Below are 57,671 nucleotides of genomic sequence, written 5' to 3' on the forward strand. Positions count from 1 at the left end.
GAGCCGGTTTCAACGTATCAATACGACACGCTGTATCAACTGACAGAAGCCACGGGTCGAGAGCTGGCGACGGTCAATCACGGCCCCGTCTTTGCAGATTTTCAGAGCCCAGCGGACCCCGCACAACTGGCCAATTACACGCAGACCTACGATTACGATGCGGGTGGCAATCTGAAGCAGTTGACTCATGTCGGGTCGCAAAGTCATTCCAGAACGCTGGTTACAGCCAGGCTCAGCAACCGAAGTCTACCGGTGATCAACAACCAGCCACCCGACGAAGACACCATTGCTGCCGCCTTCGATGCCAATGGCAACTTGCTGCAACTTCAGGCTGGGCAAACCCTGATCTGGGACCTTCGTAACCAGTTGCAGGAGGTAAGGCCGGTTGCGCGCGAGTCCGGCGTCGACGACAGCGAGCGCTATATCTACGACGCCAGTGGCCAACGCCTACGCAAAGTGCGCACGACCCAGGCCAAGGCCGTCGCCCATATCGCAGAAGTGCGCTACCTGCCGGGTCTGGAAATCCGCACCGATACTGCGACCGGCGAAACCTTGCAGGTGATCACGGCTCAGGCCGGCCGCAACAATGTCCGGGTACTGCACTGGCAGGCCGGAAAACCGGCTGAATTAACCAACGATCAATATCGCTACAGCCTGGCCGATCATCTGGGTTCAAGCGCCCTTGAACTGGATGCTCAAGAACAGATCATCAGTCAGGAAAGCTATTACCCATTTGGTGGGACTTCATGGTGGGCTGGCCGCAATGCTATTGAAGCCAACTACAAGACGGTGCGTTATTCAGGCAAGGAGCGAGACGCAACCGGGTTGTATTACTACGGCCTGCGGTATTACGCGCCGTGGTTGCAGCGTTGGATCAATCCGGACCCGGCGGGAACTGTGGATGGTTTGAATCTGTTCTGTTTTGTCAGGAATAACCCATGCAGTGGTTTTGATAGTGACGGCAGGGGGTATAAAGGTATTAACGATGAATTTGAGAAAGGAACAGAACAACGTCGAAAGATTATATACCGGGGTTTGAAGGAGATGAAAAAAGCGGGCGAGAAGGGGTTGGTAGCGGATATTGATCTTGCTATCGAGAAAAGCGTGTTCCTGATGACTCGTGAAATGAATCGCTTGAAGAAAAATGATCCGTCCTCCCTTTTCGAATTCATTGGTATGCGACCTCCTGAGGACTTGAGTGCTTCAAAAGGCTATATAGGGCATGTGATTGCCAGTTACGAAAAACTCATCAAAGCTATGTCTCGCTATCAGAAAGGTGGGGACTTGCGTGAGCAGTTTGTTTTTGTGAAAGACGTCGAGAATGAGCGGCGCTTAGCGCATGTGGGCAAGGATGATCCACACAAACGTATATTTTTTACAGGAAACTTTCGGGTGCAAGATCCCGTGTCAAAAATCGGATCTCTCATACATGAGATATCGCATCTTGAGTTGCAGACCAGTGATGATTTTTATTACGACAAAGACGCGGTGTCTGTATCTATGAAGCCCGATACCGCGACCAACGCTTTGAAAAATACAATTAAGAATGCCATTGCTAAAAATATTCGCTTACGAGAAGAGTACAAACCCAAGGGGCCTGGCGCTCCATCATTCAGAGCATGGTTGACCACTGTCGCGGATTTCTGGGGTGTTTATACCATGGCGCAAATAACGCCTGAAGAAAGTGCGAAGTTTCACGGCTTATCCAAAGACCGCTTCGTTCAGGTCCGGAGTAGAAGCAGTGACCATCCTCCGCATAAAGAGGTGTTGTGGCGGTGAGTCAAAAAAAACCAACAACACCCTGCGGATGGGGATACGCAGGGTGTTGCCAGGGGGGCTGACGCACTTTCTGGCTACAAGCTACTTGAGGCTTATAAATAAAAGCTGCAGCTTAGAGCCCCCAAGGACAAAACATGAATAGTCGATCTGCCGCATTATACCGGCATACGCCAGAACTACAGAGGATGGACCCTCGCGGCCTTCCTCTGGCCGCGGTGGCTTTTTGTCGTAGGGATGCAGCCGAGGAGCCTCAGGTTCGTGTCCATCGAAACTCTTTCAATGCTGCGGGGCGTGCCGCTCTTCAGTGGGACCCGAGGTTATGGGCCGACCAGGCGCCTGCCAATCTCGCGATGACTTACTCTTTGAGCGGTCGGATGCTGGCCTGTGACAGCGTCGATGCAGGCTGGCGCTTGGTGCTGCCGGGGGACGCAGGCCAGGCGGTTGAAAGTTGGGATGGGCGAGGAACCGTGAGTCGTATTGTTCACGATTTGTTGCTTCGGCCGATTGCCGTGTCTGAAGGTTCTCTGTGCGTGCAGCGGTTTTCCTATGGGGGGCCGGATTCGGCTGATCAGAATCTGTGCGGTCAATTGATTCGCCATGACGATCCGGCGGGCACGTGGCTGAATAGCGAGTTCGGTTTGAATGGTGCAGTCATTGAGCGGACGCAGCATTTTCTCAAGGACTTCACCGGTCCCGACTGGCCCGAATCACTGTCAGAGCGCGACGCCTTGCTGGAGCCCGGTAGCGGCGCGACTACGGGCTGGTCATATAACCCGCTTGGCGAGGTCATTCGGCAAACCGATGCGCAGGGGAATGCTCATGCGTTGGCGCATTCTGTTGCTGGTCAGTTGAAAGAGAGCCACTTACAACTCCAGGGCAAGCCGTCGCAGGTTATCGTCAGCGATATTCACTACGACGCTCAGGAGCGGGCCGAATCTGAAGTTGCTGGCAATGGGGTGATCAGCACGGCGCAGTACCAGGATGAAGACGGTCGTCTGGTGCAACTCAGTTCCAGGCGCAGTAATGGGCAGGTCTTGCAGGAGCTGACTTACAACTACGACCCGGTCGGCAACGTGATTCATATCGAAGACCGTGCTCAGCCGATCCGGTACTTCGCCAATCAGCGCATCGAGCCGGTTTCAACGTATCAATACGACACGCTGTATCAACTGACAGAAGCCACGGGTCGAGAGCTGGCGACGGTCAATCACGGCCCCGTCTTTGCAGATTTTCAGAGCCCAGCGGACCCCGCACAACTGGCCAATTACACGCAGACCTATGGCTACGATGCGGGCGGCAACCTGCAGCAATTAACTCATGTCGGGTCGCAAAATCATTCCCGGACTCTGGTGACCGCTTTGCATAGCAATCGCAGCCTGCCAGTGATCAATAACCAACCGCCCAGCGAAGAAGACATCGCCGCAGCTTTTGATGACAACGGCAACCTGCTGGCATTGCAAGCGGGGCAAACCCTGAGCTGGGACCTTCGTAACCAGTTGCAGGAGGTAAAGCCGGTTGTGCGCGAGTCCGGCGTCGACGACAGCGAGCGCTATATCTACGACGCCAGCGGCCAACGCCTACGCAAAGTGCGCACGACCCAGGCCAAGGCCGTCACCCATATCGCAGAAGTGCGCTACCTGCCGGGTCTGGAAATCCGCACCGATACCGCCACCGGCGAAACCTTGCAGGTCATCACGGCACAGGCCGGGCGCAACGGCGTGCGTGTTCTGCACTGGCAGGCCGGAAAACCTGCCGAACTGACCAATGATCAATACCGCTACAGCCTGACCGATCATCTGGGGTCAAGCACCCTGGAGCTGGACAAGGATGCTCAGATCATCAGCCAGGAAAGTTATTACCCATTTGGTGGGACTTCATGGTGGGCTGACCGCGATTCTATTGAAGCCAACTACAAGACGGTGCGTTATTCAGGCAAGGAGCGAGACGCAACCGGGTTGTATTACTACGGCCTGCGGTATTACGCGCCGTGGTTGCAGCGTTGGATCAATCCGGATCCGGCGGGAGTGGTGGATGGGTTGAATCTGTTCCGCTTCGTTCGCAATTCACCTCTGCGGTATACCGATAGTGAAGGCGCTGATCCCCGCGATGTCATTGTTGCGAAGGGGTTTTCCAATTTTACCCCCCTGCAGCAAGCCAAGCTGAAAGATGCTCTTGATGTGTCTGCCAAGCTATTGCGACGCACCATCGCTGAGCTGGGCAAAAGTCGCCCTGAGCATGGTGTTTCAAAAGCCTTTGCTGCAACCTACGGGCGGGATCTGCCTCCGGAATTAAAGAAGCTTACTGTTGCTGGAGTACGAAAAGAGCTAATCGAACAGAAAAAATTCTTGTCATCCATTCTTAAACCGAAAATAGCCAAATCCCTTGAGCTTTTCGACACCGATACTGACATATTGGCCACAACGCTTATGACTAATAAAGTGTTCAGTAAGTTTCTCAGGATGCGAATATCCAGAACACATCTTGAATCACATAACGTGCTGAACGTTGCCCATACATTGATTCATGAAGCGTCTCACGCTGTTAGTGGTGCCTTGGATGCTTTTTACAATGAGGAGTTTATTCTTCCAGACAAAGTCAGCCCGGTAGTGGTTAAACAGTGGTCAAAAGAAATCAGAAAGACCCTGAAGTACATCGTGCTGAATGGACCGGAGGCACATGAGTTTGCTCCGTCCGATTATCGAGATGCCATGCTGGCTCTCGATGATAATGCGGACATAAGGGCGCGTCGAACAGAAGCATTTGGTGATCCCAAAATCCGGGCTTCGTTATTACGAATGAATGCCGACACTTATGCTGGACTTGTCATGTCTTCAAGACTGCCGGCAAGGCTGATGGCCAAGCGAGTGCGAAGTGAGATGCGTCAAGAGGCTAAACGTCAGAGAGTGGCATGACTGGCATCGGATTGAACCAATAAAAAACCCCCAGTAACACCCTGCGGATGGGGATACGCAGGGTGTTGCCGAGGGCCTGTTGCTCTGTCAGCGACAAGTTGCAAGCTACAAGCCTCAAGTTACTTGAAGCTTCCAGCTTGAAGCTTGCCGCTATCTTTTATCGTGCAATCGTCTGCGTTTTCACGCCCGCTTCCAGCGCACCGGAACGGCCATACACATCTTCGTAGCGTTCGATATCGTCTTCACCCAGATAGCTGCCGGATTGGACTTCGATGATTTCCAACGGGATCTTGCCCGGGTTTTTCAGGCGATGGACCGACGCGATCGGGATGTAGGTGGACTGGTTTTCAGTCAGCAGGAACACGTTCTCGTCGCAGGTTACCTGAGCCGTGCCGGATACCACGATCCAGTGTTCGGCGCGGTGGTGGTGCATTTGCAGCGAGAGGCTGGCGCCCGGTTTGACCGAGATGCGCTTGACCTGGAAGCGGCCGCCCATGTCCACCGAGTCGTAGGAGCCCCACGGACGATAGACTTCCAGATGGTTCTGGGTTTCGCTGCGGCCCTGTTCGTTGAGGGTGTTGACCATCTGCTTGACGCCTTGGACCTTGTCCTTGTGGGCGATCATCATGGCGTCCTTGGTTTCGACGACCACGATGTTGTCCAGGCCGATCACCGATACCAGTTTGCCGTTGCCGTGGATCATGCAGTTGCGGCTGTCCTGAATGACGACGTCGCCTTTGGTGACGTTGCCATGGTTGTCTTTTTCCTGCACTTCCCACAGTGACGACCAGCAGCCGACATCGCTCCAGCCTGCCGACAGTGGCACGACGCAGGCGCGCTGGGTTTTTTCCATGACGGCGTAGTCGATGGAGTTGTCCGGGCAGCAGGCGAAGGTCGCGGCATCGATGTCTACGGCGCCGCCGTCGTGCTGGCTGCGCTCAAGGGTCAGCAGGCAGGTGTCGTAGATATCCGGATCGTGTTTTTTCAGCTCTTCCAGGAAGCGGCTGGCGCGGAACAGGAACATGCCGCTGTTCCAGTAGTAACCGCCTGCCTCGACGAACTCGGCAGCGCGTTTTTCGTCAGGCTTCTCAACGAAGTGCGACACGCGGCTCACGCCTTCCGGCAGCAGCGCATCGGCGGTGGATTTGATGTAACCGTAGCCGGTTTCCGGTTTGTTGGCCGGTACGCCGAACAGGACCATTTCGCCACGCTCTGCTGCGACGGTGGCCAGGGCCAGTGCGCGTTGCAGGGCTTTCTGATCTTCGATCACGTGATCGGCCGGCAGGACCAGCATCAGCTCGTCGTTGCCTTCATTGACCAGCATCATCGCAGTCAGGGCAACGGCGGGTGCGGTGTTACGCCCGAACGGCTCCATCAAGATGGCCTGGGTGTTGAGGTCCAGTGCTGCCAACTGCTCGTTTACGATGAAACGATGCTCCTTGTTGCAGACCACGATGGGCTCTTGCATACCCTCGAACACCAGACGCTCCAGGGTTTGCTGGAACAGGGTGTGTTCGCCTGTCAGTGCCAGGAATTGTTTAGGGAATTGTTTACGCGAAAGCGGCCAGAGTCGTGAACCGCTACCGCCTGACAAGATCACTGGAATCATTTTGTTTCTCCAATAGCATTCAATAAGGGCTGTTCGTGGTTTTCTGTCGTTTCTGTCTTTTTCTTGTACTGCGCTAGCGGGTCCGTGGCTGACAGAGGCCATGAACCCGCCAACTTGATTTTTAGCGAGTCGCTACCGGTGGCTTGACCCAGACTGGCGACAGGTTGCTGCCGCTGCCGGTGATGTACAGCACGGCGGCTTCACCACGTTCCAGGGCAACAGGCTTCACGTCAGTGACTTTCTTGTCGCCGTCGTACAGCGCCAGGCTGACTTTCACCGGGTTGATTTCACGCTCGCCGGTGCCTTTGGCTCCTACGGTCTTGACCACTTCGGTCTTGCCGTCGGCGGTTTTCAGGGTCAGCGATTTGTCGCTGAGGTTCTGGACGCGAACCAGGGACTTCTGCTTGTTCTTGAACGGTGCTTCTTCAACCAGTTGCGGCTTGCCGCTGGCGTTGTTGACCAGGGTGTAATAACGGTCGCTGGCCAGTTTCACCGGTACGGTCTGGCTGCCGAGCTTGGCGGTGTAGTCGCCTTGCGGCATGAAGCTGAACGCAGTGCTGCCCAGTGGCGCGACTTCGTTGAGGTTGGTGTTGCCAACGCTGGCGCTGATTTCTGCGTTGCTGGCGTTGTAGACACGCACGAAGGTCGAGCCTTTCGGTGCGGTCGGGCCGTAGAGGGCAGAGTCACCGGCAAGGGCTTGCAGGGACATCAGGCCGAGGGTTGCGGCCAGTGCGCAGGTTTTGAACAGGCTTTTCTTGGCCGAACGATTTGGAGTGTGCTGTAAGGTCATAATTCAGTCCTCTCAGTTTTGCGCCTGGTTGGGCGACTCGGATTGTTTGGTGTTAAGGGCCAGGTTCTCTTGGCTATCACGTGACTTCTTCAACTCGGCGATCCACTGTGGATCGAACTCGCCAAGGTCGTTGTGAGCAGGCAGATAGCGCTCCGGGAATTCCCAGATGACCACTTGTGGTGGTGTGGTCTTGAACGCATCGGTTTGCAGATACTTGAGCATCGGCAGAATCGGCCCGTGACCGTCTTCTGCGTAGTTGACGACGTCGCTGCGCAGTGCATGCTTCAGGGCGCCGACGAAGTTCCAGTTGGGGTTGGCGCTGTAACTGGTGCCAACCAGGCCGACCGGAATTTCGGTGTCTGCAAACAGGGCATCATCATCGGCGGCAGTTCCTTCGACCGGATTTGTGCTGCGTTGTTGCAAATCATCCGGCTTTGGAAGCAAATTGCTGAACAGCGGATCCAGTGGCAGGAAGTTGGTCAGGTCGCCTTTGTAGGGCGTGACTTCCTTGGCCTGGGTGACGAATTGCTCGGGTTCGCCGTTCAACGTTGTCTTCCCGGAAATCGCGACACCCAGTTGCTGCGCCGCCACTTCTGCACCCATCGGGGTCCAGTGCGTGTCGGTGCGCAGGAACACCTGGCCTTGCTGCTTGGCGGCCTGCAACGGCGCCAGCAGGTCAGGGGCGAAGATGCCGGCTTGCGCGACCTGAGCATGGAACTGTTGGTACAGATCGGTGTGCAGCGTGGCTGGCTTGTTATCGCCAATGTGCTCTGGATACAGGCGGGTCTTGGCTGGAACAATTGCCAGCACCAGTTCCGTGCCTTGCTTTTTCAGCTCGTCGCGCACGCCCTGAATCAATGCCAGGTTGTCCGCTTCGTTCTTCTCGCCGTTGGGAATGGCATCGAACTCTTCGTCGGTGTAGAGCCACTGGTCCTTGCCGACCACGACACCCGGACGGCCTTCATTGAACAGCTTGAAGTCCAGGGCGGCCCAAAGGTTTGTACCCAGGCGTTTGATCGGGAACTCATCGTCGTAATGAGTTTCCGCCGCCTTGGTCCATTTGCCGTCGAGCACTGTGGTTTCGGCCGAGGTCGAGAAGTTGCTGAAACTGCGCAGCGACCAGGCCCCCAGAACCACCAGCAGGGTCATGAACAGGGTGACGTAGAGGATTCGTAATGAACGGGTCATGTCAGGCTCCTCAGAACTGGAAATAAAGGAACGGCGAGAAGCTCTGCGCCGAAAGTTTGAGAATCGAAGCGATGAACAGCAGCAGGATCAGCGCACGCATGGCGTAGCGAGACCAGTCGGCAGTCCAGTAGGCCGGTTGCACCTGGGCGTTGGTACCGACGGTGTAGCCAGGCAGGTTGATGCTGCCGGGTGCGTCGCCAGGTACGGCCTTGATGGTGCCGGGCTCTGCGGTTGCCGGGCCGTCGGCCTTGGGCTTGTCGCTTTCCGAGCGGCCCTGGTAGAAGTCGCGCAGACCGAAGTACGCCAGGGTTGCGTAGGCCAGGATCAGCGTCGCCACTTGCAGACCGGTCAGGCTTGCACGGTTGAGTTCCGACAGGTTCCAGTCGCCGAAGCTGAACATGGCGCTGTACATGCGGCCTGCAACGTGCAGGTTTTCAGCGCGGAAGATGACCCAGCCGATAACCACCAGCAGGAAGGTCAGCGCCCAGCGGATCGGGTTGAAGCTGTAAGGCTTGGTGTTGATGCCCACCGCTTTTTCGATCGCCAGCCACATACCGTGCCATGCACCCCAGATGACGTAGGTGATGTTCGCACCGTGCCACAGACCGCCCAGCAGCATGGTCAGGAACAGGTTGCGATAGGTCGCGAACTTGCCGCCACGGTTGCCGCCCAGCGTGATGTACAGGTAGTCACGCAGCCAGGTGGAGAGGCTGATGTGCCAGCGACGCCAGAACTCGGTGATCGACTGGCTGATGTAAGGCTGTTTGAAGTTTTCCATGAAGCGGAAACCCATCATCAGGCCCAGGCCGATGGCCATGTCACTGTAACCGGAGAAGTCGAAGTACAACTGCGCGGTGTAGGCCAGCGCACCCAGCCAGGCATCACCCGTGGTCGGGTTTTCCAGGGCGAAGCAATGGTCTGCGACCACGGCCAGGGTGTCTGCGATGAACACTTTCTTGATGAAGCCCTGCATGAAGCGCGTGCAGCCTTCGGAGAACTTGTCCAGCGTGTGGGTACGGTTGTTGAACTGGTCGGCCAGGTCACGGAAACGCAGCACGGGGCCGGCGATCAAGTGCGGGAAGATCGCGACGAATGCAGCGAAGTCGATCAGGTTGCGCGTGGCCGGTGTGTCGCCGCGATAGACGTCGATGATGTAGCTGATGGACTCGAAGACATAGAACGAGATACCGATCGGCAACAGCACGTGGGTCAGGATGAATGGCTCCAGGCCCATCGAGGTCATGGCCGCGTTGATGCTGTCCACACCGAAGTTGGCGTACTTGAAGTAGCCAAGGATGCACAGGTCCACGCCCACGCCGAGCAACAGCCAGCGTTGTGCCGGTTTGGTCCTGACCCCGCTGGCCCCGATCTGTAGACCGATCCAGTAGTTCCAGACTGTGACGGCGATGAACAACGCCAGGAAGTCCACACGCCACCAGGCGTAGAAGATGTAACTGGCTATCAGCAAGAGCAGGTTGCGATAGCGTTGCCCGCTTATGTAGTACAAGCCGAAGAAGATCGGCAAGAACAGAAACAGGAACACGTTGGATGAGAAAACCATCCTTATCTCTCCGTTTGTCCAACATTCAAGGGCTCAAAGCCCCCCCAAACCCCCCATGAAATTCGGGGGGTAAAACACTCACGCTACCTGTCCTGTGGAAGCGGATTCATCTGCGAAGAGTTCTGTATCTTCGCGAATGAATTCGCTCCTACACGTTCGTCACGAACCGCCTTTGTCACCTTTTTCATGGGACGGGTCGTAGACTTTGGTCAGATCGCCGCCCAGACGGAACGTCTTGAACGGTTGCATCTCGTGCTTGTGTTCGATCACATCCGGGCTGCAGGTGTAGAGCGAGCAGAACGGTTCGAGCCAGGCGAATTTCGGATCTTTCTTCAGCTCGCTCATGTCCTGCTTCTCGCCACCGCGCGAGGCGAAGTCGTTCGGGTTTTTCACTCCGGCGAGTACCCGGTCACCCAGACGTTTGAGTGCGCCATTGTTTTCATTGCGCAGGTCGAGACCGTTGGCCTGGGCGAAGCTGGCGATCATGGCCAGTGGCGGCAGGGCGTAGTTGTGATACGCCAGGGCGCGCTGACGACGTTTCATTTCGTTCGGCAGGAAGCCGTCCCTGTCGACCTGATTGGCGGCGACCTTGTATTCCTTGACCGCCCAGTCGAACAGGTCACGGCGGTTGGTGGCGACAGCAGTTGCCATCACTGACCATGCGGCCCAGTAGGAGTGGTTGTTGATCTTCTCCATAGGCAGGTTGCTCCAGTCACTGATCACCTGGTCTGCCAGCTTGCTGAACCAGGCTTCGATGACCTGAGTCTGCTGCTGACGGTTGGCCAGCGGTTGCGACTCGGAGAACTTCAGGCGCAGGTAGGACGATGCCATGCTGCCCAGTGCCCATTTGCGCATGGACTTGCCGGTGTGGTTGAACTCACGGGACTCCAGCGCATCGGCCTGAGCCCAGGTAGTGAGCATGTTCAACGCACAGTCGAGTTGTTCCGGGCGACCGTCGCGCATGTACTGCATCACGACCTTGCTGATACCGCGCTCAAGAGTCGTGATGTCTTTGGTGGCATCGCGAAAGGCTTCTTCGGACTCTTCATTGAGCGTTGCACGTGCCTTGTCGGAGCCTTCGTACTTGCTGCGGAACACCAGTTTGTCGGTGTACGGTTTTGGCACGGCATCACACGTGAAGTCGTGGCTGCCGGTTTTCATTTTTTCGATAGGGGCTGAATACCCCTGCGGGGGAACCAGCGTCGTTGTGGCAGATGCACCCGATGCCCATGCCATCGATGACAGGATTGCCATCGAGAGCAGGGTAGGGCGTATCAGTTTCGGAGTCTGCATAAGTCACCTCATAGTCCGGCTTGAGCGGTGTGTTGCGCCGTGCTTGGGAACACATTGCGCTTGCATACTTTTGCTTCGACTTTCAGTGGTGCTGTCCCTGCTTCCGGGCCCTGTATTTCAAGAGCGAGCAATTGTTGGTTTGCCCAGTCTTCGTCTTCGCGCAGTTCAAAGGCGAAACGTCCGTCGGTATCGGCGGTGTCCGGCTTCTCGATTTTCAGGTCCTCGTGACGACCGTTCATGTACCAGAGCCTGGCCTGAAGGGTTTTCACCGAGGTGTCATCGAACCGGATATCGATCTGGTTCTGGCTGTTGCGGATGTCCTTGATGCCATTCTTGCCGTTGACCAACACTTCGTTGTTGCCCGGCTTGAGAGTGGTGCTGGCGCTCATGACCGCAGGCTTGCCTTCGCAACCGTTATCCAGCAGCGCCATCATCTGGCGGTAGATGGTTTCCTGGTCCAGGCGATACAGTGGCGAGAATTCCCAGATCAGGATCTTCGGTGGACGCTGCTGGAAGTCTTCGCTGCCCAGGTACTGCAGCATCGCGCCTTCCAGACCGCCACCAGGGAATGCCACGTTCAGCACATCGGCACCGATGTATTCCTGCAGGAAGCCACCGAAGTTGTAGTTCTTGCCGCTGTGACTGGTACCGACCAGAGTGATTTCCGGGTTTCCGGAATCGCCGAACAGATCGCCGTCACCTGCTTCACCCTTGGGCTCGGTGGTGAACTGATCCATGTACTGAATCGCGTAGCTGGTGCCGCACAATTGACCTGCCATGTTGTGCAGGGTTCCGGTCTTGCCCATGCGTCCGGACTTGTGGCTCTCGAATTCACGCTTGGGAATGTCGGCGTAGCCCGGTACTTTTTTCACGGTTTCGGCAACGATTTTCGCGGTGCGTTGTGCGCCGTACGGTGTCCAGTGCTGGTCGCCACGGAAGTAGAAATCATGGGCCTGTTGCTCGTTGGTCAACGGCGACAGATCCGGCACCCAGTAGCCCATCTTGCTGAAGCGACCGAGCATGGCCTGATAGTTTTTCAGGGCCTTGTCGTAGTCGTACTTTTCACGTTCGGCAGGGAACAGTTTGTTGCGATCCACCAGGCCGCGGGTCGGCTGATAGACCATCACCAACTCCACACCCTTGCTCTTGAAGGCATCGTGCAGTTCCTGCAGGCGGCGATAGCCGGCGGGCGTTGTGTCGAACTCGGTGCGCAAGTCTTCCTGGGTACGGAACAGCCAGTCGCCCTCGGCCTGAACCAGGGTGGTGAAGTTCTGCTGATAGCGCGTGGTGTAGTTCTTCGCGTCATGGGCAGCAGGGCACAGGTTGCAGCAAGGTTCGGCGGTGAAGGTCGGCGCTTGCGAGTCATCTGCGCGAGCCGCGCCAGCGGCGGCCATGAGGGCTGCGGTCAGGCTGGAGAGGCTCAGTAGTTTGATCAGTTGTGCGTGCATAAAAATACCTTTCCTCATTCCCGCAGTTCGGTCTGGCTTTCGACGGGGTCGATCAATACGGCTTTCTTCTGGCGTACCAGCAGGTCGAGGATTTCGTCCTGACGCTCACCCAGGATTCCGTTGAGGCTGATGCCTACCGGTTTGGTCGGTGCGAGCATCGATACGCGATAAAGCTCCACGCTCAGTGGCGAGTCGATGGACAGCGGGCCGGAGCCGTTACTGACCAGCTCGCCGCCCACCAGGATCAGCGACACCTCGGCGTCGAAGGGGTCCAGGGCGATATCGCGGTCGGTATTGGTCAGGTCCTTGATGTGCCCGTAGACGCCCATCAGGCCGTTGCCCATGGCGACGTTTTCATAGAGCTTGATGTTCACGCTGTTACGAACGCGGATACCGTGGCGGCGGTTGGCAATGACACGGTTGCCCCACAGCAGGTTGTTGCCGCTTTCGTACAAGGTGATGCCGTCGGTGTGGTTCTGGTAGATCTCGTTATAGGCAACGATGTTGTTGACGCTATTACGGTCCAGTACCACGCCCGACAGTTTGTTGTTGTGGCTCTTGTTGCGGAAGATGAAGCTGTTGTCCACTTCCCGGGAAATGATGATCCCGTGCTTTTTCTTGGTCCCGTATACGTCGTTCTCGGCAATGATCAGATTGTGCGAGCGGTCATGCGGGTCAATGCCGTAGACGATGTTGTCTTTGTAGGTGTTGCCCTTGACGACAAAGTCGCGGGTTTCGTAGCAGTAGAAGCCGTACCACATGTCCGCGAATTCCGAATCGACGATCCAGCCGGTCGGCTCGGGACGCTTGAGGATCTTCGCGGTGTTGGGCGTGTACTGGGAAATACTGATGCCGTAGGACTTGCTCTGGTCGTAACCCATGCTCGACATCCTGGTGTTGGCGATCCAGGTTTCGGAGCCACCCCAGGTCAGTATGAACGGCCGGAATTCGTCAGGCTTGCGATACAGCGCAAGGCCGTTACGCTCTTCACTCCAGGCGTCGACCTTGGTGTGAGTGATCAGCAACTTGCCTTCGCTGACCAGGAACGAACCCTTTTCCTGAGACAGGCGCAGTTCCTTGGTTCTCTTGTCGATCTCGAAGATGCCGGTTTCCTTGACGAGGATCGGCAGGCGAGCGATGTACACGCCTGGCGATACTTCGTTCAGAAACTGTTTGGGCACTTTCTTGGCCAGGTCCTGCAGGGTCACATAGCCGTCGGAAATCATGATGGCTTGCGGGATGCCGCGCTGGCGGGCAACCCATTCGGCCATCTTGTTATCGCCGCCGATGAACTCCTTGAGGCCCGTTTCTTCCATCATGCGCGCCACGGTTACTTTGCCTGGCTTGCTGCGGTCGATCTTTTTCAGGGCCGCTTCAGCGGTGTAGCCACTGATGTCTGGCAACACAGGCTTGTCCATCGCCAGCGGCTCGATGGGCGCGCTGCTGATGGTGTAGTTCTTGGCCTGTTGCAGTTCCTTGACGTTTGCCGGGACAGGTGCGACCGGCGCAGTGTTGGCCAGCGCTGCGGTGCTGGCCATCAGCAGCGCGCTGCTCAGCACTGCACTTTCGAGCAGGGCGTGAGGCCAGGTGCGGTTACGCACATTGCTTGCTTGACTGTTCATCTCATCGCACTCCTTTGGCGGTTCGCATCAGAAGCGCCAGATGACGTCGACAATGGCGCGGTGCATGTATTCATCCACGCCGTTGTGGTAAGCGTCGCCGGGCTTGAAGACACCGGCACGCAAGCGCACCAGTGCCGAAGGTTCGTCGATCGACTGGCTCACTGCGGCTGGCAGCAGGCCCTGTTTGAAATACTTGGTGACGACCAGATCCATTTCCTGACCCAGGTCCTTGCGGCCGTCTTCCAGCGGCAGGGAACTGAAGGTGTTGGTCGGTACGCCGTTGGCATCAGTGATTTCCCGGTTAGGGTTGATGCCCGCGCCGCCGATGCCCGAGTTGCCGTCCACACGACGGAACTTGTGGTAGATCAGCGAGGCGTCGTACTCGTCGTTCATGCGCCACGAAGCGAACAGAGAGCCGGTTTCCACGTTGGCCATTTCGCCCTGGAAGGCTTCACCGAAGCGATGGATGCGTGAGCGAGTGCCGGTCCAGTTGGAGCGGTTACTTTCCAGACCGTTCTGTACGTAGTCCTTGCTGGCGCGCGAGTAGGCTGCACCGACTTGCCATTGCGGATCGAGACGGAACCGCACGCCCAGGTCGGTGGCCCAGCCATTGAGGTCACGGCTGTTCTTCTGACCGGCCAGGTACTGATCGGTGGCAGGGTTGTAGTTCGCGCCGATTTCGTCGCGGTTACCGGTCAGCCAGGTCAGGCTGCCCCAGTAGTTGATCGGGTTGGTGTTGCGGTGGTTGTAAGCGTCGCTGTCGGCAGTCAGGCCCAGCCAGGTCAGGTCGCCATTGGAAGTCTTGTCCAGATCGTCCAGGACTTCGTTCTGGTTCTTGAGCTTGCCGTCGTCATGGCTGTAGTGGGCGCGAACACCGGCCCAGTGGCCAGGTGTCCATTGGTAGCTGGCCGAGCCGAACAGGTGCTGGCGGTCTTCATCGTCCGGAGCCAGTTCGGTCAGGTCGGTACGGTATTCGCTGAAGCGTTGTGCAGCGCCCAATTCGGCACGCAGCAAGGTAGTGTCGAAGGTCCAGTTGATGGCTTCGATGTTGGTGTCGTGCCACTGACCGTCATCGTTGCGCAGACGCTGGCGACCTACCTTGAGGATTTCACCGGGGTAGGGCGTGAAGCCGCTGTAGCCGATCCAGAACTCGCGCAGTGCCGCATAGCTCTTGTCGACTTCGCGCTCGCTGGAGTTGCCGCGTGAACGCTGGGTGCCGGTTTCGCCATTGTTGGAAGTCGTGGTCTGTTCCAGCGGGTCGGTCTGGATGGTATCGGTGGCGGTGACCACCTGGCCCATGGCGTAGGCGCTCCAGTTGCCGCTCTGGCCGTAGACCCAAGGGCGCAGATCAAGACCCAGACCTTTGACGTCACCGCCCGAGCGAGTGCCCAGGTCGCGGTCGTCTTCGGACTGCGCGCTGATTTTTACTTCGATACCGAAATTCTGTTCTTCAGTCAGCGCTGCCAACGTCGGGCAGGCCCACAGCAGAGTAAAACCAAGGCCCATGCCGGCGGCCATCAAAGGATTCAACTTCATAGCGCTTCCTCACCGTCTTTTTCTTCTGTCAGGGTCTGCACCAGCACGTTCTGTCTGGCGGTTACACCCCGGACCTTTTGTTCGCGTTGCAGCAACCCTTGGGCGGCGGCGCGTTTTTCAGGCGGTAGTTGAGAGTCGAGTACTTGCGCAAGCTCGGTGGCTTGCGGTGTGCCTTGAGCCAGTGCCAGCTGGCCGAAGACCCAGGCGTTGACCGGATCGGGCTTGGTGCCCTTGCCTTGGGAGAACAGTTGCGCGATGGCAAAGTCGGCGCTGTTCTGGCCGCCACGGGCGGCGGTCAACAATTCGTCCAGTGCCTTCTGTGGATAGACCTCGCCCAGATAGCCGCGGCGGTAGATCTGACCCAGGTAGTAATGGGCGGAGATTTCAGTGGCAGCGGCTTTCTGCAGGTGTTCTTCGGCTTTCTTCGCGTCGGCCGGCACCCATTTGCCTTCGTAATAGAGCCTGCCCAGCAGCAGTTCGGCGCGGGGTTGATCCGCTGCGCGACCGTTGTCCAGGTACTCCATCATCTTGTTCACGTCACCCAGTTCAGGGAAGTCGTAAAGCAGTTTGGCCAGGGTGACCCACGAGATCGGGTAGCCCGGCGCGATATCTTCCAGCAGTTGCTGGGCAGTCTTCTCGTCCGGAGTGCCGATCTGGCTGTCGCCCAGCACACGGGCTACGCCGTCCACTCGCTGGGCACTGACACGACCCGAAGCATGGGCGCTCTTGAGTTGCTCGATCAGCGCTGCCTGCTGCTCGGTCTGGCCGCGTTTCTGATAAACGGTGGCCAGTTCGACGTAGCAGATGTCAGTGCTGTTCAGAGCCTGTTTGCAGATGCTTTCGACTTCATTCAGATGCTGGTCATAAGTGCCTTGGGTGCGATAGAGCAGCACCTGAGCCAGACCAGCTTCCGGGTAGCCGTTGGCGCGCCACTGGTTGATCTTCTGCTGGGCATCCACGTTCGGGAAGCTTTGCGGGTATTGCAGGTAAAGCATGGCCAGCGGCAGCAGGGTGCCGGACTCACCATTGGCGAATGCCTTGGTGAGCAGCGCTTCTGCTTCATGGTGCTCGGCCAGTGTGGCATCGGGTTTTACGGCCAGCAGGCGCCCCAGACGCGATTGCGCCCGAGGTGAAGTTGCGGCGGCTGCGCGATAGGTGGCTTCTGCCTCTTTGAGCTGGGCAGGATCACCGGTACCGACCTGGATGTCGGCCAGGCCGACTTGTGCATCGCTGTAGCCCAGGTCCGCCAGTTGCCGATAGTTCTGCTGCGCCAATGCAGTGTCGCCGTTTTTAAGGGCTTCATTGGCGAGGCGTTGATCGGGCAGGCCGGCACAGCCGCTCAGGCCGAGCGCGACGGCGAGGCTCAATAGCGTGGGGGTCGACAGGCGTCGTAGTGGGCTGTTCATGATTACAGACCCGCAGCCATGGCTTTATCGATCAGCCAGTTCACGGACGGGCCACGGTCGCTGACAACTTCGACAGGGCGGCCAGCCAGGCTGCTGCTCAGGCTTTCGTCAGGCTGGATCTGAACACGGATGTCGGTGGACAGGTCGGTGTTGCTCAGGTTGCTGCTGCTGACGATCTTGCCGGTACGCAGTTGATCTTCGCCAGCGATCTGGAAGCTCACAGGCGTGCCAGGCTTGACGTCGTTGAACTGGCGATAGGTGAAGCGGGCTTCAACAGTGGCCGGAGCGTTGCGTGGCACCAACTGGAAGATCACCTGACCTTTGGATGCGAACTGACCGTCAGCCACCAGTTGACGAACCACGACACAATCACACGGGCTGGTCATGGTGCCGCTCATTTGCTTGCCATACAGCTCTTCGATCTTGGCGGGTTGCAGGTCTTCGCCAGTCAGGCTGCCCTTGAGCATTTCCAGCATGCTGGTGTTGAAGGTTGCCAGCGGTGCGCCTTTGGCGGCTTCGCCATTGGCCGGGATCAGGCTTTGCACAGTACCTTCGCGCGGCATGGTCACGTCCATGCTCGGCACCGATACCAGACCAGCCGAAGCGTGGCTGACGAAGTACAGGCCGTACACGGTCTTGAAAATGAAACCGAAGGCCGCGAGACCGACGATGAAGATACCCAGGCTGAAGGTCACTGCACGCAGACGACCCAGGGCGCTCATGCCACCGGATTCTTTCTTGTTCTTGCGGGCCTTGGTGAAGTTGTCGCGCTGCAAGGTGGCCAGCACTTCACCCAGGCTGACGATGTCGCCGCTCAGGTGGGATGTGATGATGTGGCGCAGGGTCGCGATGTCTTGTGCTTCAAGGTTCTGGAACTGGCAGCCGACACGACCGCTTGCACTGCTGATGGAGCGCACTTGCATTTCGACGTCCATGGCCAGGCCAAGGTTGTCGATGAGGAACTGCAGGCGGCCCTTGATCACTTCGCCTTCGGTCAGTTTGATCTGGCTTGGGGCAATGAAGCTCAGACCACCGGCCGACAGGTCTTCGATCCGTACCAGAGGAGCATTCTGCTCGCCGGTGAGCAGGCGCAGCTTGGCTGGAATCTTGACCCGTGCGTGTTGGCGCTGGGCTTCCGATTCATGTACGACGTTCGCATTCACGGCTGTATTCATGGCAATTATTCCTACTTGAGCGATTGATTCATTGGCCCGGTCAAACCATCGTCAGCAGTACTGCGACGAAGATGGTGCCAGCTGAAAAAGTCATGGTTCGGGACGACCAGGTGTTGAACCAGCCCTGAAAGCTGGCCATGTCGCGGCTGAGTTTTGTGTCCTGGCGGGTCCAGGACTGTCGGTCCAGGCGGAAGAAAACGTAGATTTTCATCAGGGCGCCGACGATCTGGTTGTAATAGAGAATGATGGGGTAGGCAGGCCCTATCCTGTGTCCCGAGCAGGACAGCAGCAGTGTCAGGATCAGGCGGGTCATGCCGATCCACAGCAGGTACATCAGGATGAATGCGCCGCCGTACTTGAAGCTGGCAATGATGGCGACGGTCAGGCCCAGGATCGATGTCCACATCGACACGCGCTGGTCGAACAACACCACGCTGGTGAACAGACCCAGGCGACGAATGCCCAGACCCAGTGCGCGGGAGTTCTGACGCAGGTTGTTGCCGTACCAGCGGTACATCAACTTGCGACTGGCCTTGAGAAAGCTTTTTTCAGGAGGGTGTTCAACGGTGTTGATGGCGGCATCGGGCACGTAGAACGTGTCGTAACCCAGGCGCATCAGGCTGAACCAGCTCGACTTGTCGTCACCGGTCAGGAACTTGAAGGTCCCTAGACGCCAGTGATTGAGCGAGTCGCTTTCCACGTCGGCAATGAACTCGGGGTCGGTTACCACGGTGGCGCGGAATACCGACATGCGACCGGTCATGGTCAATACGCGCTTGGACAGGGCCATCGAGCACATGTTGATGTGGCGCTGGGCGAAACGCAGCTTGTGCCATTCGCTCATGATGTAGCCGCCGCGAACCTCACAGAACTCGTTGGTGGTCAGGCCGCCGACATTGTCGAACAGGTGGAACCACGGAACGGTCTTGCTGACGACGCCTTCATTGAGCACGGTGTCGCCGTCGATCACGGCCACTACTGCGCGTTCATCCGGAAGGTGACGCGAGATGGCGCGGAAGCCATAAGCCAGGCCGTCGCGCTTGCCGGTACCAGGGATGCGCACGAAGTCCAGCTTCACACGCTCGGGCGGGTTCATCTTGGCCCACAGGCTCTTGACCAGCAGCTCATCGGACATTTCAACCAGCGAGCAGACGATGGTGGTCGGCAGTCCGCAGTTGATCGCCTCACGAATGACCGAGCTGTAAACCTGAGCAGTGGTCAGAGCTTCGATACGGAAGCTGGTGACCATCAGGAACACATGGGAAGGATCTGCTGCCTTGCCCAGCTTTTTCAGCTTGCGGCGCAAGTGTGGGTAGACCACATACAGAAATATCATTCCGCGTACGAAATGCGTGATCCCCATGGAATAGCGCCAGATACCCACGGCGCCAATCAGGAAAATAAAGTTCCTCGACTGTGAGTCGAAGATACTGGTAGGCAATGCAGTTGCGATGCCCATTAACAAACTTAGGTAAAACAGCCAACCGGCGGCCTCTAGTAGGCCGTGTTTTAGCCTGTCCATAGATTTGTATCCCAAAGTCAGTTGCAAGCCTCAAGCCCCAAGCTGCAAGCGGGAGGCTTGAGCTTGTGGCTTGGTGCTTGGCGCTTGCGGCTGATTTACCAGCAGATACCTTCAGCACGGCCGCTTTCGCCGGTGCTCTTGGACATGAAGCCCACCAGGTCTACAACGTGCTTGCCGTGAGGCGTCTGGTCGGCCAGGGCGCGGAAGCGCTCGTCGCGGTTACCCAGGATGATCACGTCGGAATCGTTGATGACCTGATCGAAGTCCGAGTTCAGCAGGGACGACACGTGAGGGATCTTCGACTCGATGTAGTCCTTGTTGGCACCGTGTACGCGAGCGTATTCGACGTTGCTGTCGTAGATGCTCAGGTCGAAACCTTTACCGATCAGCATTTCGGCCAGTTCGACCAGCGGGCTTTCGCGCAGGTCGTCGGTGCCGGCCTTGAAGCTCAGGCCCAGCAGGGCGACTTTGCGGGTATCGTGGCTGGCCACGATGTCGAAAGCGTTCTGTACCTGAGAGACGTTGCTGCGCATCAGGGAGTTGAGCAGCGGTGCTTCCACGTCCAGGCTGCCTGCACGGTAGGTGAGGGCGCGAACGTCTTTTGGCAGGCAGGAACCGCCGAAGGCGAAGCCTGGGCGCATGTAGTACTGGGACAGGTTCAGTTGCTTGTCCTGGCAGACCACTTCCATCACTTCACGGCCATCGACGCCGACTGCCTTGGCAATGTTGCCGATTTCGTTGGCGAAGGTGACCTTGGTGGCGTGCCACACGTTGCAGGTGTACTTGATCATCTCGGCAACGGCGATGTCCTTGCGGATGATCGGTGCGTCGAGTTCTTCGTACAGCGATTGCAGAACGTCACCGGAAGCCTTGTCGAACTCGCCGATAACGGTCATTGGTGGGTGATCGTAGTCTTTGATCGCGGTGCTTTCACGCAGGAACTCAGGGTTCACTGCAACGCCGAAGTCGACGCCGGCTTTCTTGCCCGAGCAGTCTTCCAGAATCGGGATTACCACATTGGCGACAGTGCCCGGCAGCACGGTGCTGCGAACCACGATGGTGTGGCGGGAGGTCTTGTCACGCAGGACATAACCGATTTCGCGGCAGACGGATTCGATGTAGTCGAGTTCCAGGTCGCCGTTCTTCTTGCTGGGCGTACCCACGCAGATCATCGACAGGTCAGTGGCGCGGATGGCTTCGGAGAAGTCCGTGGTGCCACGCAGTTTGCCGTTGCGAATGCCCTGTGCCAGGAGGTCTTCCAGGCCGGGCTCGACGATAGGCGATTTGCCGTTATTGATAAGGTCGATCTTGGTATTGGAAATATCCACACCAACAACATCATGACCCCGTGCAGAAAGGCAACCGGCACATACTGCACCGACATAACCCAAACCAAAGATGCTGATACGCATCGTACTCTCCTCGATTTTTCACGCCATAAGTTGGCTGGATATTAATTTTGGCCAGCAGATGTCACACGCAAGTCAGTAAGGCTGTTAAGCCACTTAACTAACGCAGGCATATTTAATGAATGAGTGCCTAAACAAACGAGGCGAACTCAAATGACACTAAGTACAAGCGGCAAGTGACCTGTCCATACGGATCAGGGCCATGCTCTCTTGGATGCGGCAAACCACTCCCTGTATAGCGATCCTTGGCAGGTCGATCCGAAAGCCTTGGCTTTGCCGATCTGGAGCCCTGCTCTGCACACCTCATGGTGTTCGCTTGTCTACCTACTTCAACTAGTGATGTGAGTTTGATTTCAGTACCCGAAGTATTGATTCCGCAGAATCAAACTTAATCCCTGGCAACTTCCCTTTGCTCTCGTAGCGCTGTAAGTGATCTCTTACAGGCTTGTCGAGAATTGTTACGGGATGTAGGAGCATGTGGGTTCGCGATTAGTTCCGGGCCGCTCGTCCTGTTTTTGAGAATTTTTTCGATTGGCCTTTTTGACGGGGTGGTTTCAAAATGATGGCAACTAGCGTGAAGCCCTTAGTTGTAGAGGGGTTCAAGTAGGTGGATGTTTTTTTGCTATTACGGAAAAATGACAGAATGCCATCACTCAAAAAAGTTGTTATTTTTTCGAGAAAACCCACTCGAAAAATGAACGCCTCGTTTGGTGATGTTTATATGGCGTCATAAAAATGGCAGAGGAGACTTGAATTAACGAGCCTATGTTGCGTAGTGCCCGGAGCACTACGCAACATTGACGCCATCACTGTTCCGGACTGTCGCGCAGGAAGACCAGTTTGTCGGGTGTCGATTGTTCGACGCTGTAGCGGTAACCCTGCGCATCGAATTCCTTCAGTGCTTCAGGGGTATTGATCTGCTCGCTGATCACGAAACGGCTCATCATGCCGCGGGCTTTCTTGGCGTAGAAACTGATGATCTTGTACTGGCCGTTTTTCAGGTCCTTGAACTCGGTATCGATGATGCGGGCTTTCAGGGCCGAGCGTTTGACCGCAGAAAAATATTCGGTAGAGGCCAGGTTCAGCAGCAAGTCATCGCCTTGCTCAGCCAGTGCCTGATTCAGCCATTCACTGATGCGCGTGCCCCAGAAGGCATACAGATCCTTGCCACGGGCATTGGCCAGCTTTGTGCCCATTTCCAGGCGATAAGGTTGCATCAGGTCCAGAGGGCGCAGCAGGCCATAAAGGCCTGACAACATGCGCAGGTGGTCCTGGGCGTAGGAAAGCTGGGCATCAGTCAGTGTTTCGGCCTGCAAGCCGGTATAGACATCGCCCTTGAATGCCAGCAGCGCCTGCTTGGCGTTTTCGGGCGTGAAAGCTGGAGTCCAGCTGCCGAAACGCGCCGCGTTCAGTCCCGAGAGCTTGTCGGACAGATGCATCAGCTCACCGATCTGCGCTGGCGTCAGCTCGCGAAGCTGGGTAATCAGCTCCTGAGAGTGGTCCAGGTATTGCGGCTGGGTGTAGCGCTCGGTGGTCGGCGGGGTCTCGTAATCGAGGGTTTTCGCTGGGGAAATCACCATCAGCATGAAGTCGTCTCCTGTAATCGTCGGGCGATTCTATGGGGTGATGGGGTATGACTCCAGCTATGGTGGCGATAACAGACCGTGTGAAAACTACTGCGCTCGGTCATGCTGCGTTGAAAACAGGCTCGGAATGCTCATTTACAGCCAGTAAAGTCGAGCGCGACTCCGACCGTTCCTCGCCTGTTTTCGCCTTGCCTGACCTTCGCTCGCTACGTTTTCACACGGTCTGTATAGGCCGTGGCTTTGTAACGCGCCGGACATAAGACACCGCCCCGGATCAGCTATAGTGCCGCGCGGGTGATGGCGTTGATATTGGATCGAGAGGGCATTGGTTTTGCGTATTGTTTTAGCAGTTTGCGCGTGTCTGTTCTGGTTTGAAGCTCAGGCGGCGGTGCCTGAAGTCGCCACGATGGATCGCAGTGTGTGGCCCGAGCGTTTCGAGACGCCGGCCTTGTTCGATGTTGCCTCCCGTGCCGAGATTCTGGCTTTCGCCCATGCCCTGGCTGTCAGCGAGACTCTGGACGAAGAAGGGCTCAAGCAGCGCCTGGGCCTGCGTTATGTCAACGTGCCGTCGCTGAATGTGGTTCGTCATCGCCTGTGGTTGCGCTTGCTGGAGAACTATCAGGCGGCGCAGAAGAGCTGTGAGGAAGACGCCAACTTCTGTGTGCTGGTCGAGGACATGGAGCAATTGCGCCAGCGCGCCGAGGAGTATCAGGTTTTGCCGGATTCGTTCTATGCCGCATGGGGCAAGCCGAGTTCGATCTTCCATGAGCGTTACCTGAACGAGTTGCTGTACATGGCGGCTCTGTTCCCTCAGACCAGCAGTGAAATCGAGCGCTACAACTCCGATGAAATGAGTGGCGATGAAATGCCGGATCGCACCTTCATGCTCAATTTCGACAGTGGCCCGAGCCCGGCGGATGGCAATACGGACTGGCTGGCCGATTTCATGCGCCAGCAAAAAATGACCGCGACCTTCTTTGTACTGGGGAAAAGCCTGCAGACGCGCCTGGAGAGCAGCTCGGCAGCCAGCCTGCAGGCGCTCTACAGGCAACAATGCGTGGGTGTGCAGGGCTGGGAATATCGTTCGCACAGTAACTGGGTCGACTGGCAGGATTCCGTGCAGCGCAGTGCCGCTCTGGTCCAGCAGATTCTCCCGGACAACTTCGTTCCGCTGTTCAGGCCGCCTTATGGCCATCGTCGTGCTGACAGCGGCGAATACTTCCGTTCGCAGCACTTGCGGGTGTCACTGTGGAATATCGATTCGCAGGACGCCACAGGCCGCCTCTCGGCCCAGCAGGTCGGGGACCGGGTGCTGACCCTCATGCTGCTCTGGCGTCGGGGTACGGTGGTATTCCATGACATGGGCAACAAGGCGCAGTCGGCGCTGCCTTTGCTGCTGGCCAATACCGCTCAAAGCGAACTGATCTGGGATGACTGTCGAAATCTGTCTGAAACCCAGGAGGAATAAGGGCTTGAGGGCATAAGAGGAAGGGGGGACGGCGGGTTTTTTCGGCCAATCCGGCCTGAGGTGACTTCCGACTGTAAACGTGCAGGCGGCACTCGCCAAGCGCTATTCGTCATACTGTGAAATAAACTTCAAAAAACTGTCAAAGAGCTTTTTTCTGTCATCGGTTTTGCTGTATTACGAGAACAGACCGCCGAAACCTGCAACACAGGTGGCGTCCTCAACGACCCATCTTGAGCAACATTCTTCCCTGCCTCAAGGGAAGGAACCGGCGGCCTTTTCGTGGCGCAGCTTTGTAGTGGTTCTGCGCCGCCTGGCTTCTATAAAGGTGAGCGAGTATGGATGATCACGGACGCAACCCTTCCACTAACCAGCCTATCCTTTACGTGCTCGATACCAACGTATTGATCCATGATCCAAACGCACTGCTGAATTTCGAAGAACACCGCGTTGCCATTCCGATGACGGTTCTGGAGGAACTGGACAAGCTCAAGGACGGCAAGCATTCGGTCGCTGCCGAGTGCCGTCAGGCCATCCGCCTTATCGACAAGACTCTGGGTGAAGCTTCACCGGAAGAAGTCGAAAAGGGCGTGCCTATCGACCGGGGGACCGGCGTATTCAAGGGCTTCCTGTCGATTCTGATGAGCAAGCGCGAGGAACCCAACAGCCTTCTTCCCGAGCATTTGAACGACAACATCATCATCAACCAGTTGGTCGACCTGCACGCGCGTAACAAGGATTTGCGTCTGGTGCTGGTGACCAAGGACATCAACATGCGCCTCAAGGCGCGGGCCTGCGGGATTGCCGCCGAGGACTACAGCACTGACCAGCTGGTCGATGACGTCTCGCTGCTGTCGCGGGGTTATCACGATATTCCCGGCTCGTTCTGGGACCGGGTCAGCAAGGTCGAAACCCGTCAGGACCATGGCCGCACCTGGCATCGCGTGCAGTTGAGCGAAAGCCTGCCCGCGGTTCATATGAACGAGTTCATCATCGACGAGCAAGGCTTCGTCGGCTGGATCAAGGGCGTCAGGAGCGACGAGCTGCTGATTCTGGACATGCATCAGGAACCCTTGCTGCACCAGGAAGCCTGGGGCCTGAAACCACGCGATATCTATCAAGGGCTGGCGCTGTTCGCGTTGCTCGATCCTGATATTCATCTGGTCAACCTGTCCGGCGCTGCCGGTTCCGGCAAGACCATCCTGGCGCTGGCCGCTGCCATTGAGCAGACCATGGTCAGCAAACGCTATCGCCGCATCATCGCAACCCGCAGCGTGCAAGGCCTGGATCAGGAAATAGGCTTCCTGCCCGGCACCGAGGCGGAAAAAATGGAGCCATGGCTGGGTGCAATCACCGACAACCTCGAAGCCTTGCACATGGATGACGAAAACACCCATGGCAGTGTCGATTACATCCTCAGCAAGGTGCCGTTGCAGTTCAAATCCCTCAACTACATCCGGGGCCGCAGCTTCCAGCAAAGCCTGATACTGATCGACGAATGCCAGAACCTGACGCCGCACCAGATGAAAACCATCATCACCCGTGCCGGTGCCGGTTCCAAAGTGGTCTGCCTGGGTAACCTGGCGCAGATCGATACCCCTTACCTGTCAGCCACCAGCTCGGGGTTGACCTACCTGACGGAGCGCTTCAAGGATTTCCCCAACGGCGTACACATCACCCTGCAAGGGGTTCCACGCTCGGTACTGGCTGAATATGCCGAGAGTCATCTGTAAGCGGTAAGCGGTAAGTTGCAAGCTGCAAGCGAGAAGCCAGAGTGTGGTTCGCTTGTAGCTTGCAGTTCTTGCCGCTTGTAGCTGACGCCCTTGGCTAACTACAATCGCCACTCCTGCTCAGGAGTAAGGCTGTGCTGACTCATCTCGATTCCCAAGGTCGCGCCAATATGGTCGACGTCACTGACAAAGCCGTGACGTCCCGTGAGGCTGTGGCTCAAGCGCTTGTGCGCATGTTGCCTGAAACCCTGCAAATGATTGTCAGCGGCGGTCATCCCAAAGGGGATGTGTTTGCTGTTGCGCGCATTGCCGGCATTCAGGCGGCGAAGAAAACCAGTGATCTGATCCCGCTCTGCCATCCGCTGATGCTCACCAGCGTCAAGGTCGAACTCAGTGCCCAAGGGGATGATGTGGTGCTGATCGTCGCGCGCTGCAAGCTGGCCGGGCAGACCGGTGTGGAAATGGAAGCCCTGACTGCCGCCAGTGTTGCTGCGCTGACCATCTATGACATGTGCAAGGCCGTTGATCGCGGCATGACTATCGAGTCGGTGCGCTTGCTGGAAAAACTCGGTGGCAAGAGCGGTCACTTCATTGCCGACGAGCCGGGAGCTGCGCAATGAGTGTGCAGGTTCAGTATTTCGCCCGTTATCGGGAAGCGTTGGGGCTGGATGGCGAGCGTGTCGAGGGTACTTTCGCCACGCTGAACGACCTGCGCCAGCACCTGCTGCTGCGCGGTGAGGCCTGGCAAGTGCTGGCCGAGCAGAACCTGATGTGCGCCCGCAATCAAGAGCTGTGTCAGCTGGACGAACCGCTGACGGATGGCGATGAAGTGGCATTCTTTCCTACCGTGACCGGAGGCTGAGCATGGCGATTCGCGTGCAAGCGGCGGCGTTCGATCCAGGTGCCGAGGTCAATGCACTGCATGCGGCCAATGTCGGCATCGGCGCGGTGGTGAGTTTTGTCGGTTACGTGCGGGACTTCAACGAAGGGCGTGAGGTTTCGGGCATGTTTCTGGAGCACTATCCAGGCATGACTGAAAAGGCTCTGGCAAAGATCGTGGTTGAAGCCGAACAGCGCTGGCCACTGCTCAGGCTGGAAGTGCTGCACCGGGTCGGCGCACTGGAGCCCGGCGAGCCAATCGTGTTTGTCGGCGTTGCCAGCGCTCATCGTCAGGCCGCGTTCGAGGCCTGTGATTTCGTCATGGACTACCTGAAGACTCGCGCACCGTTCTGGAAGCGCGAAAACACCGCCGAAGGCCCGCGCTGGGTCGAAGGGCGGCATAGCGATCAGGCGGCGGCTGATCGTTGGAAATGAATGCTGGTGTTCGCGACTGAAGTCGCTCCTGCACAGAACGCTGTAGGAGCGACTTCAGTCGCGAAAAAGGCTCAGGCCTTGCGCACCACAGCCCGCAGCAACTCGGTCGGTGGCATTTCGCAGCTGATCTTGCGGCCCAGCTTCTCTTCGATGGCCGGGAGCTGATAGGAATCGTCTTCCCCGGCAAAGCTGATCGAAACGCCATCCGCGCCCGCACGGCCTGTGCGCCCGATGCGGTGTACGTAATCGTCCGGCACTTCCGGCAGGGTGAAGTTGATGACATGGCTGATGCCGTCGATATGGATACCGCGGCCTGCGACGTCTGTTGCCACCAACACCCGAATCTTGCCTTCGCGGAAACCTTCCAGAGTCTTGATCCGTTTGTGCTGGGGAACATCGCCTGAAAGTTGTGCGGCGTTTACTCCGTCACGCACCAGACGCTCTTCGATACGGCGCACTTCATCCTTGCGGTTGGCAAAGACCATCACCCGTTCCCAGCCGTTGTCGGTGACCAGGTTGTACAGCAGCTTGTACTTGTCAGCCGAAGCCACCGCGTAGATATGCTGTTCGACGTTGCTGTTGGCGACGTTCTCGGCTTCGATTTCGACGATGGCCGGGTCGGTCGTCCATTGCTTGGCGAGGTTCATCACGTCATCGGTGAAGGTCGCGGAGAACAGCAGCGTCTGACGCTCGCCCTTGTGCGGCGTCTGGCGAATGATCTGGCGTACCTGGGGGATAAAGCCCATGTCCAGCATGCGGTCGGCTTCGTCGAGGACCATCACTTCGACCATGTCCAGATGCACTTCACCGCGCTGGTTGAAGTCCAGCAGACGTCCCGGTGTTGCAACCAGAATGTCGCAATGACGGGCTTCGAGCTGCTTGAGCTGTTTGTCGAATTCCATGCCGCCCACGAACGTCATGACGTTCAGGTTGGTGTATTTGGTCAGCGCTGCCGCGTCCTTGGCAATTTGCACCACCAGTTCGCGGGTCGGGGCGATGATCAGGGCGCGGGGTTCACCCATGTAACGCTCTTTGGGCGGCGGCGTCTGGGTCAACTGGGTGATGATCGAGATCAGGAACGCGGCGGTCTTGCCCGTACCGGTCTGGGCGCGACCGATGGCGTCCTTGCCCTTGAGGGTGTAACCCAGCACGCCCGCCTGGATCGGCGTGCAGTACGGGAAGCCCAGATCATGAATCGCGTGCATCAGTTCGGGGGCCAGATCGAAGTCATGGAAGCGCGTCTTGCCTTCCTGAGGTTCGACAGCGAAATCTTCGAGCTTCCAGGTGACGACAGGCGGCTTGGGCGCTCGCTCTCGACGTGGACGTTCGGCCTTGGGTTTGTCGCTCCTGGCCTGAGCCGGGGCTGCGGGTTCCTTGACCGAAGCCTGAGCCTTGACCGCACGATTCTGCGATTCGTCTTCAGCGACAGCCCTGGAGGCGGGGGTGGATGCTGCGTGGTTGGGCGCGAGCTGCTCAGCCTCGCTTTTACCGAACATCTTTTTAAGTGCTTTGAGCACGGTCATCTCGTCAATTGATTAAGGAATCTACGCCGAGCAGTGTAATGCAAGAATCGGGCGCGGCGTAGTGTCATCCATGGTTCGCTACACAGGCGCCCGATCAGGCCGGTTCAAAGCTCCATTAAAGAAGACGTTACCGAAGTTTCTCGGCAAGCCAGATCTGGATGTCGGAAATTTCCTGGGGTAACACTTGATGCCCCATTGGGTACTCTTTCCATTGAGCGGTTACACCCAGCGTCTTGAGGTACTCGTAAACGGTACGTCCCATGGCATTGTGGACCACTTCGTCGTGAAAACCATGCAGACAATAGGCCGGAATACGCTGCTGGCTGGCTGACAATGTCATCTGGTCATTGAAGGTTGGCGCGTAGGTGGACAATGCCAGCACGCCACCCAGCGGGCCTTGCCAGCGTTTGTAGGCTGTGTGCAGAACCACGGCGCCGCCCTGGGAAAAACCTGCCAGGAAGATTCTGGCGGGGTCGATGCCACTGTCGCGTTGTTGCTCGATCAGGTCCAGAACCTGTTGGGCCGAGGCTTCCATCTCATCGTGATCGATGGAGCGGGCTTCGGAAGTCATGCTCTTGATGTCATACCAGCTCGGCATTTCATAGCCACCGTTGACGGTAACGGCGCGTTTCGGGGCCTGGGGCAATATGAAGCGAGTGGTCGTCAACGACTCCTGAAGGGCTTCGGCGACGGGAAGAAAATCGTAACGGTCGGCACCCAGGCCGTGCAGCCAGATGACGCAGGCATCGGATTCTGCGGTGGGTTGAAGGATCAAAGGCTCGCTCATGAGTGCTCCAATAGGGTGCATTGATTGTTTTTTGGCGCATTAATTAAGTGCGCGTGCAGTTTAAAAGTGAAAGAAGATGTCGCAAGGTTACAAGTTTTCGACTTGACCTGTCGCTAATTCGACATCGCCAGCATGCTGGTACGGGCTTTGCTATGAAACGTGTGGAGTCAAAGCGCTCACATCGATCGGTAACACTATTAGGCTACTACTTGTAACGATCGAAGGCAGCACGGGAGTCCATGCGTCAGGACTCCCGGCATGATTGATCCTGTACCGCTCTGGTCCGGGGAAAGCACGGGGCTTTGGTCTTAGGGCTATAAATGAATGATGAAGGTGAGTGACGAGATGATCTTGCGCTCGATTCATGGTCCAGGCCCAACGTCGTATGACCCAAAAAAAAGCCAGCACGGGTCATTAATGCCTCACAAGGGTGCGGCGTAACCGAAGTCCCACACAATAAAGAGCACACTGGAGGTTTGAATGAAGATGTTGAAATCCACACTGGCGGTCGTGACAGCTGTAGCAGCACTCGGCGTGACCGGTGCAGCTAACGCCGGTGCCACACTTGACGCTATCCAGAAGAAAGGTTTTGTTCAGTGCGGTGTCAGCGATGGCCTGCCAGGGTTCTCCGTTCCAGATGCTACAGGCAAGATTACCGGTATCGACGCTGACGTGTGCCGTGCCGTAGCTGCTGCCGTTTTCGGTGACGCAACCAAGGTCAAATTCAGCCAGTTGAACGCCAAGGAGCGTTTCACCGCGCTGCAATCCGGTGAAATCGACATCCTGTCGCGTAACACCACCTGGACCAGCTCCCGTGATTCGGGCATGGGCCTGGTATTCGCCGGCGTGACTTACTACGACGGTATCGGCTTCCTGGTAAACAACAAGCTGGGCGTCAAGAGCGCCAAGGAACTGGACGGTGCAACCGTTTGTATCCAGGCTGGTACTACCACTGAGCTGAACGTCTCCGACTACTTCCGCTCCAACGGTCTGAAATACACCCCGATCACTTTCGACACCTCCGACGAAAGCGCCAAGTCGCTGGAAGGCGGCCGTTGCGACGTACTGACCTCCGATCAGTCGCAACTCTACGCACAGCGCAGCAAGCTGGCCAAGCCTGACGACTACGTCGTTCTGCCTGAAGTGATCTCCAAGGAGCCACTGGGCCCGGTAGTACGTAAAGGCGACGAAGAGTGGTTCTCCATCGTTCGCTGGACCCTGTTCGCTCAGTTGAACGCAGAAGAGGCTGGCATTACTTCGAAGAACGTCGAAGCTGAAGCCAAGGCCACCAAGAACCCTGACGTTGCCCGTATGCTCGGTGCTGACGGCGAGTACGGCAAAGACCTGAAACTGCCGAAGGACTGGGTCGTTCAGATCGTCAAGCAGGTAGGTAACTACGGCGAGATGTTCGAGCGTAACCTGGGCGAAGCGACCCCGCTGAAAATCAAGCGCGGCCAAAACGCTCTGTGGAACAAAGGTGGCATTCAGTACGCTCCACCAATTCGCTGATTGACCCGGCGCCCGACAGGCTTTTTTAGCCTGTCGGGCGTTGTTCTGTTCGATTTTTCCTGGGGCATTTCATGGAAAAGCAAATCGTCGCACCAAAGCAAAAGCTCTCTTTGAGCGACCCAAAAGTGCGCGCGTGGTTATTTCAGATCATCACCGTAGTGGCGGTGGTCTCGTTGGGCTGGTTCATGTTCGACAACACCCAGACCAACCTGCAGCATCGTGGTATTACATCGGGTTTCGGGTTTCTTGAGCGCAGTGCCGGTTTCGGTATTGCCCAGCACTTGATCGACTACACGGAAGCGGACAGCTATGCCCGCGTCTTTGTCATCGGCTTGCTCAATACCCTGCTGGTGTCGATCATCGGTATCTTTCTGGCGACTATCCTGGGCTTCATCATTGGTGTCGCTCGTCTGTCGCCGAACTGGATGATCAACAAGCTGGCGACCGTATACGTCGAAGTCTTCCGTAACATTCCGCCGTTGCTGCAGATCCTGTTCTGGTACACCGCCGTATTCCTGACCCTGCCCGGACCACGTCAGGCTCATGGCTACCTGGACATGTTCTTTGTCAGCAGCCGCGGGTTGAACATGCCCAAGGCAATTCCTTCCGAAGGCATCTGGGCGTTTCTGATCAGCATCGTCATCGCCATTGTGGCGGTGGTCGCGATGGTGCGTTGGGCCAACAAGCGTTTTGAAGCCACTGGCGAGCCGTTCCACAAGTTCTGGGCCAGCCTGGGTCTGCTGCTGGTCATTCCCGGCCTGAGCATGCTGATCTTCGGCAGCCCGGTGCATTGGGAACTGCCTCAGCTCAAAGGCTTCAACTTCACCGGTGGCTGGGTACTGATCCCTGAACTGATCTCCCTGACTCTGGCGCTGACCATCTACACCGCGGCGTTCATCGCCGAAATCGTGCGTTCGGGCATCAAGTCGGTCAGCCACGGCCAGACCGAAGCCGCTCGTTCCCTGGGCCTGCGCCCTGGGCCAACGCTGCGCAAGGTCATCATTCCGCAAGCCCTGCGGGTGATCATTCCGCCGTTGACCAGCCAGTTCCTGAACCTGGCGAAGAACTCTTCGCTGGCGGCAGCGATCGGTTATCCGGAAATGGTTTCTCTGTTTGCCGGTACGGTGCTCAACCAGACCGGTCAGGCCATTGAAGTCATTGCCATCACCATGAGCGTGTACCTGGCGATCAGTATCAGCATTTCCATGCTGATGAACTGGTACAACAAGCGCATTGCGCTGATCGAGCGGTGAGGAAACGCGCATGACAACTCATACTTTCAAACCTGACATGCCACCACCGAGCAAAGTGTTCGGCCCGGTTGCGTGGATGCGGCAGAACCTGTTCTCCAGCTGGATCAACACGCTGCTGACCCTGCTCTCGTTCTACCTGATCTACCTGATCGTCCCGCCGATGATCAGCTGGTCACTGCTGGACGCCAACTGGATCGGCACCACCAAGGAAGACTGCACCAAGGCAGGTGCCTGCTGGGTATTCGTCCAGCAGCGTTTTGGCCAGTTCATGTATGGCTACTTCCCGACTGAATTGCGCTGGAGGGTCGACCTCACCGCAATCCTGGCGATTGTCGGTGCTGCGCCTCTGTTCATCTCGAAGTTCCCGCGCAAGGCGTTCTACGCCATCGGCTTCCTGGTGCTTTACCCGATCATCGCGTTCTACCTGCTGCATGGCGGCGCGTTTGGTCTGAGCATTGTGGCAACCAGTCAGTGGGGCGGCCTGATGCTGACCCTGGTGATCGCGACCGTCGGTATCGCCGGTGCGCTGCCGCTGGGTATTCTGCTGGCACTGGGGCGTCGTTCCAACATGCCGGCCGTGCGCGTGGTGTGCGTGACCTTCATCGAGTTCTGGCGCGGTGTGCCATTGATCACGGTGCTGTTCATGTCGTCGGTAATGCTGCCGCTGTTCATGCCTGAAGGGATGAACTTCGACAAGCTGCTGCGCGCCCTGATCGGCGTCATCCTGTTCCAGTCGGCGTACATCGCCGAAGTGGTGCGCGGTGGCATGCAGGCAATCCCTAAAGGCCAGTACGAAGCGGCCGCAGCGATGGGCCTGGGCTACTGGCGCGCAATGGGGCTGGTTATCCTGCCGCAGGCGTTGAAGATGGTTATCCCCGGCATCGTCAACACCTTCATTGCCCTGTTCAAGGATACAAGCCTGGTGATCATCATCGGCCTGTTTGACTTGCTCAACAGCGTCAAGCAAGCCACCGCCGACCCGTCATGGCTGGGTATGGCCACCGAAGGCTACGTCTTCGCGGCCCTGGTGTTCTGGATCTTCTGTTTCGGTATGTCCCGCTATTCCATGCATTTGGAACGTAAGCTGGACACAGGCCACAAGCGTTAGGAGTTTTGTGATGAGTGAAGTTATCAGTAAGCCTCTGGGCGCTGAAGGCATGATCCGGATGGAAGGCGTACACAAGTGGTACGGCCAGTTCCATGTACTCAAGGACATCAACCTGAACGTGCGTCAGGGTGAGCGTATCGTATTGTGCGGCCCGTCGGGTTCGGGCAAGTCCACGACCATTCGCTGCCTGAACCGTCTGGAAGAACACCAGCAGGGTCGCATCATCGTTGATGGCACCGAACTGACTTCGGACCTGAAGCAGATCGAAACCATTCGTCGTGAAGTCGGCATGGTGTTCCAGCACTTCAACCTGTTCCCGCACCTGACCATCCTGCAGAACTGCACGCTGGCTCCGATGTGGGTTCGCAACATGCCGAAGAAAAAGGCTGAAGAAATCGCCATGCACTACCTGGAGCGCGTGCGCATTCCAGAGCAGGCGAACAAGTACCCGGGCCAGCTTTCCGGTGGTCAGCAACAGCGTGTGGCGATTGCCCGTGCCCTGTGCATGAAACCGAAAATCATGCTGTTCGACGAGCCGACCTCGGCACTCGACCCGGAAATGGTCAAGGAAGTACTCGACACCATGGTCACCCTGGCCGAAGAGGGCATGACCATGCTCTGCGTAACCCACGAAATGGGCTTTGCCCGCACCGTGGCCAACCGCGTGATCTTCATGGACAAGGGCGAGATCGTCGAACAAGCCGCACCAAACGACTTCTTCGACAACCCGCAAAGCGACCGTACCAAACTGTTCCTCAGCCAGATCATTCACTGAGTCGCAGACGCTGCATGAAAAACCCGGACCTTGTGTCCGGGTTTTTTATGCGCTGCGATTTTTATCGCAGGCAAAAGGAGGAGCGGACTAGAGGTAACCGCGTTTTTTTCTTTCAGCGTGCAGCCCGTATAAAAATATACCGAACAGGATAATCCAAAGCGTTCCGAAGATGATCTTTCGATAGAAAATATCGACGTCAATAAATTCTATGAGTGCCAGACAAATAAGCCCGGAATAAAATGTTGCACAACAAATGCTCGGTATCAAGAGGCTAAATAAGGGTGATAAGAAGTCTGTGATAGGGCTTTTTAGTGTGTAGCTATATTGCGGATTAAAAGAAATGGGTAATGAAGCCTTTCTTGAAAACCAGCGTTTAGGCAGGGATTCTCTGGGGAGTGAAATAATGTGTGCCACTGCCATGAAAATAGAGAACCATTGCAGCAAAGGGCTCGCTGGTGTCCCTGAAAAAGGTACCTCAGTCGTTTGTACCAACTGCCAATGGAGAGCTGAAAAAATAAAATTATAGATAAATGCGATCAAGAATCTATCGCCGGAGTAACCATCACCACTCCATCTGGATTTGGCCCATAGAGAGGGAAGGAAGAAGAGTATGCAGAGTGAAATGATGATGGATTGATAGGAGAGGTCATTCATTTTCTTTATTCCAGTCATTCCACATGTTGCTCATTGTTACTGCATCTGATGCAGCATCAATCACTAATGATGTTGCGGAAGCTTGTTTGTAGGCCCTCTCCTTGTCGGATCTCAAGTATCTGAATAGTCTCCATGCGTCTGGTTTTGGAATAAGTCTAGATGCCCCGTAGAGTGATAAAGCTATATCCGCACCGCCATACGCCATATTGCCCTCAAATTCACTGCCTCCAAAAAACTTGGAAATACCTTGATAGGTCTTTCTGACGTAACCCTGCGTATCTGATCTGCCTTCCCATAAATTACGCCCGTTTTCATAGACATTGTTCGCGCCATGAGTAGCCATCAGGACACCCAATCCGCAGCCCAGCCCGAATGTCCCCCCACACATGGCTGCGCCACCTGTAATCTGTAATCCTCCTGCAACAAGTCCAATGCTTTGTTGTGCAATCGTGAGTGATTGCTTGCTTAGGCTGATTTGCTCTTCCTTGAGCGCTTTCAGTCCTTCATCGGCACTTTTGCGACCTTGGTCAACATCCCTGACAATCTCTCTTGCGTAGTAAGCAACCTCCCTGTTGAATTGAATACGCAGTGTGCCGTCTTTTATGTGTCTAGCACTGATTGTGCAAGCGTGGCCAGCCAGATAAGAGGCAGCTTGGCTGACTTCCTGGAATTTATTGCTTCTATTGATTGTTTTATCGCCACGGCCTTGCTCCCTCATTCCTTTTCTATCCATGAAGCGTAGCCAATGGTACCGGCCTTATGGTGTGTCCAGATGATATCGCGATAACGAATGGCGATATGTTCCAAGGGGACGCTGTCGTTCTGCCGGATTGAGTGGGGAATATCTACGCTCAGGTCTGCGACCATGCCTGCTATTAATTCGACGGTGTAAAATTTTTCCAGTTTTCCCTGAGCGGAGTTGCGGAAGAAATCGATTTTGCAGTTGAGCTCTTCTCTATTAGCTAGCGCCTGAGCTAATAGAGGAGAAGATTTATCAATGTTCTTCGTGATGACAACAGGATGATGCGTGGCGTGTCGGATGCCTCTGATATTGTTCATGTTGTGGCTGAACGAAAGCACCATGATTTCATCCGCATGCCCATCCTGGCATTTATTACCGATGGATTCCTGCGTAGAGCAACCTGCCGAGATGAAGCCTTGATTTTTACCGGTGATTGTCATGTAACCGTGATGTGCCATACATAATCGTCCTGAAGGTAGGCAATCATCTTATTAATATGGCATCAAACAGGCTGTAGGGCGTTTCTGAAAATTACGACGCTTTATGGTCAGTGGGGCCGCGCATTTTTGTGGATATTCAGAGCGAACTTGTATTCGGCAAGGTTCTCCAACAGGATGCACCCCCTTTGCGCAATGCGCTGTAACACATCCTGCCCACGAGAGACTCATGACGACCAAGGCGCCTCAGGCGAGCACGACCTCAATCCAGCACACTCCCACCCTCAAACGCCCATGGCTGTTATTGCTTGGCCTGGTGCTGGTTGCCCTGAATCTGCGGCCCGCGCTCTCCAGCGTTGCGCCATTGCTCAATGCGGTTTCCGACAGCCTTGGGTTGTCGGCGGCCAGGGCCGGGCTTTTGACGACTTTGCCAGTGTTGTGCCTGGGTTTGTTCGCGCCACTGGCGCCACGACTCGCAAGACGTTTCGGCAGCGAGCGGGTGGTGTTGGGGATTCTGCTGTTATTGGCGGCGGGAATCCTGCTGCGTAGCCATTTCGGTGAGGTCGGGTTGTTCGCCGGGAGCCTGTTGGCCGGGGCGAGCATCGGTATTATCGGTGTGTTGCTGCCGGGTATCGTCAAACGTGACTTCCCGAAGCAGGCCGGAGCCATGACTGGCGTCTATACCATGGCGCTGTGCCTTGGTGCTGCGATTGCTGCCGGCTTGACGGTGCCATTGACCCAGTATTTCGATGATCGCTGGAGTGTCGGCCTGGGGTTCTGGATGATCCCGGCGGTACTGGCCGCACTGGTCTGGTTGCCCCAGGCTCGCGAGCTGCATGCTCATCATCAGGTGGCGTATCGCGTGCGTGGTCTGCTGCGTGATCCGCTGGCCTGGCAGGTCACGCTGTATATGGGCCTGCAATCCTCTCTGGCCTACATCGTCTTCGGCTGGTTGCCTTCGGTGCTGATCGACCGCGGCATGACTCCGACCCAGGCGGGTCTGTTGTTGTCCGGCTCGATTATCGTGCAGTTGATCAGTGCCTTGAGTGCGCCATGGCTGGCGACACGGGGCAAGGATCAGCGTCTGTCCATTGTGCTCGTCATGCTGATGACTCTGGGGGGATTGTTCGGTTGCCTGTATGCGCCGCTGGAAGGGCTCTGGGGCTGGGCCATTCTGCTGGGGCTGGGGCAGGGCGGTACGTTCAGTCTGGCACTGGCGCTGATCGTGCTGCGTTCGCGTGACTCCCATGTGGCTTCCAACCTGTCGGGCATGGCTCAAGGGATTGGTTACACCATTGCTTCCATAGGCCCGCTGGCGGTGGGCGTGGTGCATGATGTGACGGGAAGCTGGGATTCGATTGGCTGGATCTTTGCTGCATTGGGGTTTGGAGCCATTGTGGCCGGGCTGGGTGCCGGACGGGCGTTGCATGTGAATGTCGTCAGCGAGAAGGTTTGAATCTGCGCTGTGTGGAAGCGAATTCATTCGCGAACAACATTTATCCTGCGAATGATGATGGCAAAGTGTCGAGTTGCCGCTTATCGTGCATCATCTTTTGCTTCCAAACGGACCTGCATGCATGAGCAACGAACAAACAAGCCAAGCCAATAGCGCATTGATTACCCGCTTCTACGAGGCTTTTGCCCGTCTGGATGCCGAAGGAATGGCGGCCTGTTACAGCGATGATGTGCTATTCAGCGATCCGGTGTTCGGTGAGCTGCGTGGCAGGCAGGCCGGTGATATGTGGCGCATGCTGACCTCGCGTGCCCAGGACTTCTCGGTGGTTTTCGATAATGTCCGCGCCGATGAGCGCAGTGGCGGCGCGCATTGGGTAGCCACTTACCTGTTCAGCCAGACTGGCCGTACTGTGGTCAATAACATCCAGGCCCGGTTTGTCTTCCATGATGGCAAGATCACTGAGCACCATGACAACTTCGATCTGTGGAGCTGGTCGCGTCAGGCGCTGGGCACCAAGGGCCTGCTGCTGGGCTGGACACCGCTGGTGCAAAACGCGATTCGTGCCCAGGCTCAGAAAGGACTCAAAGTGTTTACAGAAAAACGCCATGCCTGACGTTGTGGATGCCGTTATCGATGTCGCAGCACCTGTCGGCAAGCCTTGGTTTGTCTATCTGGTGCGTGCGGCCAATGGTTCGTTGTATTGCGGCATCAGTGACGATCCTTATCGACGCTTTGCCGATCACCAGAGTGGCAAGGGCGCGCGCTTTTTTCATTCCAGCCCGGCAGTAGCGCTGGTCTATGTCGAGGTCTGGGACAGTAAGGGAGAGGCGTTGCGTCAGGAGCGCCTGATCAAGAAGCTGCGCAAGAGCGCCAAGGAAGTACTGGCGGCAAGCTATGCGGGTTCTCCGATCACTCTGCGTGATGCCGTGTCATCAGTCTGATCCTGTAGGCTGCCCGGGTGCAGGGGGTTAAGCTGTTGCTTTCCCTGCGCCCAAGAGGCCAAAGCATGTCAGAGCTGATTCTGCATCACTATCCAGCATCGCTGTTCGCCGAAAAGGCCCGCCTGATGCTCGGCTTCAAGGGGCTCTCGTGGCGGTCGGTGACGATCCCGCCCATCATGCCAAAACCTGATCTGACGGCCCTTACCGGTGGTTATCGCAAGACGCCGGTTCTGCAGGTAGGTGCGGATATCTACTGCGACACCGCATTGATCGCACGTCGTCTGGAGCAGGAAAAGATTTCCCCGACCTTCTATCCCGAAGGCCACGAGTTTACGGTTGCCGGTCTTGCTGCCTGGGGCGATTCGGTGCTGTTCATGCATGCGGTCAGCCTGGTGTTCCAGCCCGCCTCGCTGGCGGTCCGCTTCGCCAAGGTGCCTCCCGAAGCGGTCAAGGCCTTCGTTGCAGACCGGGCAACCTTGTTCGACGGTGGAAGCGCATCACGCCTGCCGCTGGAACAGGCTCAGCATCAATGGCCAACCCTGATGGCTCGTCTGGAGCAGCAACTGGAGCGCAATGGCGACTTCCTGTTTGGCGAGCCTTCGATTGCCGACTTTTCCGTGGCCCACACCCTCTGGTTCCTCAAACAGACCCCCGTGACTGCGCCGCTGGTGGACGACTACCCGACGGTTTCGGCCTGGCTTGGTCGTGTGCTGGGTTTTGGCCATGGAGCGCACAACGACCTCTCTGCTGTCGATGCAGTGCAAATCGCCGCCGACGCCACGCCTGCGGCATTGCCCGATGAGGCGTTTGTAGACCCGAACGGCTTCAAGGCCGGTGATCGGGTGGCGATCTCAGCCATTGATTACGGCGTGGATGAAGTGGAAGGCGAGTTGCTGTTCAGTGGCCGCGAAGAGCTGATCCTGCGCCGCGAAGACCCGCGTGCAGGCGTGGTGCATGTGCATTTCCCACGCCTGGGGTTCCGGATCGAAAAGCGGTCGTGAATTAAATGCTCAGGTAGGAGCGGATTTATCCGCGAAGATCATTTTCGCGAATAAGCGGAGCGCCGCCCGATTGCTCCTACTTCAGCGCCGCCAATATGGCGTCTGGCGAAAAGCCGCGAATCAGCGTCCCGTTGACGTCCAGCAACGGGATACCGCGTCCGCCGAGGGCTTCATAGGCCTTGCGGCCTTCTGCTGACTTCTCGATGTCGTACTCAGTGAACGCGATGCCCTTGCTGTCCAGAAAGCGTCGTGTCTGTTTGCAGTAGCCGCACCATTCGGTCGCATACATCACGACCTTTGCCTGGCTGTAGCTCTGCGCAACGCTGGCGGGTTGCGGGTTGAACAGGTTCTCGATCTTGCCCCAGTTCTGATAGACCACGACCACCAGCATGATCAGCGCGAACTTCTTGAGGGTACGCAGCAGCATCGCGGTTATCGCCGTTTCAACTGATCGGTGAGCTGAGTGGGCAGGCCCTTGATGATCAGGGTGCCGGCCTGTTCGTCATATTCGATCTTGTCACCCAGCAGGTGCGCCTCGAAGCTGATCGACAGGCCTTCTGCGCGGCCCGTAAAGCGGCGGAACTGGTTCAGGGTGCGCTTGTCTGCCGGGATTTCTGGAGACAGGCCGTAATCCTTGTTGCGGATGTGATCGTAGAACGCACGCGGGCGGTCTTCGTCGATCAGTTCTGAGAGTTCTTCCAGGCCCATGGGCTCACCCAGTTTGCTCTGGCTGCTGGCGTAATCCACCAGGGTCTTGGTTTTCTCCCGTGCCGACTCTTCCGGCAGGTCTTCGCTTTCCACGAAGTCGCTGAACGCCTTGAGCAGGGTGCGGGTCTCGCCGGGGCCGTCGACACCTTCCTGGCAGCCGATGAAGTCGCGGAAGTACTCCGAGACTTTCTTGCCGTTCTTGCCCTTGATGAAGGAGATGTACTGCTTGGACTGCTTGTTGTTCTGCCATTCCGAGATATTGATCCGGGCAGCCAGGTGCAACTGGCCCAGGTCCAGATGCCGCGACGGTGTAACGTCCAGCTCGTCATTCACGGCCACGCCTTCGCTGTGGTGCAGCAGGGCGATGGCCAGGTAATCGGTCATGCCTTGCTGGTAATGCGCAAACAGCACATGACCGCCCACCGACAGGTTGGATTCTTCCATCAGCTTCTGCAGGTGCTCCACCGACACACGAGAGAACGCCGTGAAGTCGTTTGCGCCATCCAGATACTCTTTCAGCCAGCCGCTGAAAGGGTGTGCGCCGGATTCGGCATGGAACAGTCCCCAGGCCTTGCCCTGTTTGGCGTTATAGCTCTCGTTGAGGTCCGCGAGCATGTTCTCGATGGCCTGGGACTCAGCGAGTTCGGAGTCGCGAGCGTGGAGAACTGCGGGCGTACCGTCGGGTTTCTTGTCGATCAGGTGGACGATGCAATGACGGATCGGCATGGATATCTCGGCTGATGGTGATGAAGAGCAGGCAGCTCGTTGCAAGGCAGCAAGTGTAACGCACGCCCGCGACAAATGGCCTTGCAGAGCCCTGTTTTCCACTCTGTAGGGTGTTTTGTGATCAATTTTTGTTCTATTACGACTTAAAGCTGACCAAAAGGATAGGTAAGGGCGGATATTTGCCCGGCTCTGTGCTAGTTTTGCGCGGTCTTGCGCACTCTAGCGCGCCAAGCATGCAGATCGTTTACGTGTAGGCCGAACCAAAACCCGGTTTCAGTATCTACATTTCGCGATTAATCGTGGCTGCCAGCGGGAGCCTGGTTCATTGCCCGGCCTTTGGCCGACGTTGCGTTCTGCAATCCAAATGAATTTGATAGGGAAGGAACACCACCATGGCTCTTACCAAAGACCAATTGATCGCCGATATCGCTGAAGCTATCGACGCGCCAAAAACCACCGCGCGTAATGCTCTTGAGCAGTTGGGCCAGATTGTTGCCGACCAACTGGAAAACGGCGTTGAAATCACTCTGCCAGGCATTGGCAAGCTGAAAGTTGCTGAGCGTCCAGCTCGCACCGGCCGCAACCCTTCGACTGGCGCTGCCATCGAAATCGCTGCCAAGAAAGTCATCAAGTTCGTACCGGCCAAAGTGCTGAACGACTCGATCAACAAGTAAGCTCACGCTTGCTGTAAAAAAGCCGTGCGCCGGATAACCGGGCACGGCTTTTTTGATTCTGTAGCGAATGAATTCGCTTCTACATGAAGGTCCAGGCCACGAAACGGCTCTGCTTCTGGCCCTGGCCCATTTCCACGACCCGGCTCTGTAGTGCTCCGGCTCTTGTCAGGGCAGCCTGGATTGCTGGCAGGTTCGAGGCTTTGGAAACCAGCGTGCTGAACCAGCGCACTTGTTCAGGCACCTGGGAGCTTTCGTGAATCAGTTGGGTCACGAAACCGATCTCGCCACCTTCGCACCATAATTCCTGGGATTGCCCGCCGAAATTCAGCACCGGCAGCTTGCGTTTGGGGTCAGCCTTGCCCAGTGCGCGCCATTTACGCTGACTGCCGCGCTGCGCTTCCTCCAGTGAGGAATGGAAGGGCGGGTTGCACAGGCTCACCTCGAAGCGTTCACTGCTGTCGAGCAGGCCCAGCAGAATGTGCTTGCGATTGGTCTGCTGACGCACGCTGATGGCCTTGCTCAAGCCGTTGGCCTTGATGATGGTCGTGGCCGCCGCGATGGCAGTGCTGTCGATATCCGAGCCCACGAAATGCCAGCCGTAGTCACTGTGACCCAGCAGCGGATAGATGCAGTTGGCACCGGTGCCGATGTCCAGCGCCTTGATCGAGGCGCCGCGTGGAATCTCGCCATTGTTCTCGCTGGCCAGCAGGTCGGCGAGAAAATGCAGGTAATCCGCACGCCCCGGAATCGGCGGGCACAGATAGTCTGCCGGAATATCCCAATGGGCAATGCCATACAGCGCTTTGAGCAGTGCCCGGTTGAAGACCCGCACGGCCAGAGGGTTGGCGAAGTCGATGCTTTCCTTCCCATAGGGGTTGAGGATCACGAACTCGGCCAGTTCCGGGCTGCTTTTGATCAGCTTGGGAAAGTCGTAGCGACCCTGATGGCGATTGCGCGGGTGCAGCGTGGCCTTCTCGCGAGGTTCTGCGGGCCTGGCAGGACGCTGGGGCTTCTTGCGGGGAGGTTTGGGTTTGTCTGGCGTGGTCATGGGGAGTCGTTCTGAAGATGCGAATGCTGCGCCCCGTAGGAGCGCGCTGCAAATTTCCGTAGGAGCGAATTTATTCGCGAGAGGTATATCTGAAGAAATGTATAACCTTCAATGACGTCTCGCGGATAAATCCGCTCCTACACCTGTTTGCTGCGCGACAAATAGGGCTGTAACCGCTTACAAACTGGCGATACGTGCGTGTTGCTCGGCCAGCTTGCTCAGGGCCTGTTCGGCTTCGGTCAGCTTGGCGCGTTCCTTGGCGATGACTTCAGGCGGTGCCTTGTCGACGAACGCCGCGTTGGACAGCTTGCCGCCCACGCGCTGGACTTCGCCTTGCAGACGCTGGATTTCCTTGTCCAGACGCGCCAGCTCGGCACCCTTGTCGATCAGGCCGGCCATTGGCACCAGCACTTCCATCTCGCCCACCAGACCGGTCGCGGACAGCGGTGCTTCTGCACCTTCAGCCAGTACGGTGATGGATTCGAGCTTGGCCAGTTTCTTGAGCAGGTAGTCGTTCTCGCTCAGGCGGCGCTGGTCTTCGGCATTGACGTTCTTGAGGAACAGTTGCAGCGGTTTGCCCGGACCAATGTTCATTTCGCCACGGATGTTACGCACCGCCAGCATCAGGCCCTTGAGCCATTCGATATCGTCTTCGGCAGCCGGGTCGATGCGTGTTTCGTTGGCCACCGGCCACGCCTGCAGCATGATGGTCTTGCCGTTGATGCCGGCCAGCGGCGCGAGGCGCTGCCAGATTTCTTCGGTGATGAACGGCATGAACGGATGCGCCAGACGCAACGCGACTTCCAGCACGCGAACCAACGTGCGGCGTGTGCCGCGCTGACGTTCGATCGATGCGTTTTCGTCCCAGAGCACGGGCTTGGACAGCTCCAGGTACCAGTCGCAGTACTGGTTCCAGATGAACTCGTACAGCGCTTGTGCCGCGAGGTCGAAGCGGAACTGATCCAGTTGGCGGGTCACTTCGGCTTCGGTGCGTTGCAGTTGCGAGATGATCCAGCGATCCGCCAGCGACAGCTCGACTTCTTCGCCGTTCTGGCCGCAGTCTTCGCCCTTGTCCAGCACGTAGCGCGCTGCGTTCCAGATCTTGTTGCAGAAGTTGCGATAGCCTTCCACGCGGCCCATGTCGAACTTGATGTCGCGACCGGTAGAGGCCAGCGAGCAGAAGGTGAAGCGCAGGGCGTCGGTGCCGTAGCTGGCGATGCCGTCGGCGAATTCCTGACGGGTCTGCTTTTCGATCTTCTTGGCCAGTTGTGGCTGCATCAGGCCGCTGGTGCGTTTCTGCACCAGGGTTTCCAGGTCGATACCGTCGACGATATCCAGCGGGTCCAGGACGTTGCCCTTGGACTTGGACATTTTCTGGCCCTGACCATCACGCACCAGACCATGCACATAGACAGTCTTGAACGGCACTTGCGGCGTGCCGTCCTCGTTTTTCACCAGATGCATGGTGAGCATGATCATCCGGGCGACCCAGAAGAAAATGATGTCGAAACCGGTGACCAGCACGTCGGTGGAGTGGAAGGTTTCCAGTGCCTTGGTCTTTTCCGGCCAGCCCAGTGTGGAGAAGGTCCACAGGCCCGAGCTGAACCAGGTATCGAGTACGTCGTTGTCCTGTTGCAGCGCAACGTCCGGCCCCAGGTTGTGCTTGGCGCGCACTTCGGCTTCGTCGCGACCGACGTAGACCTTGCCGGACTCGTCGTACCAGGCCGGAATGCGGTGGCCCCACCAGAGCTGACGGCTGATGCACCAGTCCTGAATGTCGCGCATCCACGAGAAGTACATGTTTTCGTACTGCTTGGGCACGAAGGCGATGCGGCCGTCTTCCACTGCGGCAATGGCAGGTTCAGCCAGTGGCTTGGTGGAAACGTACCACTGGTCGGTCAGCCATGGCTCGATGATGGTGCCGGAACGGTCGCCTTTCGGGACTTTCAGGGCGTGGTCATCGACGCTGACCAGCAGGCCGGCGGCATCGAATGCGGCGACGATCTGCTTGCGCGCCTCGAAGCGGTCCAGGCCGGCGTATTCGGCAGGCAGGCGGCCGTCGACGGATTCGTTGAGCGTGCCGTCGAGGTTGAACACCTGAGCGGCAGGCAGCACCGAAGCGTTCTTGTCGAAGATGTTCAGCAGCGGCAGGTTGTGGCGCTTGCCGACTTCATAGTCGTTGAAGTCGTGGGCCGGGGTGATTTTCACGCAGCCGGTGCCGAATTCGGGGTCGCAATAGTCGTCTGCAATGATCGGAATGCGGCGGCCAATCAGTGGCAGCTCTACGAATTTGCCGATCAGCGCCTTGTAGCGCTCGTCTTCAGGGTTTACCGCGACAGCGGCGTCACCCAGCATGGTTTCAGGACGAGTGGTGGCAACTATCAGGTAATCCAGGCCTTCAGCGGTTTTCGCGCCGTCGGCCAGCGGGTAGCGCAGGTTCCACAGGTGACCTTTCTCGTCGTGGTTTTCCACTTCCAGATCGGAAATCGCGGTGTGCAGCTTGGTGTCCCAGTTGACCAGACGCTTGCCACGATAGATCAGGCCGTCTTCATGCAGGCGCACGAAGGCTTCCTGTACGGCGGCGGACATGCCGTCGTCCATGGTGAAACGCTCGCGGCTCCAGTCCACGGACGAACCCAGGCGGCGGATCTGACGGCTGATGTTGCCGCCGGACTCATCCTTCCATTCCCAGATCTTTTCCAGAAATTTCTCGCGGCCCAGATCGTGACGATTCAGGCCCTGAGCCTCGATGCGGCGTTCAACCAGCATTTGCGTGGCGATACCCGCATGGTCGGTGCCCGGCTGCCACAGGGTATTGCGGCCCTGCATGCGACGGAAACGGATCAGAGCATCCATGATCGCATTGTTGAAACCATGACCCATGTGCAGGCTGCCGGTCACGTTCGGCGGCGGGATCATGATGGTGTAGGAGTCCCCCGCGCCCTGCGGAGCGAAATAGTTTTCGGACTCCCAGGTCTGGTACCAGGAAGTTTCGATGGCGTGCGGCTGGTAAGTCTTGTCCATGCGCGGCGGGACCCTGTGGCATTGATTCAGAAAAGCCGACAAGTATAGACCGGGGGGAGGTTGCAGGCTACAAGTGGTAAGCGGCAGGTTGGAAGCTACAAGCTACAAGCTACAAGCTACAAGCTACAAGCTACTAAGCGGAAAGCCATGAGCTTTTTCTTGCAGCTTAAAGCTTGCAACTTGTAGCTTCAGACCTTCCCGCTTTTGGTTGAGGCTACAAGCCTCTCCAGCCTCGCCTCAAGCCGCCGCTTTATCTCCGTCTCGATATGCGGGGCAAAGTCGTCGATCACGTCTTGCATGATCAACTGCGCCGCAGCCCGTAGTTCGGTGTCCAGATGCAGCAGGGCATCGGGATTCGGGCGGGTTTCGGGTTCAGGGGCTGGCTGGGGCTCTGCCGCTTGTTGTACGGGGTGTTGTACGGGCGTATCGGGCAGCAGAGTCGGAATGTCCGGATTGTCGAAATCCATTTCCAGTGTCATGTCGGGTTTTGTGCCGACCACATCGAACAGCAACGGGATCTGGCCTTCGCGGTGAACCGTGTCGGTCAGCAAGGGCGGTTGCAGGTTGTCATCGCCGAGCAGTTGGCGGATCGATTCAAGGTCGTCCAGCAGGAGCGCAGGTTCAGCTTTTTTTGAAGTATCCATCGTGTACTCAAAGACGCTGTAGTCGGTGATCTTGCGGAGGATAACCCTGTTCACGGTAGGAGCGGAAACTCTCTCTTGCCGCCAGACGTATTGCAGGCTCTTCCACGACCACTTCCGCCACACGGGCGAAGCGCTTGAAGAAGGCCGGGATGCGCAGGTCGAGGTTGACCAGCAGGTCCTGATGTTGCCCGGGATCGTCACCAAGCCCCAGCACTACCGGTGCGTCGTGATCGCTTTCGGCTTCGCCATGGGGCAGGAAAACTTCACCCTTGAAGCGCCAGAGCCGGGCATCGAGGTCTTCGCGCTGGGCGTTGTCGCTGCAATGCAGATAAACCTTGTGGCCCAGGCGCCAGGCTTTTTCCGTCAGCTTGCAGGCGAAGTCCAGACGTGCCGCAGGATCGGCGCTGGGGAGAATGTAAAAGTCGACTTGAGTCATTTCTGTTCCAGTGCAAGCGACGTATCGACCGGCAAGCCGATACGTCGCAAGGCATCTTATGCGCCAGCGCGATCCAGCAGGTATTGGGTCAGCAGCGGAACAGGACGACCAGTTGCGCCTTTGTCCTTGCCACCGCTCAGCCATGCAGTGCCGGCGATGTCCAGGTGCGCCCAGTCATAGGCCTTGGCGAAGCGCGACAGGAAGCAGGCTGCGGTGATGGTGCCGCCTTTCGGGCCGCCGATGTTGGCGATGTCCGCGAACGGGCTGTCCAGTTGCTCCTGATACTCGTCGAACAACGGCAGTTGCCAGGCACGGTCATCGGCCAGTTTGCCAGCGTCCAGCAGTTGATTGATCAGCACGTCGTTGTTGCCCAGCAGGCCGGAAGTGTGGCCGCCCAGTGCAACCACGCAAGCGCCGGTCAGGGTCGCGATATCGATGACCGCCTGCGGCTTGAAGCGCTCGGCGTAGGTCAGGGCATCGCACAGTACCAGACGGCCTTCGGCGTCGGTGTTGAGGATCTCGACGGTCTGGCCGCTCATGGTCTTGACGATATCGCCCGGACGGGTTGCGGTGCCGCTTGGCATGTTCTCGGCGCAGGCCAGGATGCAAACCAGATTGATCGGCAGTTGTAGTTCAAGCACGGCGCGCAGGGTGCCGAATACGCTGGCGGCACCGCACATGTCGAACTTCATCTCGTCCATGCCAGCGGCCGGCTTGATGCTGATGCCGCCGGTGTCGAAGGTGATGCCTTTACCGACCAGCACGAAAGGTTTTTCGCTCTTCTTGCCGCCCTGATAGTTCATGACGATCAGGCGTGGAGGCTGGGCGCTGCCTTGTGCGACGGCCAGGAAAGAACCCATGCCCAGTTCGGCCAGTTTCTTCTCGTCGTGGACTTCGACTTTCAGATTCTTGTGAGCCTTGCCCAGTGCCTTGGCTTCTTCGCCCAGGTAGGTCGGGTGGCAGATGTTCGGCGGCAGGTTGCCCAGGTCGCGGGTGAAAGCCATGCCTTTGGCGATGGCCTGGGCGTGGGTGGCTGCGCGCTCGACATCGGCAACACTGGACTTGGCGGTCAGCAGGGTGATTTTCTTCAGGGCGCGAGGTTCGGCTTTCTGGCTCTTGAAGCGGTCGAACACGTATTCGCCGTCAGCCAGGGTTTCCACCAGCAGGCGAGCTTTGCCGTAAGTGTCGCGATTCTTCACCGCTACCTGATCCAGCGCGATGGCTGCATCGCTGCCGCCCAGCCCCTTGAGGGTCGAGAGCACGCTGGCGATGACTTTCTTGAATTGACGATCCGACAGTTCGGCTTCCTTGCCGATCCCTACCAGCAGGACGCGCTCGGCCTTGAGGTTGGGCAGGCTGTGCAGCAACAGGCTCTGGCCAACCTTGCCTGCCAGATCCCCGCGTTTGAGAACGGCGGCAATGGCGCCGCCGCTTAGCGCGTCTACGCTTTGAGCAGCAGCGCTCAGAATGCGATTTTCGCCCACTGCAACCACCAGGGTGGCGGTCTTCAAGGTTTCTGGGCTTACGCTTTTAACAACCAATTCCATGTCGGGTCCCCGAATAGACTGCGAGCTTTCGCAAAATGAATGATGTGTGCGGCAAATCGAGGCCTTTTGCAGCCGGTGCCAGCGTCAAGCCTTGCAGTTTGACCCCGCTTTGCAGCCGCTGACAACCCCGAAAAACCGCTTCTACGGTCTGTGTAGGAAGTTGTTGTGAGATCTATCCAGACCGCGCAGTGACAGGAACACCCAATCACAGGATAATGCCGCATATTTTTTGGCGGCTCGCACCTTTGCCGGGTGTGAATGTCTGGTTGCCGTGGCTCATTTTTTCTTGTTTGGCTGCCTGAGCCTGACAACTCTGGAGTGTCTGGTTTGATTGTCTTCCGTTATCTGTCCCGAGAAGTGCTGATCACCTTGAGCGCGGTAAGCGCCGTATTGCTGGTGATCATCATGAGCGGGCGCTTCATCAAGTATCTGGCCCAGGCTGCGTCGGGTGCGCTCGATCCGGGCGTGCTCTTCATGATCATGGGGTTTCGCCTGCCGGGCTTCCTGCAACTGATCCTGCCGCTGGGGTTGTTCCTCGGTATTCTGCTGGCGTATGGCCGTCTGTACCTGGAAAGTGAAATGACCGTGCTCGCCGCTACCGGCATGAGCCAGCAGCGTCTGCTCGCGATCACCATGGCACCGGCAGCTGTTGTGGCACTGCTGGTTGCCTGGCTGAGCTTCAGCCTCGCGCCGCAAGGTGCAACCCAGTTCTCGCTGCTGATCAACAAGCAGGATGCGATGACGGAGTTCGACACCCTGGTGCCGGGGCGTTTTCAGGCGTTGCGCGACGGCACACGGGTCACTTACACCCAGGAGCTGTCAGAAGACCGTACCAATCTGAGTGGTGTGTTCATTTCCGAGCGGCGTGTTCCCGCCGACACGACCAAGGAGCCGAGCATCACGGTATTGGTGGCCGACAAGGGGCACCAGGAAGTGCGTGCCGATGGCAGCCGTTTCCTGATTCTGGAAAACGGCTATCGCTACGACGGTAATCCAGGCGAGGCCGATTATCGTGCGATCAAGTACGACACCTATGGCGCGATGCTGCCCAAGCCGGAAATCAGCGAGGAAATCACCGACCGCGAAGCCATTCCCACCAGTGAGCTGATCGGCAACGACACGCCGCGCTACCGGGCCGAATTGCAGTGGCGTATCTCGCTGCCGATCCTGGTCTTCATCGTGACCTTGATGGCAGTGCCGCTGGCGCGGGTCAATCCGCGTCAGGGGCGTTATCTGAAACTGCTGCCGGCGATTCTGCTTTACATGTCCTACCTGACAATCCTGATTGCCGTGCGCGGTGCCCTGGAGAAAGGCAAGCTGCCGATCGGCCTTGGCATGTGGTGGGTCCACGGGATTTTCCTGCTGGTGGGTCTGGCATTGATTTACTGGGAGCCATTGCGGCTGAAAATGGCGAGTCGCCGTAGCGTAGCGGAGGTGGCTCGTGGTTAAGCTCGACCGATATATTGGCAAGAGTGTATTTCTGGCGATCCTGGCGGTATTGGGGATCATTCTGGGCCTTGCTTCGCTGTTCGCCTTCATCGACGAGATGGGTGATATCAGCGACAGCTACACCCTGATGGACGCTGGCAGTTTCGTTCTCATGACTGCTCCGCGGCGGGTGTACGACATGCTGCCGATGGCGGCCCTGATCGGTTGCCTGATCGGCCTGGGCACGCTGGCCAGCAGCAGTGAACTGACCATCATGCGCGCAGCCGGTGTGTCCATTGCGCGCATCGTCTGGGCGGTCATGAAACCCATGCTGTTCCTGATGGCTGCGGGTGTTCTGGTGGGCGAGTATGTTGCGCCCTACGCGGAAAACCAGGCGCAGGCCGCCCGTTCGCTGGCTCAGGGCAGCGGCGACTCGCAGAGTGCCAAGCATGGTTTGTGGCACCGTCAGGGTGACGAGTTCATCCACATCAACACGGTTCAGCCCAACGGGTTGATGTACGGCGTGACACGTTATCGCTTCGATGAGCAGCACCATATGCTGACCTCAAGCTTCGCCAGACAAGCCAACTACATGACGGATTACTGGGAGCTCAAAGACGTCTCTACCACGTATTTCCGTGATGGCAGCACCGAAGTCATCAAGACCCCGGTCGAGCGCTGGGAAGTGTCCCTCAGCCCGCAACTGTTGAGCACGGTCATCATGCCTCCCGAATCGCTGTCGATTTCTGGGCTCTGGAGCTATGCGCACTATCTGGCAGAGCAAGGCTTGAGCAATGGCCGTTACTGGCTGGCTTTCTGGACCAAGGTCCTGCAGCCGCTGGTGACTGTGGCGCTGGTGCTGATGGCGATCTCGTTCATCTTCGGTCCGCTGCGTTCGGTGACCCTGGGGCAGCGTGTGTTCACCGGTGTGCTGGTCGGCTTTACCTTCCGCATCATCCAGGACCTGCTTGGCCCGTCGAGTCTGGTGTTCGGTTTCTCGCCGCTGTTCGCGGTGCTGGTGCCGGCAGCTGCTTGTGCTCTTGCGGGTGTGCTGTTGTTGCGCCGCGCCGGATAAGCGACTCCCTGAATCGAAAAAGCCGACGTGAGTCGGCTTTTTCATGGACGCTTACTTCTGTTTGGGCACCCGCACCAATCGGGTGTTGGAATACATGTCGTGCCAGGTACGCTGTTGCTTGTCGAACAGGCTCCAGATAAAGCCCAGCCCTACGCACAGCCATGAAGCGATAGAGACGATAAAGCGCAGCAGTGCCTGCATCAGGCTGATGGCGGTGCCGTCGGCGTTCTGTACGCGAATGCCCCATACCTGCATGCCCAGTGTCTGGCCGCCATGGGTCCAGAATTTGGCGAAGAAGCCGAAGGTGGCGAGCAGGAGAATGGAGGAGAGCAAGGGGTCGCCATCCAGTGAGCCGGATTCGGTCAGGGCGCGCAGTCTGGCTTCACCGATGAAAGCCATCAGCACCAGCTTGTAGATGAATGCGGTAACCAGTTGCAGGGCGAAGCAGAGGAGGGCGTCGTAACAGATGGCGGCCAGGCGTCGAGCGAGGCTGGCGGGCGCGAAATCGCCTTGCGGTCGAAGCAGGTGTTTGGGCATCGCGAAGTTCTCGATCACGGTAAAGACCGCATCTTACGAAATCGCGCTGATAAAAAAGCCCCTGAGATCAATAATCAGGGGCTTTTCGGGTTTCAGCTATTAAGCTTCTGCCTGCACTTCATCAGCCTGCATGCCTTTTTGGCCCTGCACTGCAATGAAGGTTACCTTCTGGCCTTCTTTCAGGCTCTTGAAGCCGTTACCTTGAATTGCGCGGAAATGTACGAACAGATCCGGACCGCTTTCTGGAGTGATAAAACCAAAACCTTTTTCGTCGTTGAACCACTTGACGGTGCCGCTCTGACGTTGGGACATTTTCTTATTTCCTTGACGCTTGAATTGATGACAGCCTCTTTCACACGAAAGAGTACTGGGGCTGGTTGCAAGAAGTAAGAAACGTAGAACGGGATGTAGCAACGCTTTGAGCTACTGCCCAGGTCCAGATTCAGCGACCTATGCAAACACAGTCAGGAAACTCTACGCCAACTCTCGTTACAAAAACAAGCCCCGCTTTGTCCCTTGTTTCCTTGGCTGCAACTGATGTGCAGCGATCTTTCACCCAGGCTGAAAAACTGCCCGTTTTTGGCTCGTCGTGCCCGTTGGCGGGGCATTTTTTCAATGGTAGAAACCCTGTTGCGCGCCTCTTGTTAAAGAGTCATGCAGCAGGGTTATTACGCCATGAATAATTGCTGTTTTTTTGACGCTGTTATTTGCCGCGGAAGTAACGCTGTGCAACAAAAGGCATTTTACTCACCAGCATCGCAACCTTCTTGCCGCGCACGACAGCCCAGACTGGCGTATCCAGCGCAGTGAAGCGGCTGTCCAGATAACCCATCGCCAGAGGACTGCCCAGGCTTGGGCCAAAACCGCCACTGCAAACGCTGCCGATTGTCTGGCCTTCTGCATCGACGATTTGTGAGCCTTCACGCACCGGCGTACGTTCCTGTGGCAACAGACCGACACGTTTTTTATCCACTGCGGCCTGTTGCTGGGCAAATATTTTTTCTGCTCCGGGGAATCCGCCAGCCCGAACGCCATCGGCGCGCCTTGCCTTGGATATCGCCCACAACAGGCTGGCTTCGACAGGGGATGTCTCGGTGTTCATGTCGTGGCCGTACAGGCAAAGACCGGCTTCCAGGCGCAGTGAGTCTCGGGCACCCAGACCGATCGGAGCCACTTCCGGCTCCTCCAGCAGACGACGCGCCAGGGCTTCGGCCTGAGCGACCGGAACCGAGATTTCATAGCCGTCTTCGCCGGTGTAGCCAGAACGGCTGACATAGCAGCCAACGCCCAGCAACGTGATGCTGGCGAACTGCATGAAGGTCATGTCTGCCACTTGCGGTGCCAGGCGTGCGAGCACTGTGGCAGCCTGCGGGCCTTGAAGGGCGAGCAGGGCGCGCTCTTCAAACAGTGGCTCTATGGTGCATTGAGACGCCAGGTGTTTGCGCAGGTGTGCCAGGTCTTCGTTCTTGCAGGCGGCATTGACCACCAGCATCAATTGATCGTTGCCCAGGTTGGCGACCATCAGGTCATCGAGAATGCCGCCGTTCTCGTTGGTGAACATCGCATAACGCTGCATGCCGACCGGCAGGTCGATGATATCCACCGGGACCAGGGTTTCCAGCGCCTGTGCGGCACCGGCACCGGTCAGGAGAATCTGGCCCATGTGCGACACATCGAACAGGCCGGCTTTTTCACGGGTGTGCAGGTGCTCTTTCATCACGCCGGCCGGGTATTGCACGGGCATGTCGTAACCGGCGAAGGGCACCATTTTGGCGCCGAGTTCACGGTGCAGGGCGTGTAGCGGGGTGGTCAGCAATTGTTCTGTGGGCATGATGGGTTCCATATACAAGAGAAGGCCTTCGCGAATGAATTCGCTCCTGCAGGAGGAGCGTTCTTCGCGAAGGCTGGGCGATCACGCCTCTTGGTAGCTTTCGATGGACGGGCAGGCGCAGACCAGATTGCGGTCGCCGAACACGTTGTCGACACGACCGACAGGGGGCCAGTATTTGCCTTCGATCAGCGACTCGACCGGATACACGGCCTGTTCGCGGCTGTATGGATGGCTCCATTGACCGACGATTTCGGCGGCTGTGTGCGGAGCGTTTTTCAGCGGGTTGTCATCCTTGTCCAGAGTGCCGTTCTCGACCGCGTGGATTTCTTCGCGGATCTTGATCATGGCCTCGCAGAAACGGTCCAGTTCTTCCTTGGATTCACTTTCGGTCGGCTCGATCATCAAGGTACCGGCCACCGGGAACGACATGGTCGGTGCGTGGAAGCCGAAGTCGATCAGGCGCTTGGCGACGTCATCGACGCTGATGCCACTGGTTTCCTTGAGCGGGCGCAGGTCCAGAATGCATTCGTGTGCCACCAGACCGTTGCTGCCGGTATAGAGCACCGGGTAATGGTCTTCCAGGCGACGGGAAATGTAGTTGGCATTGAGAATCGCCAGTTGCGAAGCGCGTTTGAGGCCTTCGCCGCCCATCATGCGAATGTACATCCAGGTGATTGGCAGAATGCTCGCGCTGCCGAACGGAGCTGCGCAGACTGCGCCTTCCTTGCGCTCCATATGGCCGTGGCCGGGCAGGAACGGTGTCAGGTGCGATTTCACGCCGATCGGGCCGACACCCGGGCCGCCACCGCCGTGGGGGATGCAGAAGGTCTTGTGCAGGTTCAGGTGCGAAACGTCGCCGCCGAACTTGCCCGGTGCGCAGAGGCCGACCATGGCGTTCATGTTGGCGCCGTCGATGTAAACCTGGCCGCCGTTGTCATGGATGATGCCGCAGATTTCACGGATGCCTTCCTCGAACACGCCATGGGTCGACGGGTAGGTGATCATCAGTGCAGCCAGTTGGTCGCGGTGTTCGATGGCCTTGGCGCGCAGGTCTTCGATATCGACGTTGCCGCGTGCATCACAGGCCGTCACCACCACGCGCATGCCAGCCATATGGGCGGTGGCCGGGTTGGTGCCGTGGGCGGACGATGGGATCAGGCAGATATCGCGGGCTTCATCGCCACGGCTCTGGTGATAGGCGCGGATCGCCAGCAGGCCAGCGTATTCGCCTTGTGAACCGGCGTTGGGTTGCAGGGAAATGGCGTCGTAACCGGTGGCGGCGCAGAGCATCGTTTCCAGTTCGCTGGTCAGTTGCTGGTAACCGGCGCTTTGCTCGGCAGGCGCGAACGGGTGCAGGTTGCCGAACTCGGCCCAGGTGACCGGGATCATTTCGCTGGCGGCGTTGAGCTTCATGGTGCAGGAGCCCAGCGGGATCATGGTGCGGTCCAGAGCCAGGTCCTTGTCTGCCAGCTTGCGCAGGTAGCGCATCAGCTCGGTTTCGGAGTGATAGCGGTTGAAGACCGGATGGCTGAGGATTGCCGATTGACGACGCAGGGCCTTGGGCAGATACGACTTGGCGCTGCTGGCCAGGGTGGCGAAGTCCGGCAGGCTCTGGCCATCGGCGGCAAAGATCGTCCACAGGGTTTCGATGGCCGACTGCGAAGTGGTTTCGTCGAAAGACAGGCCCAGGTATTCGGCGTTGATTTCCCGCAGGTTGATATGTTGCGCGCGGGCCTTGCTGTGCAGCGAGGCGGTTTTGGCGCCGGTATTGATTGTCAGGCTGTCGAAGAAGAACTCCTGCTCGACCTTCAGGCCTAGCTGGTTCAAGCCTTCAGCGAAGATCGCCGTCATGCGATGCACGCGATTGGCGATTTGCGTCAGGCCAGCAGGCCCGTGGTAGACGGCATACATGCTGGCGATGTTGGCCAGCAGCACTTGCGCGGTGCAGATGTTGCTGGTGGCTTTCTCGCGACGGATATGTTGCTCGCGGGTCTGCATGGCCAGACGCAGAGCCTGTTTACCGTGGCGGTCCACCGATACACCGACCAGACGGCCGGGCATGTCGCGCTTGAATGCATCGCGGGTGGAGAAATAGGCCGCATGCGGGCCACCGAAGCCCAGCGGCACGCCGAAACGCTGGGCGCTGCCGATGGCCACGTCGGCACCGAATTCACCCGGCGGAGTCAGCAGGGTCAGGGCCAGCAGATCGGCTGCAACCGCCACCAGCGCGTTGGCGCTGTGGAAGCGTTCGATCAGTTCGCGATAGTCGAATACATCGCCATTGCTGGCCGGGTATTGCAGCAGCGCACCGAAGTAGTCGCTGACATCGCCCAGTTCCGCTTCATCGGCCACTACAACGGTGATACCCAATGGCTCGGCGCGGGTGCGCAGCACGTCCAGGGTTTGTGGATGGCAGTGGGCCGAGGCGAAGAAGTGCTGGCTGCTTTTGTTCTTGCTCAGGCGCTTGCAGAAGGTCATGGCCTCCGCGGCGGCGGTGGCTTCATCCAGCAGCGAGGCGTTGGCGATGGGCAGGCCGGTGAGGTCGCTGATCAGGGTCTGGAAGTTGAGCAGCGATTCCAGGCGGCCCTGGGAAATCTCTGGCTGGTAAGGCGTGTAGGCGGTGTACCAGGCCGGGTTTTCCAGCAGGTTGCGCAGGATCGGAGCCGGTGTGTGAGTGTTGTAGTAACCCTGGCCGATGTAGGTCTTGAACAACTGGTTCTTGCTGGCGATGGCCTTGATCGAAGCCAGGGCATCGGCTTCGCTCTGGCCAGCCGGCAGGTTCAGCACGCTGGTGCCCTTGATGCTCTGCGGGATCACGCTTTCGCTCAGCGCTTCGATGGAGTCGAAGCCCAGGGTTTGCAGCATGGCTTGCTCGTCGCTGGCGCGCGGGCCGATGTGGCGGGCAATGAATTCGTTGGCGGTGCTCAGTTCGATAGAGTCAGTCATGTCTCGCTCCTCAGGCTTCAGCGTTGGCTTTGATCAGTCGGTCGTAGGCGTCCTGATCCAACAGGCCGTGAATGGCATTGACGTCTTGCGGGATGAAACGAAAGAACCAGCCGGCGCCGAGCGCGTCTTCATTGACCAGTTCAGGAGTGGCGTCGAGGGCGGAATTGACTTCGACCACCTCACCGTCCAGCGGCATGTTGATGCTGCTGGCAGCTTTTACCGATTCCACGACCGAGACTTCGGCGTGTTGAGTGTAGGCCTGTAATTCCGGGAGCTGCACAAAGACCACATCGCCGAGCGATTCCTGTGCATAAGGCGTGATGCCTACCGTGACACTGCCATCGGCTTCGGCCCGCAGCCATTCGTGTTCAACGGTGAATCGCAACTCGCTCATAACAACTCCTCAAGGGTAAAGGCCGCGGCTGATGCCGGCATAATGAAAAGCTCAGTAGCAATTTTGCGGCCAATATAAATTTATTGTTTTAAATCAATGGCTTGAGATGTTTTTGAGGGCGAGGGATCTAGAAGGCTGTAGCGAAATCGATACAGCGATGGAGGGCTGCAAAATTCCCGTGGGATCAAAGCCTTGCTGGCTGGGGATCGGGGAGGTGTGGATCGAATTCGTTACGGTGGAATGATTTTGTTACGTTTCTTCGCGAATTCATTCGCGAAAAGGTCGGCCACTATTTCCCGATCCCGTACTTGCGCAACCGATGGGCAATCGCGGTATGCGAGGTATGCAGCCGTGCCGCCAGTTGGCGGGTCGAGGGGTAATCGGCATAAAGCTTCTGCAGCAGCTCACGCTCGAAATCTTCGACAGCCTTTTCAAGGCTGCCGACTTCGCCATCGTTCTGGCGGGCGACGGCGGTGCCTGCGATGTCCAGGTCGCCAATGTCCACCAGTGTGCTTTCGCTGATGGCGGCGGCGCGGAAGATCACGTTCTGCAACTGGCGCACGTTGCCCGGCCAGCGGTTGCCCAGCAAGGCGGGGTAAGTACCGGTTGCCAGGCGACACACCGGGCGCTGGATCTGGGTGCAGGCCTGTTCCATGAAATAGCGGGCCAGCAGCAGAATGTCCTGCCCGCGCTCGCGCAGCGGCGGGACTTCCAGGTTCAGCACGTTCAGGCGATAGAACAGGTCTTCACGAAAGGTGCCTTCGCTGACCATCTTTTCCAGATCGCGATGGGTGGCGCTCAGGATGCGCACATTGACCCTGACTTCCCGGTCCCCGCCCACCCGCCTGAAGCTGCCGTCGTTGAGAAAACGCAGCAGCTTGGCTTGCAGGTAAGGCGACATTTCGCCTATTTCATCGAGAAACACGGTGCCTTGGTTGGCCAGTTCCATCAGCCCCGGCTTGCCGCCGCGCTGGGCTCCGGTGAACGCGCCGGGTGCATAGCCGAACAGCTCGCTTTCAGCCAGGTTTTCCGGGAGCGCCGCGCAGTTGAGTGCCAGGAAGGGCTCACCATGGCGAGCGCTGCTGGCGTGACAGGCACGGGCGACCAGCTCCTTGCCGGTGC

Annotated in this window: 49 protein-coding genes (1 of these 49 running past the window's edge); 18 read left to right on the forward strand and 31 right to left on the reverse strand. The window is 57.6% G+C overall.

Annotated features, from left to right (window positions below):
• Together Q6A51_RS18390 and Q6A51_RS18395 are read left to right on the forward strand one after the other, a co-directional pair.
• Nucleotides 1-1,779: RHS repeat-associated core domain-containing protein (locus Q6A51_RS18390; RefSeq protein WP_304575428.1), on the forward strand; the 1,779-nt coding region annotated here is incomplete at its 5' end.
• A gap of 134 nt (nt 1,780-1,913) precedes the next feature.
• Nucleotides 1,914-4,691, forward strand: coding sequence for an RHS repeat domain-containing protein (locus Q6A51_RS18395; protein WP_304575429.1), 2,778 nt, complete (start codon nt 1,914-1,916; stop codon nt 4,689-4,691).
• Nucleotides 4,692-4,848: 157 nt separating this feature from the next.
• On the opposite strand, the gene Q6A51_RS18400 is transcribed toward Q6A51_RS18395, so the two are convergent.
• The 13 genes from Q6A51_RS18400 to yaaA form a co-directional block, all read right to left on the reverse strand.
• Nucleotides 4,849-6,300: a mannose-1-phosphate guanylyltransferase/mannose-6-phosphate isomerase gene (locus Q6A51_RS18400; RefSeq protein ID WP_200995183.1), complete on the reverse strand. Its 1,452-nt coding sequence runs from the start codon at nt 6,298-6,300 to the stop codon at nt 4,849-4,851.
• Nucleotides 6,301-6,421: 121 nt separating this feature from the next.
• A complete protein-coding gene (locus tag Q6A51_RS18405; RefSeq protein ID WP_201018085.1) occupies nt 6,422-7,090 on the reverse strand; it encodes an alginate O-acetyltransferase AlgF in 669 nt (222 codons plus the stop codon).
• 12 nt (nt 7,091-7,102) lie between these two features.
• Nucleotides 7,103-8,278 carry an alginate O-acetyltransferase gene (locus tag Q6A51_RS18410; protein WP_304575430.1) on the reverse strand — a complete coding sequence of 392 codons (1,176 nt, stop codon included), beginning with the start codon at nt 8,276-8,278 and terminating at the stop codon, nt 7,103-7,105.
• 10 nt (nt 8,279-8,288) lie between these two features.
• The gene (locus Q6A51_RS18415; protein WP_201018083.1) at nt 8,289-9,839 is read right to left on the reverse strand and encodes an MBOAT family O-acyltransferase; all 1,551 of its coding nucleotides are present in this window, start codon (nt 9,837-9,839) and stop codon (nt 8,289-8,291) included.
• 159 nt (nt 9,840-9,998) lie between these two features.
• Nucleotides 9,999-11,132, reverse strand: coding sequence for a mannuronate-specific alginate lyase (locus Q6A51_RS18420; RefSeq protein ID WP_201018082.1), 1,134 nt, complete (start codon nt 11,130-11,132; stop codon nt 9,999-10,001).
• A gap of 8 nt (nt 11,133-11,140) precedes the next feature.
• Nucleotides 11,141-12,580, reverse strand: a complete 1,440-nt coding sequence (locus Q6A51_RS18425) for an alginate O-acetyltransferase AlgX-related protein (protein ID WP_201006078.1) — start codon at nt 12,578-12,580, stop codon at nt 11,141-11,143.
• A gap of 14 nt (nt 12,581-12,594) precedes the next feature.
• Entirely contained in the window at nt 12,595-14,202 is a 1,608-nt protein-coding gene (algG, locus tag Q6A51_RS18430; protein WP_201018081.1) for a mannuronan 5-epimerase AlgG, read from the reverse strand.
• A 27-nt stretch (nt 14,203-14,229) separates the two neighbouring features.
• A complete protein-coding gene (locus tag Q6A51_RS18435; RefSeq protein WP_304575431.1) occupies nt 14,230-15,738 on the reverse strand; it encodes an alginate export family protein in 1,509 nt (502 codons plus the stop codon).
• On the reverse strand, nt 15,735-17,144 hold the full coding sequence (gene algK, locus Q6A51_RS18440; protein WP_201018080.1) for an alginate biosynthesis TPR repeat lipoprotein AlgK: 1,410 nt from the start codon (nt 17,142-17,144) through the stop codon (nt 15,735-15,737). The genes Q6A51_RS18435 and algK overlap by 4 nt, the downstream gene beginning before the upstream one ends.
• Nucleotides 17,145-17,146: 2 nt before the next feature.
• On the reverse strand, nt 17,147-18,319 hold the full coding sequence (locus Q6A51_RS18445; RefSeq protein ID WP_201006071.1) for an alginate biosynthesis protein Alg44: 1,173 nt from the start codon (nt 18,317-18,319) through the stop codon (nt 17,147-17,149).
• A gap of 40 nt (nt 18,320-18,359) precedes the next feature.
• Nucleotides 18,360-19,841 (reverse strand): mannuronan synthase, encoded by a 1,482-nt coding sequence (alg8, locus tag Q6A51_RS18450; RefSeq protein WP_201006069.1) that lies wholly within the window; start codon nt 19,839-19,841, stop codon nt 18,360-18,362.
• A gap of 95 nt (nt 19,842-19,936) precedes the next feature.
• Nucleotides 19,937-21,253, reverse strand: a complete 1,317-nt coding sequence (locus Q6A51_RS18455) for a nucleotide sugar dehydrogenase (RefSeq protein WP_201006067.1) — start codon at nt 21,251-21,253, stop codon at nt 19,937-19,939.
• A gap of 803 nt (nt 21,254-22,056) precedes the next feature.
• A complete protein-coding gene (yaaA, locus tag Q6A51_RS18460; protein WP_201018078.1) occupies nt 22,057-22,836 on the reverse strand; it encodes a peroxide stress protein YaaA in 780 nt (259 codons plus the stop codon).
• 331 nt (nt 22,837-23,167) lie between these two features.
• Here yaaA and Q6A51_RS18465 point away from each other — a divergent pair, with 331 nt between their 5' ends.
• The 5 genes from Q6A51_RS18465 to moaE all read left to right on the forward strand — a co-directional run bounded on the left by Q6A51_RS18465 (nt 23,168) and on the right by moaE (nt 27,345).
• A complete protein-coding gene (locus Q6A51_RS18465) occupies nt 23,168-24,304 on the forward strand; it encodes a polysaccharide deacetylase family protein (protein ID WP_304575432.1) in 1,137 nt (378 codons plus the stop codon).
• Nucleotides 24,305-24,639: 335 nt separating this feature from the next.
• The gene (locus Q6A51_RS18470) at nt 24,640-26,034 is read left to right on the forward strand and encodes a PhoH family protein (RefSeq protein WP_201006061.1); all 1,395 of its coding nucleotides are present in this window, start codon (nt 24,640-24,642) and stop codon (nt 26,032-26,034) included.
• 131 nt (nt 26,035-26,165) lie between these two features.
• The gene (moaC, locus tag Q6A51_RS18475; RefSeq protein ID WP_304575433.1) at nt 26,166-26,651 is read left to right on the forward strand and encodes a cyclic pyranopterin monophosphate synthase MoaC; all 486 of its coding nucleotides are present in this window, start codon (nt 26,166-26,168) and stop codon (nt 26,649-26,651) included.
• A complete protein-coding gene (locus Q6A51_RS18480; protein ID WP_304575434.1) occupies nt 26,648-26,893 on the forward strand; it encodes a MoaD/ThiS family protein in 246 nt (81 codons plus the stop codon). Before moaC ends, Q6A51_RS18480 begins: the two co-directional genes overlap by 4 nt.
• Before the next feature lie 2 nt (nt 26,894-26,895).
• The gene (moaE, locus tag Q6A51_RS18485; RefSeq protein ID WP_201006055.1) at nt 26,896-27,345 is read left to right on the forward strand and encodes a molybdopterin synthase catalytic subunit MoaE; all 450 of its coding nucleotides are present in this window, start codon (nt 26,896-26,898) and stop codon (nt 27,343-27,345) included.
• A 71-nt stretch (nt 27,346-27,416) separates the two neighbouring features.
• Here moaE and rhlB read toward each other — a convergent pair whose 3' ends face one another.
• Together rhlB and Q6A51_RS18495 are read right to left on the reverse strand one after the other, a co-directional pair.
• The gene (rhlB, locus tag Q6A51_RS18490; RefSeq protein WP_304575435.1) at nt 27,417-28,868 is read right to left on the reverse strand and encodes an ATP-dependent RNA helicase RhlB; all 1,452 of its coding nucleotides are present in this window, start codon (nt 28,866-28,868) and stop codon (nt 27,417-27,419) included.
• A 127-nt stretch (nt 28,869-28,995) separates the two neighbouring features.
• Nucleotides 28,996-29,655 (reverse strand): alpha/beta hydrolase, encoded by a 660-nt coding sequence (locus Q6A51_RS18495; RefSeq protein ID WP_201018073.1) that lies wholly within the window; start codon nt 29,653-29,655, stop codon nt 28,996-28,998.
• A gap of 480 nt (nt 29,656-30,135) precedes the next feature.
• Between Q6A51_RS18495 and Q6A51_RS18500 the strand changes: the two genes are divergently transcribed.
• From Q6A51_RS18500 to Q6A51_RS18515, 4 genes are all read left to right on the forward strand, one after another.
• Nucleotides 30,136-31,164, forward strand: a complete 1,029-nt coding sequence (locus tag Q6A51_RS18500; RefSeq protein ID WP_304575436.1) for an amino acid ABC transporter substrate-binding protein — start codon at nt 30,136-30,138, stop codon at nt 31,162-31,164.
• Between the two features lie 71 nt (nt 31,165-31,235).
• Complete coding sequence (locus Q6A51_RS18505) at nt 31,236-32,417, forward strand: amino acid ABC transporter permease (protein WP_201018072.1); 1,182 nt, start codon at nt 31,236-31,238, stop codon at nt 32,415-32,417.
• Nucleotides 32,418-32,427: 10 nt separating this feature from the next.
• Complete coding sequence (locus Q6A51_RS18510) at nt 32,428-33,525, forward strand: amino acid ABC transporter permease (RefSeq protein WP_201018071.1); 1,098 nt, start codon at nt 32,428-32,430, stop codon at nt 33,523-33,525.
• Nucleotides 33,526-33,535: 10 nt separating this feature from the next.
• On the forward strand, nt 33,536-34,300 hold the full coding sequence (locus tag Q6A51_RS18515) for an amino acid ABC transporter ATP-binding protein (RefSeq protein ID WP_201006044.1): 765 nt from the start codon (nt 33,536-33,538) through the stop codon (nt 34,298-34,300).
• Nucleotides 34,301-34,387: 87 nt separating this feature from the next.
• Here Q6A51_RS18515 and Q6A51_RS18520 read toward each other — a convergent pair whose 3' ends face one another.
• From Q6A51_RS18520 to Q6A51_RS18530, 3 genes are read right to left on the reverse strand one after another with little or no spacing between them, the layout of a single operon-like run.
• The gene (locus Q6A51_RS18520) at nt 34,388-34,954 is read right to left on the reverse strand and encodes a hypothetical protein (RefSeq protein ID WP_304575437.1); all 567 of its coding nucleotides are present in this window, start codon (nt 34,952-34,954) and stop codon (nt 34,388-34,390) included.
• Nucleotides 34,947-35,687 carry a DUF4225 domain-containing protein gene (locus Q6A51_RS18525; protein WP_304575438.1) on the reverse strand — a complete coding sequence of 247 codons (741 nt, stop codon included), beginning with the start codon at nt 35,685-35,687 and terminating at the stop codon, nt 34,947-34,949. Before Q6A51_RS18525 ends, Q6A51_RS18520 begins: the two co-directional genes overlap by 8 nt.
• The gene (locus Q6A51_RS18530; protein WP_304575439.1) at nt 35,669-36,154 is read right to left on the reverse strand and encodes an Hcp family type VI secretion system effector; all 486 of its coding nucleotides are present in this window, start codon (nt 36,152-36,154) and stop codon (nt 35,669-35,671) included. The genes Q6A51_RS18525 and Q6A51_RS18530 overlap by 19 nt, the downstream gene beginning before the upstream one ends.
• 208 nt (nt 36,155-36,362) lie before the next feature.
• Here Q6A51_RS18530 and Q6A51_RS18535 point away from each other — a divergent pair, with 208 nt between their 5' ends.
• The 4 genes from Q6A51_RS18535 (at nt 36,363) to Q6A51_RS18550 (ending at nt 39,531) form a co-directional block, all read left to right on the forward strand.
• On the forward strand, nt 36,363-37,589 hold the full coding sequence (locus tag Q6A51_RS18535; RefSeq protein ID WP_201018069.1) for an MFS transporter: 1,227 nt from the start codon (nt 36,363-36,365) through the stop codon (nt 37,587-37,589).
• A gap of 121 nt (nt 37,590-37,710) precedes the next feature.
• Nucleotides 37,711-38,202, forward strand: coding sequence for a nuclear transport factor 2 family protein (locus Q6A51_RS18540; protein WP_304575440.1), 492 nt, complete (start codon nt 37,711-37,713; stop codon nt 38,200-38,202).
• Nucleotides 38,195-38,530: a GIY-YIG nuclease family protein gene (locus Q6A51_RS18545; RefSeq protein ID WP_304575441.1), complete on the forward strand. Its 336-nt coding sequence runs from the start codon at nt 38,195-38,197 to the stop codon at nt 38,528-38,530. The genes Q6A51_RS18540 and Q6A51_RS18545 overlap by 8 nt, the downstream gene beginning before the upstream one ends.
• A gap of 65 nt (nt 38,531-38,595) precedes the next feature.
• The gene (locus Q6A51_RS18550; protein WP_304575442.1) at nt 38,596-39,531 is read left to right on the forward strand and encodes a glutathione S-transferase family protein; all 936 of its coding nucleotides are present in this window, start codon (nt 38,596-38,598) and stop codon (nt 39,529-39,531) included.
• Nucleotides 39,532-39,607: 76 nt separating this feature from the next.
• On the opposite strand, the gene Q6A51_RS18555 is transcribed toward Q6A51_RS18550, so the two are convergent.
• Nucleotides 39,608-39,958 carry a glutaredoxin family protein gene (locus Q6A51_RS18555; RefSeq protein WP_201018065.1) on the reverse strand — a complete coding sequence of 117 codons (351 nt, stop codon included), beginning with the start codon at nt 39,956-39,958 and terminating at the stop codon, nt 39,608-39,610.
• 5 nt (nt 39,959-39,963) lie between these two features.
• A complete protein-coding gene (yejK, locus tag Q6A51_RS18560) occupies nt 39,964-40,965 on the reverse strand; it encodes a nucleoid-associated protein YejK (protein ID WP_201018064.1) in 1,002 nt (333 codons plus the stop codon).
• A gap of 392 nt (nt 40,966-41,357) precedes the next feature.
• Here yejK and Q6A51_RS18565 point away from each other — a divergent pair, with 392 nt between their 5' ends.
• The gene (locus Q6A51_RS18565; protein WP_020304671.1) at nt 41,358-41,639 is read left to right on the forward strand and encodes an HU family DNA-binding protein; all 282 of its coding nucleotides are present in this window, start codon (nt 41,358-41,360) and stop codon (nt 41,637-41,639) included.
• Between the two features lie 79 nt (nt 41,640-41,718).
• On the opposite strand, the gene rlmF is transcribed toward Q6A51_RS18565, so the two are convergent.
• The 5 genes from rlmF to Q6A51_RS18590 form a co-directional block, all read right to left on the reverse strand.
• Nucleotides 41,719-42,687, reverse strand: coding sequence for a 23S rRNA (adenine(1618)-N(6))-methyltransferase RlmF (gene rlmF, locus Q6A51_RS18570; protein ID WP_201006024.1), 969 nt, complete (start codon nt 42,685-42,687; stop codon nt 41,719-41,721).
• 177 nt (nt 42,688-42,864) lie between these two features.
• Nucleotides 42,865-45,711: a valine--tRNA ligase gene (locus tag Q6A51_RS18575; RefSeq protein WP_304575443.1), complete on the reverse strand. Its 2,847-nt coding sequence runs from the start codon at nt 45,709-45,711 to the stop codon at nt 42,865-42,867.
• A 188-nt stretch (nt 45,712-45,899) separates the two neighbouring features.
• On the reverse strand, nt 45,900-46,355 hold the full coding sequence (locus tag Q6A51_RS18580; protein WP_201018059.1) for a DNA polymerase III subunit chi: 456 nt from the start codon (nt 46,353-46,355) through the stop codon (nt 45,900-45,902).
• Between the two features lie 7 nt (nt 46,356-46,362).
• Nucleotides 46,363-46,791 (reverse strand): DNA polymerase III subunit chi, encoded by a 429-nt coding sequence (locus tag Q6A51_RS18585; protein WP_201006018.1) that lies wholly within the window; start codon nt 46,789-46,791, stop codon nt 46,363-46,365.
• Between the two features lie 56 nt (nt 46,792-46,847).
• Nucleotides 46,848-48,338, reverse strand: coding sequence for a leucyl aminopeptidase (locus Q6A51_RS18590; protein ID WP_304575444.1), 1,491 nt, complete (start codon nt 48,336-48,338; stop codon nt 46,848-46,850).
• 327 nt (nt 48,339-48,665) lie between these two features.
• On the opposite strand from Q6A51_RS18590, the gene lptF reads away from it, so the two are divergent.
• On the forward strand, nt 48,666-49,787 hold the full coding sequence (gene lptF, locus Q6A51_RS18595) for an LPS export ABC transporter permease LptF (protein WP_201006014.1): 1,122 nt from the start codon (nt 48,666-48,668) through the stop codon (nt 49,785-49,787).
• Entirely contained in the window at nt 49,780-50,841 is a 1,062-nt protein-coding gene (lptG, locus tag Q6A51_RS18600) for an LPS export ABC transporter permease LptG (protein WP_201006012.1), read from the forward strand. The genes lptF and lptG overlap by 8 nt, the downstream gene beginning before the upstream one ends.
• 51 nt (nt 50,842-50,892) lie before the next feature.
• Here the strand turns inward: lptG and Q6A51_RS18605 are convergent, their stop codons facing one another.
• From Q6A51_RS18605 to Q6A51_RS18630, 6 genes are all read right to left on the reverse strand, one after another.
• On the reverse strand, nt 50,893-51,378 hold the full coding sequence (locus Q6A51_RS18605) for an RDD family protein (RefSeq protein WP_201018100.1): 486 nt from the start codon (nt 51,376-51,378) through the stop codon (nt 50,893-50,895).
• Between the two features lie 99 nt (nt 51,379-51,477).
• A complete protein-coding gene (locus tag Q6A51_RS18610) occupies nt 51,478-51,690 on the reverse strand; it encodes a cold-shock protein (RefSeq protein WP_007977299.1) in 213 nt (70 codons plus the stop codon).
• Between the two features lie 391 nt (nt 51,691-52,081).
• Nucleotides 52,082-53,209 (reverse strand): glycine cleavage system aminomethyltransferase GcvT, encoded by a 1,128-nt coding sequence (gene gcvT / locus Q6A51_RS18615; protein WP_201018054.1) that lies wholly within the window; start codon nt 53,207-53,209, stop codon nt 52,082-52,084.
• A gap of 81 nt (nt 53,210-53,290) precedes the next feature.
• The gene (gene gcvP, locus Q6A51_RS18620) at nt 53,291-56,155 is read right to left on the reverse strand and encodes an aminomethyl-transferring glycine dehydrogenase (protein WP_304575445.1); all 2,865 of its coding nucleotides are present in this window, start codon (nt 56,153-56,155) and stop codon (nt 53,291-53,293) included.
• A 10-nt stretch (nt 56,156-56,165) separates the two neighbouring features.
• Nucleotides 56,166-56,549 carry a glycine cleavage system protein GcvH gene (gcvH, locus tag Q6A51_RS18625; RefSeq protein WP_201018052.1) on the reverse strand — a complete coding sequence of 128 codons (384 nt, stop codon included), beginning with the start codon at nt 56,547-56,549 and terminating at the stop codon, nt 56,166-56,168.
• Nucleotides 56,550-56,838: 289 nt separating this feature from the next.
• Nucleotides 56,839-57,671 carry the 3' portion of a sigma-54-dependent transcriptional regulator gene (locus tag Q6A51_RS18630; RefSeq protein WP_304575446.1) on the reverse strand. It continues 670 nt past the right edge of the window, so the window shows 833 of its 1,503 coding nt (coding positions 671-1,503); the start codon falls outside the window, past its right edge; its stop codon occupies nt 56,839-56,841.

The sequence above is a fragment of the Pseudomonas serbiensis genome, assembly GCF_030580745.1.
Lineage (GTDB): Bacteria > Pseudomonadota > Gammaproteobacteria > Pseudomonadales > Pseudomonadaceae > Aquipseudomonas > Aquipseudomonas serbiensis.

Excerpts from the sequence above, each read along its gene's own strand:
- Q6A51_RS18530 (WP_304575439.1), bottom strand. The coding sequence starts at position 36,154 with ATGGCACATCACGGTTACATGACAATCACCGGTAAAAATCAAGGCTTC.
- Q6A51_RS18580 (WP_201018059.1), bottom strand. The coding sequence starts at position 46,355 with ATGGATACTTCAAAAAAAGCTGAACCTGCGCTCCTGCTGGACGACCTT.
- Q6A51_RS18410 (WP_304575430.1), bottom strand. The coding sequence starts at position 8,278 with ATGACCCGTTCATTACGAATCCTCTACGTCACCCTGTTCATGACCCTG.
- algK (WP_201018080.1), bottom strand. The coding sequence starts at position 17,144 with ATGAACAGCCCACTACGACGCCTGTCGACCCCCACGCTATTGAGCCTC.
- Q6A51_RS18520 (WP_304575437.1), bottom strand. The coding sequence starts at position 34,954 with ATGAATGACCTCTCCTATCAATCCATCATCATTTCACTCTGCATACTC.
- Q6A51_RS18610 (WP_007977299.1), bottom strand. The coding sequence starts at position 51,690 with ATGTCCCAACGTCAGAGCGGCACCGTCAAGTGGTTCAACGACGAAAAA.
- Q6A51_RS18510 (WP_201018071.1), top strand. The coding sequence starts at position 32,428 with ATGACAACTCATACTTTCAAACCTGACATGCCACCACCGAGCAAAGTG.
- Q6A51_RS18480 (WP_304575434.1), top strand. The coding sequence starts at position 26,648 with ATGAGTGTGCAGGTTCAGTATTTCGCCCGTTATCGGGAAGCGTTGGGG.
- rlmF (WP_201006024.1), bottom strand. The coding sequence starts at position 42,687 with ATGACCACGCCAGACAAACCCAAACCTCCCCGCAAGAAGCCCCAGCGT.
- gcvP (WP_304575445.1), bottom strand. The coding sequence starts at position 56,155 with ATGACTGACTCTATCGAACTGAGCACCGCCAACGAATTCATTGCCCGC.
- Q6A51_RS18575 (WP_304575443.1), bottom strand. The coding sequence starts at position 45,711 with ATGGACAAGACTTACCAGCCGCACGCCATCGAAACTTCCTGGTACCAG.
- Q6A51_RS18415 (WP_201018083.1), bottom strand. The coding sequence starts at position 9,839 with ATGGTTTTCTCATCCAACGTGTTCCTGTTTCTGTTCTTGCCGATCTTC.
- Q6A51_RS18405 (WP_201018085.1), bottom strand. The coding sequence starts at position 7,090 with ATGACCTTACAGCACACTCCAAATCGTTCGGCCAAGAAAAGCCTGTTC.
- Q6A51_RS18435 (WP_304575431.1), bottom strand. The coding sequence starts at position 15,738 with ATGAAGTTGAATCCTTTGATGGCCGCCGGCATGGGCCTTGGTTTTACT.
- Q6A51_RS18395 (WP_304575429.1), top strand. The coding sequence starts at position 1,914 with ATGAATAGTCGATCTGCCGCATTATACCGGCATACGCCAGAACTACAG.
- yejK (WP_201018064.1), bottom strand. The coding sequence starts at position 40,965 with ATGCCGATCCGTCATTGCATCGTCCACCTGATCGACAAGAAACCCGAC.
- Q6A51_RS18445 (WP_201006071.1), bottom strand. The coding sequence starts at position 18,319 with ATGAATACAGCCGTGAATGCGAACGTCGTACATGAATCGGAAGCCCAG.
- Q6A51_RS18495 (WP_201018073.1), bottom strand. The coding sequence starts at position 29,655 with ATGAGCGAGCCTTTGATCCTTCAACCCACCGCAGAATCCGATGCCTGC.
- Q6A51_RS18455 (WP_201006067.1), bottom strand. The coding sequence starts at position 21,253 with ATGCGTATCAGCATCTTTGGTTTGGGTTATGTCGGTGCAGTATGTGCC.
- Q6A51_RS18550 (WP_304575442.1), top strand. The coding sequence starts at position 38,596 with ATGTCAGAGCTGATTCTGCATCACTATCCAGCATCGCTGTTCGCCGAA.
- algG (WP_201018081.1), bottom strand. The coding sequence starts at position 14,202 with ATGAACAGTCAAGCAAGCAATGTGCGTAACCGCACCTGGCCTCACGCC.
- Q6A51_RS18540 (WP_304575440.1), top strand. The coding sequence starts at position 37,711 with ATGAGCAACGAACAAACAAGCCAAGCCAATAGCGCATTGATTACCCGC.
- Q6A51_RS18515 (WP_201006044.1), top strand. The coding sequence starts at position 33,536 with ATGAGTGAAGTTATCAGTAAGCCTCTGGGCGCTGAAGGCATGATCCGG.
- alg8 (WP_201006069.1), bottom strand. The coding sequence starts at position 19,841 with ATGGACAGGCTAAAACACGGCCTACTAGAGGCCGCCGGTTGGCTGTTT.
- gcvH (WP_201018052.1), bottom strand. The coding sequence starts at position 56,549 with ATGAGCGAGTTGCGATTCACCGTTGAACACGAATGGCTGCGGGCCGAA.
- Q6A51_RS18420 (WP_201018082.1), bottom strand. The coding sequence starts at position 11,132 with ATGCAGACTCCGAAACTGATACGCCCTACCCTGCTCTCGATGGCAATC.
- Q6A51_RS18400 (WP_200995183.1), bottom strand. The coding sequence starts at position 6,300 with ATGATTCCAGTGATCTTGTCAGGCGGTAGCGGTTCACGACTCTGGCCG.
- Q6A51_RS18470 (WP_201006061.1), top strand. The coding sequence starts at position 24,640 with ATGGATGATCACGGACGCAACCCTTCCACTAACCAGCCTATCCTTTAC.
- Q6A51_RS18605 (WP_201018100.1), bottom strand. The coding sequence starts at position 51,378 with ATGCCCAAACACCTGCTTCGACCGCAAGGCGATTTCGCGCCCGCCAGC.
- Q6A51_RS18505 (WP_201018072.1), top strand. The coding sequence starts at position 31,236 with ATGGAAAAGCAAATCGTCGCACCAAAGCAAAAGCTCTCTTTGAGCGAC.
- Q6A51_RS18525 (WP_304575438.1), bottom strand. The coding sequence starts at position 35,687 with ATGGATAGAAAAGGAATGAGGGAGCAAGGCCGTGGCGATAAAACAATC.
- moaE (WP_201006055.1), top strand. The coding sequence starts at position 26,896 with ATGGCGATTCGCGTGCAAGCGGCGGCGTTCGATCCAGGTGCCGAGGTC.
- Q6A51_RS18565 (WP_020304671.1), top strand. The coding sequence starts at position 41,358 with ATGGCTCTTACCAAAGACCAATTGATCGCCGATATCGCTGAAGCTATC.
- Q6A51_RS18555 (WP_201018065.1), bottom strand. The coding sequence starts at position 39,958 with ATGCTGCTGCGTACCCTCAAGAAGTTCGCGCTGATCATGCTGGTGGTC.
- rhlB (WP_304575435.1), bottom strand. The coding sequence starts at position 28,868 with ATGACCGTGCTCAAAGCACTTAAAAAGATGTTCGGTAAAAGCGAGGCT.
- Q6A51_RS18425 (WP_201006078.1), bottom strand. The coding sequence starts at position 12,580 with ATGCACGCACAACTGATCAAACTACTGAGCCTCTCCAGCCTGACCGCA.
- yaaA (WP_201018078.1), bottom strand. The coding sequence starts at position 22,836 with ATGCTGATGGTGATTTCCCCAGCGAAAACCCTCGATTACGAGACCCCG.
- gcvT (WP_201018054.1), bottom strand. The coding sequence starts at position 53,209 with ATGCCCACAGAACAATTGCTGACCACCCCGCTACACGCCCTGCACCGT.
- Q6A51_RS18535 (WP_201018069.1), top strand. The coding sequence starts at position 36,363 with ATGACGACCAAGGCGCCTCAGGCGAGCACGACCTCAATCCAGCACACT.
- Q6A51_RS18585 (WP_201006018.1), bottom strand. The coding sequence starts at position 46,791 with ATGACTCAAGTCGACTTTTACATTCTCCCCAGCGCCGATCCTGCGGCA.
- Q6A51_RS18545 (WP_304575441.1), top strand. The coding sequence starts at position 38,195 with ATGCCTGACGTTGTGGATGCCGTTATCGATGTCGCAGCACCTGTCGGC.
- Q6A51_RS18500 (WP_304575436.1), top strand. The coding sequence starts at position 30,136 with ATGAAGATGTTGAAATCCACACTGGCGGTCGTGACAGCTGTAGCAGCA.
- Q6A51_RS18590 (WP_304575444.1), bottom strand. The coding sequence starts at position 48,338 with ATGGAATTGGTTGTTAAAAGCGTAAGCCCAGAAACCTTGAAGACCGCC.